This window comes from Pseudomonas sp. 05N434, assembly GCF_056396965.1.
Genome location: NZ_JBFTMK010000013.1, coordinates 1 through 43,314, shown reverse-complemented (window position 1 = coordinate 43,314; position 43,314 = coordinate 1). Strand labels below are relative to the sequence as shown.

Sequence of the window (43,314 nt, the reverse complement as noted above, 5' to 3'; positions counted from 1 at the left end):
GTGATGGAGTCTGTTGCAGAGGGATATGAGTATGGCTGTCGGTAAGGTGAAATGGTTCAACAATGCCAAGGGGTTCGGTTTCATTAACACCGACGCCGGAGAAGGTCGCGACGAGGATGGCAAGGATATCGATTTCTTTGCCCACTTTTCGGCAATCAAGATGGATGGATACAAGACCCTCAAGGCCGGGCAAGCCGTATACTTTGACATTGTTCAAGGCCCCAAGGGGCTGCACGCCGTCAACATTACGGACAAAGTGGCCATTGACGCAGTAGCCGCCGCAGCCGCTACCAGCAGCCACGCCAAAGCCGTGAGCTGATTCATACCACCCAAGGCATCCAGTCATAATAAAACCGCCCGACTCGATCACTCGAGCCGGGCGGTTTTATTGCAGCCGCTCTTCGCTTACATGTGCGAGATCAGCGCATCACCGAAGCCCGAAGACGACACCAGTTTGGCACCGTCCATCAGACGCTCGAAGTCGTAGGTCACGGTTTTCGCACCAATGGCGCCATTGGTGCCCTTGATGATCAGATCGGCCGCTTCGGTCCAGCCCATGTGACGCAGCATCATTTCGGCGGACAGAATCAACGAACCCGGGTTGACCTGGTCCTTGCCGGCGTACTTCGGCGCGGTACCGTGGGTGGCTTCGAACATGGCCACGGTGTCGGACAGGTTCGCACCCGGCGCAATACCGATACCGCCCACTTCTGCCGCCAGGGCATCGGAGAGGTAGTCACCATTGAGGTTCAGGGTGGCGATCACATCGTACTCGGCCGGACGCAGCAGGATCTGCTGAAGCATGGCGTCGGCGATGGCGTCCTTGACGATGACGTTCTTGCCGGTTTTCGGGTTTTTGAACTGCATCCACGGACCGCCGTCGAGCAGGGTCGCGCCGAATTCTTCGGCAGCCACTTCGTAAGCCCATTCCTTGAAGGCACCTTCGGTGAACTTCATGATGTTGCCTTTGTGCACGATAGTCAGCGAGTCGCGGTCATTGTCGACCACATACTGCAGGGCCTTGCGCGCCAGACGCTTGGTGCCTTCCAGGGAAACCGGCTTGACGCCGATACCGCAATTCTGGTCGAAACGGATCTTGGTGACGCCCATTTCTTCTTTAAGGAACTTGATGACCTTGGTCGCCTCCGGCGAACCTGCTTTCCATTCGATACCGGCATAAATGTCTTCCGAGTTTTCGCGGAAGATGGTCATGTCGACGTCGCCTGGCCCTTGACCGCGTCCAGGGTTTCCTGAGGCAGCCAGGTGTCCTGATCGTAAACCTGAGTCGCTTTCTCCCCGGCGTAGACTTCCATCCAGGAAATTTTGCGCTCGCCGCCGTAGGCCTTCTTAACAGCAGCATCGACAACCTTGATCATGACCGGGCTGATATCAACGCCAATACCATCGCCTTCAATGAAGGGAATGATCGGGTTGTTAGGAACATTGAGAGAATGGTCCGCGTTGACGGTGATTTTTTCGCCGACGGCTGGAACCTGAATCTTCTTGTATCCCATGCTGAACTCCATTGTTTGGATTGAACATCTGGCTTCGTCCGAGCGTACCCCAGTTGAATCGGCGCGCAAACCCTATGTTCCGTCCATCTGCCGCGAAGCTGCACAGTTCGTGACGTACAAGCCTGAAAGTAAAGGGAAAAGCGCCAAACTCAAGCACACCATACAAGGCTACTCCCCACGCCTGCCTGCGACCTTTAGACCAATGGACGAGAATCGTTGCATATGAACCATCGGCAGATTGCCAGCTACCTATGTATAATGCCGCCGCTGACCACAGAGTCACGACGGCCGACCTCTCTGCCACTGGAAATGTAGCCGAGACTCTGGGCCCGGAAAAGCAGGATTGTTACCGCAGTCCACCCGCTTGACGCTCGACCGATGCACCCAACATCACCGCAAAGAAACCTCGACATTCGGCTCATGGATGACTTTGAACGAACGCGCTTACCCGGCGCCCCTCGAGTTTCTATGCACGCTTTAGCAAAGAAGAGAGAGTTAATCCGAATATGCCCACCCGCTCGAAGATCATCTATACCTTCACCGACGAAGCCCCAGCCCTCGCCACCTATTCACTGTTGCCTATCGTAGAGGCCTTCACCGCCTCCGCTGATATCGCCGTTGAAACCCGCGATATCTCTCTTGCAGGGCGCATCCTGGCCAGCTTCCCCGAGCAATTGGGTGACAAAGCAGTAGCCGACCACCTCGCCGAACTGGGCGACCTGGCCGTTACACCTGAAGCCAACATCATCAAGCTGCCGAACATCAGCGCTTCGGTTCCGCAACTGCAGGCCGCGATCAAAGAGTTGCAAGCCCAGGGCTATGCACTGCCGGACTACCCGGAAACCGTGACCAGCGACGCCGACAAAGAAGCCAAGGCCCGCTACGACAAGATCAAGGGCAGCGCCGTAAACCCGGTTCTGCGCGAAGGCAACTCCGATCGTCGTGCACCGCTGTCGGTCAAGAACTATGCGCGCAAGCACCCGCACAAAATGGGCGCCTGGGCCAAGGACTCCAAGTCCCACGTAGCCCACATGAGCACCGGCGATTTCTACGGCAGCGAAAAAGCTGCCCTGATCGACGCCGCTGACGCCGTTAAAATCGAACTGATCGCTCAAGACGGCACCACCACCGTCCTGAAAGAAAAAACCACCGTACAAGCCGGTGAGATCCTCGATTGCGCGGTCATGAGCAAAAACGCGCTGCGTAGCTTCATCGCCGCCGAGATCGAAGACGCCAAGGCCAAAGGTGTACTGCTGTCGGTTCACCTCAAAGCCACCATGATGAAGGTCTCCGACCCGATCATGTTCGGCCAGATCGTTGCCGAGTTCTATAAAGACGCACTGGCCAAACACGCTGACGTGCTGGCGCAGATCGGCTTCAACCTGAACAACGGCATCGGCGACCTGTACGCTCGCATCAAGGCCTTGCCTGCCGAGCAACAAGCGCAGATCGAAGCGGACATCCAGGCGGTTTATGCCGTTCGCCCATCGTTGGCCATGGTCAACTCCGACAAAGGCATCACCAACCTGCACGTGCCGAGCGATGTCATCGTCGACGCCTCGATGCCGGCCATGATCCGTGACTCCGGCAAAATGTGGGGCACCGACGGCCAGTTGCACGACACCAAAGCGGTGATCCCTGATCGCTGCTACGCCACCATCTACCAGGCGGTGATCGAAGACTGCAAGGCAAACGGCGCCTTCGATCCGACCACCATGGGCAGCGTGCCGAACGTTGGCCTGATGGCGAAAAAAGCCGAAGAGTACGGCTCGCACGACAAGACGTTCCAGATCAAGGCCAACGGCGTTGTTCGTGTCACCGACAGCAAAGGCACCCTGCTGCTGGAACAGTCGGTTGAAGCCGGCGACATCTTCCGCATGTGCCAGACCAAAGACGCGCCGATCCAGGACTGGGTCAAACTGGCCGTCAACCGTGCTCGCGCAAGCAGCACTCCAGCGATTTTCTGGCTGGACCCAATGCGCGCCCACGACGGCGTAGTGATCGAGAAAGTTCAGGCCTACCTGAAGGATCACGACACTTCCGGCCTGGACATCCGCATCATGTCGCCAGTCGACGCGATGAAGTTCACCCTGGAGCGCACTCGCTCCGGCCTCGACACCATTTCGGTGACCGGCAACGTATTGCGCGACTACCTGACTGACCTGTTCCCGATCATGGAACTGGGCACCAGCGCCAAGATGCTGTCGATCGTTCCGCTGATGAATGGCGGCGGTCTGTTCGAAACCGGCGCTGGCGGTTCGGCACCGAAGCACGTTCAACAGCTGCTGGAAGAAAACTTCCTGCGCTGGGACTCCCTGGGCGAGTTCCTGGCCCTGGCCGCCTCCCTTGAGCATCTGGGTGTGACGTACAACAACCCTAAAGCGCTGGTGCTGGCCAAGACCCTGGATCAGGCCACTGGCCAGTTCCTGGACAACAACAAGTCGCCATCGCGTAAAGTCGGCAACATCGACAACCGCGGCAGCCACTTCTACCTGGCACTGTACTGGGCTCAAGGCCTGGCCGCCCAGACCGAAGACGCTGCACTGCAAGCGCAATTTGGCGAACTGGCCAAAACCCTGACCGCGAACGAAGCAACCATCGTTGCCGAGCTCAACGCCGTTCAGGGCAAGCCAGTGGACATCGGCGGTTACTACCACGCCAATGCCGAGCTGATCAGCAAGGCCATGCGCCCGAGCGCAACCTTCAACGCTGCGATTGCTGCGTTGGTTTAAGGTTGTAAGGGAACATCACAAACCCCGGCCATGCGCCGGGGTTTGTGCTTTCAGCGTTGACAGCATTCAAATGTGAACACCGCCCCCCACAGGGAAAGCGCTTCAAATTCAACATCGAGGACATTTCATGGATTGGCTACCCCACATCACCGTCGCCACCATCGTCGAAGACAACGGTCGCTTCCTGATGGTCGAAGAATCCAAACACGGACGAACGGTGCTCAATCAGCCCGCCGGTCATCTGGACCCGGACGAAACCCTGATCGAGGCCGCCGTACGCGAAACCCTCGAAGAAACCGGCTGGGACGTCGAGCCAACCGGCGTAATAGGCATTTATCTCTACACCGCCCCGAGCAACGGAGTGACCTATCAACGCGTCTGCTTCACCGCCAAAGCGCTGAAACACCATCCCGACTATCAATTGGACGACGGTATTGTCGGCGCAAAATGGCTGACGCGTGACGAACTGCTGCAACAGCGCGCAAACTGGCGCAGTGAGCTGATCATCCGCTGCATCGATGATTATCTGGACGGTAAACACTTCAGCCTCGAGCTGATCCGCCCTTCTCTTTAGCCTTGCAGGCTTGAGCCTGCTAGAATCGCGTCCTTTTTCAAGACACTCATTAAATCCCTATGCGTGATCCAGCCCCTTCTGCCACACAAAAGAAGCGCGTCATTGTCGGTATGTCCGGCGGCGTGGACTCTTCCGTTTCCGCTCTCCTGCTGATCGAGCAAGGCTATGAGGTGGAAGGCCTGTTCATGAAGAACTGGGAAGAAGACGACGGAACGGAATACTGCACCGCCATGGATGACCTGGCGGACGCGCAGGCCGTTTGCGACAAGATTGGCATCAAGCTGCACACCGCCAACTTCGCCGCCGAGTACTGGGACAACGTGTTCGAGCACTTCCTGGCCGAATACAAGGCCGGCCGCACGCCGAACCCGGACATCCTGTGCAACCGCGAGATCAAGTTCAAGGCGTTCCTCGACTACGCCATGATGCTCGGCGCCGACCTGATCGCCACCGGCCACTACGTGYGTCGCCGCGACATCGATGGTCGCACCGAATTGCTCAAGGGCCTGGATCCGAACAAGGACCAGAGCTACTTCCTGCACGCCGTCGGCGGCGAACAGATCGCCAAGACCCTGTTCCCGGTCGGCGAGCTGGAAAAACCCGAAGTCCGCGCGATTGCCGAGAAACACGACCTGGCCACCGCGAAGAAAAAGGACTCCACCGGAATCTGCTTCATCGGCGAACGTCGCTTCAGCGATTTCCTCAAGCAATACCTGCCGGCCCAACCCGGCGAGATCAAGACCACCGACGGTGAAGTCATCGGCCGCCACCATGGCCTGATGTATCACACCATCGGCCAGCGCCAGGGCCTGGGCATCGGCGGCCTGAAAGACGCCGGTGAAGAACCGTGGTACGTATTGATCAAGGACCTGGAACACAACGAGCTGATCGTTGGCCAGGGCAATGCCCACCCGCAGCTGTTCTCCCGCGCCCTGCTCGCCTCGGACATCTATTGGGTCAACCCGATCGACTTGACCGAGCCGCGCAGGCTGACCGCCAAAGTGCGTTATCGCCAGAGCGACCAGCCTTGCACCCTGGAGAAGACCGCCACCGGCTACCGCGCCACCTTTGATGACCCGCAACGCGCGGTCACTCCGGGCCAATCCGTGGTGTTCTACGACGGTGAAATCTGCCTCGGCGGCGGCGTGATCGAAGTGGCCGAACCCTGGACCAGCAAGGACCATTCATGAGCCCGACTCAGGAGCAACTGACGGCCCTGGGCGGCGTGTTTCTCGCCGCCGTGCTGGTCGACAAGATAGCCAAGACCGGGCAGACCAACGAAGCCGGCCTGACTTGCATGCTCGGCAGCCTGTTGATTCGCGACCCCAAGGACACTCTGGAAGTGTATGGCGGCGACGACATCAATTTGCGCGAAGGCTATCGCGCATTGATCGGCGCCCTGGAACGCGATCCCAGCACCCTTCAGCGCGAACCGCTGCGCTACGCCCTGGCGATGCTGGGACTGGAGCGCCAATTGGCCAAGCGCAATGACATGCTGGACGTGATCGGCAAACGCCTGCCGCAGATTCAGTCCCAGGTCGAACACTTCGGCCCGGCCCACGAAAACGTGATCGCCGCTTGCGGTGCGCTGTACCAGGACACCCTGAGCACCTTGCGCCAACGGATTCAGGTGCATGGCGACATGCGCAACCTGCAGCAACCGAGCAATGCCTCGAAAATCCGCGCACTGTTGCTGGCCGGGATTCGTTCGGCACGCCTGTGGCGGCAGTTGGGCGGTCATCGCTGGCAGTTGGTGATCAGCCGACGCAAGTTGCTTAAAGAGCTTTACCCGCTGATGCGCAGCAGCTGAACCGCGCCTGCAATACCGTTTTGTAGTCAGTAACGCGTAATACGCCGGTCAGTTGGCAACGGACCGGCGGATATTTTTCATGTATGATACGCGCCCCATTTCGTTGCCCGACTGTCCGAGAACACCCCATGCAGCTCTCTTCGCTCACTGCGGTTTCCCCTGTTGACGGCCGCTACGCCGGCAAAACCCAGGCCCTGCGCCCAATTTTCAGCGAATACGGCCTGATCCGTGCTCGCGTTCTGGTTGAAGTGCGCTGGCTCCAGCGCCTGGCCGCTCACCCTGCCATCAGCGAAGTGCCGGCGTTCTCCGCCGAAGCCAACGCTGTGTTGAACACCCTGGCGGAAAACTTCTCTCTGGAGCACGCCGAGCGTGTCAAAGAGATCGAGCGCACCACCAACCACGACGTCAAAGCCATTGAATACCTGCTCAAAGAGCAGGCGGCCAAGCTGCCGGAACTGGCCAAGGTCAGCGAGTTCATCCACTTTGCCTGCACCAGCGAGGACATCAACAACCTGTCCCACGCCCTGATGCTGCGTGAAGGCCGTGATGACGTGATGCTGCCGCTGATGCGCCAGACCGCCAACGCCATCCGCGAACTGGCCCTCCGTTTCGCTGAAGTGCCGATGCTGTCGCGCACCCACGGCCAACCGGCATCGCCGACCACCCTGGGCAAAGAGCTGGCGAACGTGGTTTACCGCCTGGAGCGTCAAATCGCCCAAGTCGCCGCCGTTCCGCTGCTGGGCAAGATCAACGGCGCCGTCGGCAACTACAACGCTCACCTGTCGGCCTACCCTGAGATCGACTGGGAAGCCAACGCCCGCGCCTTCATCGAAGACGAACTGGGCCTGGGCTTCAACCCGTACACCACGCAGATCGAACCGCACGACTACATCGCCGAGCTGTTCGACGCGATCGCGCGCTTCAACACCATCCTGATCGACTTCGACCGCGACATCTGGGGCTACATCTCCCTGGGTTATTTCAAACAGCGCACCATCGCTGGCGAAATCGGTTCGTCGACCATGCCGCACAAGGTCAACCCGATCGACTTCGAAAACTCCGAAGGCAACCTGGGCATCGCCAACGCACTGTTCCAGCACCTGGCGAGCAAACTGCCAATTTCCCGCTGGCAGCGCGACCTGACCGACTCCACCGTGCTGCGCAACCTCGGTGTCGGCTTCGCCCACAGCGTGATCGCGTACGAAGCCAGCCTCAAAGGCATCAGCAAACTGGAGCTCAACGAGCAAAAGATTGCCGCCGACCTGGACGCTTGCTGGGAAGTATTGGCCGAGCCGATCCAGACCGTGATGCGTCGCTACAACATCGAAAACCCGTACGAGAAGCTCAAAGAGCTGACGCGCGGCAAGGGCATCAGCCCTGAAGCACTGCAAACTTTCATCGACGGCCTGGACATGCCAGCCGCCGCCAAGGCTGAGCTGAAACTGCTCACCCCGGCCAACTACATCGGCAACGCTGTAGCACAAGCCAAACGCATCTGATCGACCGCTCTACCCGCTTGAGACGCCCGGCGCCGCCGGGCGTTTTTATTCCCGTCTGAAAAGTGCATTTTTTCAATAGGTTACACATGAATCCTGACATTCCTCTTCAACTTCTGGGCGGCATCACGGCACGGGAATTCCTGCGCGACTACTGGCAGAAAAAACCCCTGCTGATCCGTCAGGCGATTCCTGATTTCGAAAGCCCGATCGACGCCGACGAACTCGCCGGCCTGGCGCTGGAAGAAGAAGTCGAATCGCGCCTGGTGATCGAGCACGGTGAGCGCCCTTGGGAATTGCGCCGCGGCCCGTTCGCCGAAGACGAATTCAGCAAACTGCCGGAACGCGAATGGACCCTGCTGGTGCAAGCCGTCGACCAATTCGTGCCGGAAGTTGCCGAACTGCTGGAAAACTTCCGCTTCCTGCCGAGCTGGCGCGTCGACGACGTGATGATCAGCTTCGCCGCCCCAGGTGGCAGCGTCGGCCCGCACTTCGATAACTACGACGTGTTCCTGCTGCAAGGCCACGGCAAGCGCAACTGGAAAATCGGCCAGATGTGCGACACCGAGAGCCCGCTGCTGCAGCACGCGGACCTGCGCATCCTCGCCGAATTCGAAGCCACCGATGAGTGGGTACTGGAACCGGGCGACATGCTCTACCTGCCGCCGCGCCTGGCTCACTGTGGCGTGGCTGTCGACGACTGCATGACCTACTCGGTCGGTTTCCGCGCCCCGAGCGCCGCTGAAGTGCTGACCCACTTCACCGACTTCCTCAGCCAGTTCCTGTCGGACGAAGAGCGCTACACCGACGCCGACGCCCTGCCGGCGGTCGATCCTCATCAGATCCAGCACGATGCCCTTGATCGCCTCAAAAGCCTGCTGGCCGAGCACATGAGCGACGAGCGCCTGCTGCTGACCTGGTTCGGCCAGTTCATGACCGAGCCGCGCTACCCGGAACTGGTGGTCGGCCCGGAAGAAGTCGAAGAGCAAGACTTCCTCAGCGCTCTCGAAGAAGGTGCCGTGCTGATCCGCAACCCGAGTGCGCGCTTGGCCTGGTCGGAAGTCGACGATGACCTGCTGCTGTTCGCCAGCGGCCAGAGTCGTTACCTGCCGGGCAAGCTGCGCGAGCTGCTGAAAATGATCTGCGCCGCCGACGCCCTACATGTCGATAACCTCGGCCCATGGCTGAGCGACGAAGACGGCCGTGGCCTGCTGTGTGAACTGGTCAAGCAGGGCAGCCTGGGGTTTGCCGATGAATAAGATTCACGTACGTGTCGCAGACTGGCAAAAGGACAACGCCGAGATCCGGCGCATTCGTGAAGCGGTATTCGTCGCCGAGCAATCCGTTCCTCCTGAACTGGAATGGGATGCCGATGACGCCACGGCGGTGCACTTCCTGGCCTTCGAAGGCGACTTTCCGATCGGCACCGCCCGCCTGTTGCCCGATGGCCACATCGGCCGGGTGTCGGTGCTCAAAGACTGGCGCGGCATGAAGGTTGGCGATGCGCTGATGCAAGCGGTGATCGGTGAAGCCGAGAAGCGCGGACTGAAGCAGCAGATGCTGAGCGCGCAAGTGCAGGCCACGGCGTTCTATGAACGCCTGGGTTTCAGCATGGTCAGTGAGGAATTCCTGGAAGCCGGGATTCCGCATGTGGACATGGTGCGTCACTCGACTTGATTCCCTGTGGCGAGGGGGCTTGCCCCCTCACCACAAATACATATCAAGAACACCACAAAACGCCCCGCCATTCTCGGATGCCGGGGCGTTTTGCTGTCTGTGATTCAACTCGCACCACGCCGGGCCGACAAACTGGCAATATCAAACCTTTGATTTGCGGAGAAACGGACATGTCCCTACGCACCCTGCTCACCACGCTGCTGCTGACCTGCAGTTTTTCGGTCATGGCCGCCACCGAGATCGTGCCCCTGAATTACCGCACCAGCGCCGACCTGCTGCCAGTAGCGCAGAACTTCATCGGCAAGGACGGCAAGGTCAGCGCCTACGGCAACCAGCTGATCGTCAACGCCGAGCCCGACAAGATCGATGAACTCAAGACCTTCCTCGCGCAACTCGACACCGCCCCCAAACGCTTACTGATCACCGTCGACACCAACGAAAACAACTTTCAGGGCGATCAGGGCTACTCGGTCAACGGTGCCGCACCGAATCAAACCCGCATCATCAATCGCAGCACCGACAGCCGTGAAGGCGGTATCCAGCAGATTCAGGCCAGCGAAGGCGCACCGGCGCTAATCCAGGTCGGCCAAAGCGTGCCGCTCACCAGCACTCAGACTGACGGCTATGGCGACCTGCGCAGCCAGACCGAATACCGCAATGTCACCCAGGGTTTCTACGTCACCGCCAGCGTCACCGGCAACATCGTTCACCTGGCTATCAGCACCAACCGTGACCGGATGAGCCAGGAACGTCCCGATGTAGTGAACGTGCAAAGTACCGACACAACTGTCAGCGGTCGACTGGGCGAGTGGATCACCCTGGCCGGCGTGAATCGTCAGACTCAGGCCGACAAACAGGGCCTGACCCGCAGCTACTCGACTCAGGGCCGGGATGACATGACTTTGCGGGTGAAAGTCGACACCTTGGACTAAAGCACCAAAAACTGACTGATTAGTCGTATTAGACCAAAGATGTAGTGCTTGAAAAAAAGCACTACAAAACGTTTGACGAGCCAAAAAAGCAAAGGCATGATGGCCTCGCTCCCGCTAATCAGAGGCCCTGGCAAGGGCTTTCGAGTCGCTGTTCGCACCCTACCCCGCGAGCCGATTCGTGTCTGTACCGCCCACAAGGCGTGTTTGACGAGGTTGCCGACTGGAACGAAGTTGTCCCGAGGGACGGAAGCGTAATTAGGTAACCCGGCTCCACACTGAAGTTCGCACCAAGGCCCACGACGCCCGAATGCGCTCGCCAGTTCGCCCTTACCTGCTCACCTCCCCCTCGAGCCCATCGTTCATCCCGTCGCCATCCCCGCCGAACCCGACTTGACCGCCTAAGCTTCTGGTCAGCGAGCAGCCATGTACGCCCCCAACTGAATGAGCGTATTTGGCACGCAGGAATTGTTCACCCAGAACCATTTTCGATTAAAGACGCGACGAGGTTTATCTCCATGGCACTGACACGCGAACAGCAAATTGCAGCCCTCGAAAAAGACTGGGCTGAAAACCCACGCTGGAAAGGCGTGAAGCGCAATTACTCCGCTGCTGACGTCGTCCGTCTGCGTGGCTCGGTTCAACCTGAGCACACCTTTGCAAAAATGGGCGCCGAGAAGCTCTGGAACCTGGTGACCCAGGGCGCCAAGCCATCCTTCCGTCCCGAGAAAGATTTCGTTAACTGCATGGGTGCCCTGACCGGTGGCCAGGCGGTACAGCAAGTCAAGGCTGGCATCCAGGCGATCTACCTGTCGGGCTGGCAAGTGGCTGCGGATAACAACTCCGCCGAATCGATGTACCCGGACCAGTCGCTGTACCCGGTGGATTCGGTTCCAACCGTGGTCAAGCGCATCAACAACTCGTTCCGTCGCGCTGACCAGATCCAGTGGAAAGCCGGCAAGAACCCGGGCGATGAAGGCTACATCGACTACTTCGCCCCGATCGTGGCTGACGCTGAAGCCGGTTTCGGCGGCGTGCTGAACGCTTACGAGCTGATGAAAAGCATGATCGAAGCAGGCGCCGCCGGCGTTCACTTCGAAGACCAACTGGCCTCCGTGAAAAAATGCGGCCACATGGGCGGCAAGGTACTGGTTCCGACCCAGGAAGCCGTGCAGAAGCTGACCGCTGCTCGCCTGGCAGCCGACGTCGCCGGCGTACCGACCATTATCCTGGCCCGTACCGACGCCAACGCTGCTGACCTGCTGACGTCCGACTGCGACCCGTACGACCAGCCATTCGTGACCGGCACCCGTACCCAGGAAGGCTTCTACAAGGTTCGCGCCGGTCTCGACCAGGCCATCGCTCGCGGCCTGGCCTACGCGCCGTACGCCGACCTGATCTGGTGCGAAACCGCCAAGCCGGATCTGGACGAAGCCCGTCGCTTCGCCGAAGCGATCAAAAAGGAATACCCGGACCAACTGCTGTCGTACAACTGCTCGCCTTCCTTCAACTGGAAGAAAAACCTGGACGACGCGACCATCGCCAAGTTCCAGCGCGAACTGTCCGCCATGGGTTACAAGCACCAGTTCATCACCCTGGCCGGCATTCACAACATGTGGCACAGCATGTTCAACCTGGCACACGACTACGCCCGCAACGACATGACTGCCTACGTGAAGCTGCAAGAGCAAGAGTTCGCTGACGCCGCCAAGGGCTACACCTTCGTGGCTCACCAGCAGGAAGTGGGCACCGGCTACTTCGACGACATGACCACCGTGATCCAGGGTGGCACGTCTTCGGTAACCGCACTGACCGGTTCGACCGAAGAAGAACAGTTCCACTGATCTGCTTCGCTTAAACAAACGGCCCTTGCGGACCGAATAAAAAGCTAACCGCAAAGCCGCTCATCTGACGCCCCGACTGGTTCGGGGCGTTTTTTTGCCTGGGATTCCCCTCCTCTCGCTCCTACAGGATCGAGCGCAGGGAAAAACCTTGATCCAGAGCAGTTTCACGATCAGGAAAACAAGGTAAAACCACCCCGCGCGCTACTTGCAGTAACGCGCATATAAGACAACTTCCCGTACCGCTGCTCGCTAAACAGTTTGAAAACCACACCAAATAACATTGATTATCATTTAGCGACAACTATGTTCGTTACATTCCCTACAAAACATATTTGACAAAACCCCCGCTAATGCCCGAACCGTATGGGCTACAGGGCTTTGGAGATGCGTCATGTCCTTATTCCAATAAATAATTTCGCTATAGGAATTTTACTTGCAGGGTGTTTAGCCATAAAATCAGCGGGATTGATTGCTGCGACATATCGTCACTGCCTTATTTCTTTATCAAGCTCAGAGACCTTTGCTCTCTGTTAAGGATTACCAGCATGCCCGAAGCGACCGGACTCATGGCCCACAACTGGGGCTTTGCCATTTTCCTTCTGGGTGTCGGCGGCCTTTGCGCCTTCATGCTCGGCGTCTCCAGCCTCCTCGGGTCAAAAGCCTGGGGCCGCAGCAAAAACGAACCGTTCGAGTCCGGCATGCTACCTACAGGTGGCGCCCGCTTGCGGCTCTCAGCCAAATTCTATCTGGTCGCGATGCTCTTCGTGATCTTCGATATCGAAGCCCTCTTTCTCTTTGCCTGGTCTGTGTCCGTCCGCGAAAGCGGCTGGACCGGATTCGTCGAAGCTCTCGTTTTCATAGCAATTCTGTTGGCAGGTCTTGTCTACCTATTTCGAGTGGGCGCCCTTGACTGGGCTCCGGCAGCTCGTCTTAAGCGGCAAGCGAAGCTGAAACAATGAGGCTTTGGCAATGCAATACAATCTCACCAGGATCGACCCCGATGCTCCTAACGAGCAGTATCCGATTGGCCAACGGGAAACCGTTTCCGATCCGTTAGAAGATCAAGTTCACAAAAACATTTTCATGGGCAAGCTCGAAGACGTGCTCAACGGCACGATCAACTGGGGGCGCAAGAACTCCCTGTGGCCGTATAACTTCGGTCTTTCGTGCTGCTACGTGGAAATGACCACCGCCTTCACGGCGCCCCACGACATCGCGCGCTTTGGCGCCGAGGTAATCCGGGCATCGCCGCGTCAGGCGGATTTCATGGTTATCGCCGGTACCTGTTTCATCAAGATGGCGCCGATCATTCAGCGTCTCTACGAGCAGATGCTCGAACCTAAATGGGTCATTTCCATGGGTTCGTGCGCCAACTCCGGTGGCATTCTTTACGTTGACCGAAAGCGATAAATAACCATGACTGCAGGCAGTGCTCTGTACATCCCGCCTTATAAGGCAGACGACCAGGATGTGGTCGTCGAACTGAACAACCGTTTTGGCCCAGAGGCGTTCACCGCCCAGCCTACCCGCACCGGCATGCCGGTGCTTTGGGTTGCCCGTGCCAAACTCGTCGAAGTCCTGACTTTCCTGCGCAACCTGCCCAAGCCGTACGTCATGCTCTATGACCTGCACGGCGTGGACGAGCGTCTGCGTACCAAGCGTCAAGGGCTGCCAAACGGCGTCGACTTCACTGTGTTCTATCACTTGATGTCGATCGAACGTAATAGTGACGTAATGATCAAGGTTGCCTTGTCCGAGAGCGACCTCAACCTGCCGAGCGTCACCAGCATCTGGCCGAACGCCAACTGGTATGAGCGTGAAGTGTGGGACATGTACGGCATTCACTTTGCCGGCCACCCGCACCTGAGCCGCATCATGATGCCGCCGACCTGGGAAGGTCACCCGCTGCGCAAGGACTTCCCGGCCCGTGCCACCGAGTTCGATCCGTTCAGCCTGACCCTGGCCAAGCAACAGCTTGAGGAAGAAGCCGCGCGCTTCAAGCCTGAAGACTGGGGCATGAAGCGTTCCGGCCCGAACGAGGACTACATGTTCCTCAACCTGGGTCCGAACCACCCTTCGGCCCACGGTGCGTTCCGTATCATCCTGCAGCTGGACGGTGAAGAGATCGTCGACTGCGTGCCAGACGTCGGCTACCACCACCGTGGTGCCGAGAAGATGGCCGAGCGCCAGTCCTGGCACAGTTTCATTCCGTACACCGACCGTATCGACTACCTCGGCGGCGTAATGAACAACCTGCCGTACGTGCTCTCGGTCGAGAAGCTGGCCGGCATCAAGGTGCCCGAGAAGGTCGACGTCATCCGCATCATGATGGCCGAGTTCTTCCGGATCACCAGCCACCTGCTGTTCCTGGGGACTTACATCCAGGACGTCGGCGCCATGACTCCGGTGTTCTTCACCTTCACCGACCGCCAGAAGGCGTACACGGTGATCGAAGCCATTACCGGTTTCCGCCTGCACCCGGCCTGGTACCGCATCGGTGGCGTCGCCCACGACCTGCCACGCGGCTGGGAAAAACTGGTCAAGGATTTCGTCGAGTGGATGCCAAAGCGTCTGGACGAATACCAGAAAGCCGCACTGGACAACAGCATCCTGCGTGGCCGGACCATCGGCGTCGCCGCCTACAACACCAAGGAAGCCCTGGAATGGGGCGTCACCGGTGCCGGCCTGCGCTCGACCGGTTGCAATTTCGACCTGCGTAAAGCTCGCCCCTACTCCGGCTACGAAAACTTCGAATTCGAAGTCCCGCTGGCGGCCAATGGCGATGCCTACGACCGTTGCATCGTTCGCGTCGAAGAAATGCGCCAGAGCATCAAGATCATCGAGCAGTGCCTGCGCAACATGCCGGAAGGCCCGTACAAGGCGGATCACCCGCTGACCACGCCGCCGCCTAAAGAGCGCACGCTGCAGCACATCGAGACCCTGATCACGCACTTCCTGCAAGTTTCGTGGGGCCCGGTCATGCCGGCCAACGAATCCTTCCAGATGATCGAAGCGACCAAGGGCATCAACAGTTATTACCTGACGAGCGATGGCGGCACCATGAGCTACCGCACCCGGATTCGTACCCCAAGCTTCCCGCACTTGCAGCAGATCCCTTCGGTGATCAAAGGCAGCATGGTCGCGGACTTGATCGCGTACCTGGGTAGTATCGATTTCGTTATGGCCGACGTGGACCGTTAAGCATGAACAGCACGCTTATCCTGACAGACCGTTTCGCCCTCAGCGAAACCGAGCGCTCGGCCATCGAGCACGAGCTGCATCACTACGAAGACCCGCGCGCGGCGTCGATCGAAGCCCTGAAGATCGTCCAGAAGGAACGTGGTTGGGTGCCTGACGGCGCGCTCTACGCCATCGGCGAAATCCTCGGCATCCCGGCCAGCGACGTTGAAGGGGTGGCTACTTTCTACAGCCAGATCTTCCGTCAGCCAGTCGGCCGTCACATCATCCGCGTCTGCGACAGCATGGTCTGCTACATCGGCGGCCATGAGTCGGTGGTCAGCGAAATCCAGAGCAAGCTGGGCATCGGCCTGGGCCAGACCACCGCCGACGGTCGCTTCACCCTGCTGCCGGTCTGCTGCCTCGGCAACTGTGACAAGGCGCCGGCGTTGATGATCGACGACGACACATTCGGTGATGTGCAGCCTGCCGGCGTTGCCAAATTGCYCGAGGGCTACGTATGACCCTGACTTCCTTCGGTCCAGCCAACCGCATCAAGCGTTCGGCCGAGACTCACCCGCTCACCTGGCGCCTGCGTGACGACGGCGAAGCCGTATGGCTCGACGAGTACCAGGCCAAGAACGGTTACGCCGCTGCACGCAAGGCCTTCGCCGACATGGCCCAGGACGACATCGTCCAGACCGTGAAAGACTCCGGCCTCAAGGGTCGCGGCGGTGCAGGCTTCCCCACTGGCGTGAAGTGGGGCCTGATGCCCAAGGACGAATCCATCAACATCCGCTACCTGCTGTGCAACGCGGATGAAATGGAGCCGAACACCTGGAAAGACCGCATGCTGATGGAGCAACTGCCCCATCTGCTGATCGAAGGCATGCTGATCAGTGCTCGCGCGCTGAAAACCTACCGTGGCTACATCTTCCTGCGTGGCGAGTACACCACCGCTGCCAAGCACCTCAACCGTGCCGTGGAAGAAGCCAAGGCAGCGGGGCTGTTGGGTAAAAACATTTTGGGCAGCGGCTTCGATTTCGAGCTGTTCGTCCACACCGGCGCCGGGCGTTACATCTGCGGTGAAGAAACCGCACTGATCAACTCCCTCGAAGGCCGCCGCGCCAACCCGCGCTCCAAGCCGCCCTTCCCTGCCGCCGTCGGCGTGTGGGGCAAGCCGACTTGCGTGAACAACGTCGAAACCCTGTGCAACGTGCCGGCGATCATCGCCGACGGCGTGGACTGGTACAAATCGTTGGCTCGCGAAGGCAGTGAAGACATGGGCACCAAGCTCATGGGCTTCTCCGGCAAGGTCAAGAACCCGGGCCTGTGGGAATTGCCGTTCGGCGTTACCGGTCGCGAGCTGTTCGAAGACTACGCCGGTGGCATGCGCGACGGTTACAAGCTCAAGTGCTGGCAGCCAGGCGGCGCCGGTACCGGTTTCCTGTTGCCGGAACACCTGGACGCACAAATGTACGCCGGCGGCATCGCCAAAGTGGGCACCCGTATGGGTACCGGCCTGGCCATGGCGGTGGACGACAGCGTCAACATGGTGTCCCTGCTGCGCAACATGGAAGAGTTCTTCGCCCGTGAATCGTGTGGTTTCTGCACCCCGTGCCGTGACGGTCTGCCGTGGAGCGTCAAGCTGCTGCGCGCGATCGAGAACGGTGAAGGGCAAGCCGGCGATATCGAGACCCTGCTGGGTCTGGTCGGTTTCCTCGGCCCAGGCAAGACCTTCTGTGCTCACGCACCGGGTGCCGTGGAGCCGTTGGGCAGTGCCATCAAATACTTCCGTCCAGAGTTCGAAGCCGGCATCGCGCCTACCCGCGCCGTCGTCCCGCCTCTGGCAAAGCCGATCGTAGTCGGCGCTTAACGCTTTAAAAAAGGCGAACGGTCCGTGCCGTTCGCCTTTCGTCCGATGACGCCTTTCGAGGCTGTTTGGATTTGGACGGATAACAAGATTCCATTAGCCACGCCCGCTGACACCGGGCCAACGAAGAACTTTGAACCATGGCCACTATCCACGTAGACGGCAAAGAGCTCGAAGTCGATGGGGCAGACAACCTGTTACAGGCATGTCTGTCGCTAGGCCTCGATATCCCTTATTTCTGCTGGCACCCAGCCCTTGGCAGCGTTGGCGCTTGCCGCCAGTGCGCGGTCAAGCAGTACACCGACGAGAACGACAAGCGTGGTCGGATYGTCATGTCCTGCATGACCCCCGCCACCGACGGCAGCTGGATCTCCATCGACGACGAAGAAGCGAAAGTGTTTCGCGCCAGCGTCGTTGAATGGCTGATGACCAACCAYCCKCACGACTGYCCGGTCTGTGARGARGGCGGTMACTGCCAYCTSCARGAYATGACGGTGATGACCGGCCACAACGAGCGCCGTTATCGCTTCACCAAGCGTACCCACCAGAACCAGCAACTGGGCCCGTTCATTTCCCACGAAATGAACCGCTGCATCGCCTGCTATCGCTGCGTGCGCTTCTATAAGGACTACGCCGGTGGCACCGATCTCGGTGTGTTTGGCGCCCACGACAACGTGTACTTCGGTCGCGTTGAAGACGGCACCCTGGAAAGCGAGTTCTCCGGCAACCTCACCGAGGTCTGCCCGACCGGTGTGTTCACCGACAAGACTCACTCCGAGCGCTATAACCGCAAATGGGACATGCAGTTCTCGCCGAGCATCTGCCATGGCTGCTCCAGCGGTTGCAACATCTCCCCGGGCGAGCGTTACGGCGAACTGCGCCGCATCGAAAACCGCTTCAACGGTTCGGTGAACCAGTACTTCCTGTGCGACCGTGGCCGTTTCGGCTATGGCTATGTCAACCGCAAGGATCGCCCACGTCAGCCACTGCTGGCCAACGGCGCGAAACTGAGCCTGGACGAAGCACTGGATAAAGCCGCCGACCTGCTGCGCGGTCGCAACATCGTCGGTATCGGTTCGCCACGCGCCAGCCTCGAAAGCAACTACGCGCTGCTCGAACTGGTCGGCGCCGAGCACTTCTACTCCGGTATCGAAGCCTCAGAGCTGGAACGCATTCGTCTGGTCATGCAGGTGCTCAAAGACAGCCCGCTGCCGATCCCGAACATGCGCGACGTCGAAGACCACGATGCGATTTTCGTCCTCGGCGAAGACCTGACCCAGACCGCTGCGCGCATGGCCCTGGCCCTGCGTCAATCGGTCAAGGGCAAGGCCGAAGACATGGCCGACGCCATGCGCGTTCAGCCATGGCTCGACGCCGCGGTGAAGAACATCGGCCAGCACGAGCTGAACCCGCTGTTCATCGCCAGCCTGGCTGAAACCAAGCTCGACGACATCGCTGAAGAATGCGTTCACGCCGCACCAGACGACCTGGCCCGCATCGGTTTCGCCGTGGCTCACGCCCTCGACGCCAGCGCACCGGCCGTTGAAGGTCTGGACGCCGAAGCTCTGGCGCTGGCCAAGCGCATTGCCGACGCCCTGCTCGCCGCCAAGCGTCCGCTGATCATTGCCGGTACCTCGCTGGGTTCCAAGGCGCTGATCGAAGCGGCGGCAAACATCGCCAAAGCCCTGAAGCTGCGCGAGAAGAACGGTTCCATCAGCCTGATCGTGCCGGAGGCCAACAGCCTCGGCCTGGCCATGCTCGGCGGCAACTCGGTCGACGAAGCGCTGCAAGCGGTAATCGACGGCCGTGCCGACGCCATCGTCGTGCTGGAAAACGACCTGTACACCCGCACCGACAAATCCAAGGTCGATGCTGCCCTGAACGCCGCGAAAGTGGTGATCGTGGCGGACCATCAGAAGACCGCCACCAGCGATCGCGCGCACCTGGTACTGCCAGCGGCCAGCTTCGCTGAAGGCGACGGTACGCTGGTCAGCCAGGAAGGCCGCGCCCAGCGCTTCTTCCAGGTCTTCGACCCGACTTACCTCGACGCGAGCATTCTGGTTCACGAAGGCTGGCGCTGGCTGCACGCCCTGCGTTCGACCCTGCTGAACCAGCCGATCGACTGGACCCAACTGGACCACGTCACCGCTGCCGTTGCTGCAAGCACGCCGCAACTGGCGCGTATCGTCGATGCCGCACCGTCCGCCGCATTCCGGATCAAAGGCCTGAAACTGGCGCGCGAACCGCTGCGTTACTCCGGTCGTACCGCCATGCGCGCCGACATCAGCGTGCACGAACCGCGTACTTCCCAGGATAACGACACCGCGTTCTCGTTCTCCATGGAAGGTTACTCGGGCTCCGCCGAACCGCGCCAGCAAGTACCTTTCGCCTGGTCTCCGGGCTGGAACTCGCCGCAAGCCTGGAACAAGTTCCAGGACGAAGTCGGTGGTCACCTGCGCGCTGGCGACCCGGGCACTCGCCTGATCGAAAGCACCGGTGATTCGCTGAACTGGTTCGCCAGTGTTCCGCGTGCGTTCAACCCGGCGCCAGGCACCTGGCAGGTCGTACCGTTCTTCCACCTGTTCGGCAGCGAAGAAAACTCTTCCAAAGCCGCACCGGTGCAGGAACGCATTCCGGCCGCCTACGTGTCGCTGGCCAAGTCCGAAGCCGATCGCCTGGGTGTCAATGACGGTGCCCTGCTGAGCTTGAACGTTGCCGGCCAGACTTTGCGTCTGCCGCTGCGCATCAACGAAGAGCTGGGTGCCGGTCTGGTCGCATTGCCTGCAGGTATCGCCGGCATTCCACCAGCCATCTTTGGCAAATCCGTTGACGGTCTGCAGGAGGCAGCGCTATGACCTGGTTCACTCCTGAAGTGATCGACGTAATCATCGCGGTCCTCAAGGCCATCGTGATTCTGCTCGCCGTAGTGGTTTGCGGCGCGCTGCTGAGCTGGGTCGAGCGTCGTTTGCTCGCCCTCTGGCAGGACCGTTACGGTCCGAACCGCGTCGGCCCGTTCGGCGCGTTCCAGATTGCGGCCGACATGATCAAGATGTTCTTCAAGGAAGACTGGACCCCGCCGTTCGCCGACAAAGTGATCTTCACCCTGGCACCGGTCGTGGCCATGAGCGCCTTGCTGATTGCCTTCGCGATCATCCCGATCACCCCGACCTGGGGCGTGGCGGATATCAACATCGGCATCCTGTTCTTCTTCGCCATGGCGGGTCTTTCGGTCTACGCGGTGCTGTTCGCCGGCTGGTCGAGCAACAACAAGTTCGCCCTGTTGGGCAGCTTGCGGGCCTCGGCACAAACCGTGTCGTACGAAGTGTTCATGGGCCTGTCGCTGATGGGCATCGTGATCCAGGTTGGCTCGTTCAACATGCGCGACATCGTTGAATACCAAGCGCAGAACATGTGGTTCATCATTCCGCAGATCTTCGGTTTCCTGACCTTCTTCATCGCTGGCGTCGCCGTGACTCACCGTCACCCGTTCGACCAGCCGGAAGCGGAACAGGAACTGGCCGATGGTTACCACATTGAATACGCCGGCATGAAATGGGGCATGTTCTTCGTAGGTGAGTACATCGGCATCGTGTTGATCTCGGCGCTGCTGGTCACGCTGTTCTTCGGTGGCTGGCACGGCCCGTTCGGCCTGCTGCCGCAGATCCCGTTCATCTGGTTCGCACTGAAAACCGCGTTCTTCATCATGTTCTTCATCCTGCTGCGCGCCTCGATTCCGCGCCCACGGTATGACCAAGTGATGGACTTCAGCTGGAAGTTCTGCCTGCCGCTGACCCTCGTCAACATGCTGGTGACCGCTGCGATCGTGTTGCTCAACACGCCCGCCGTCGCGGCTCAGTGAGGATAGAGAATCATGAAGTACATTTTTGACATCGTGCATGGCTTCTTCACCCAGCTTCGCAGCCTGGTGATGATCTTCGGCCACGCCTTCCGCAAGCGCGACACGCTGCAGTACCCGGAAGAACCCGTGTACCTGCCGCCGCGTTTCCGTGGCCGTATCGTCCTGACCCGCGACCCCGACGGCGAAGAGCGTTGTGTAGCCTGCAACCTGTGCGCCGTGGCGTGCCCGGTGGGTTGCATCTCGCTGCAGAAAGCTGAAACCGAAGACGGTCGCTGGTACCCGGACTTCTTCCGCATCAACTTCTCGCGCTGCATTTTCTGTGGCCTCTGCGAGGAAGCCTGCCCGACCACCGCGATCCAGCTGACACCGGATTTCGAAATGGCCGAGTTCAAGCGGCAGGACCTGGTTTACGAGAAAGAAGATCTGCTGATCTCCGGTCCCGGTAAAAACCCTGACTACAACTTCTATCGTGTTGCAGGTATGGCGATTGCCGGTAAGCCAAAAGGCGCCGCGCAGAATGAAGCCGAGCCGATCAACGTGAAGAGCTTGCTGCCTTAAGGAAGAACGATGGAATTCGCTTTCTATTTCGCATCGGGTATCGCTGTTGTGTCCACGCTTCGCGTGATCACCAACACCAATCCCGTGCACGCCCTGCTCTACCTGATCATTTCGCTGATCGCCGTGGCCATGACGTTCTTCGCCCTTGGCGCACCGTTTGCCGGTGTACTGGAAGTGATCGCCTACGCCGGCGCCATCATGGTGCTGTTCGTGTTCGTGGTGATGATGCTGAACCTGGGCCCGGCCTCGGTTCAGCAAGAGCGCGTCTGGCTCAAGCCCGGTATCTGGCTGGGCCCGGTCGTACTCGGCGGCCTGCTGCTGGCTGAACTGCTGTATGTGCTGTTCAGCCACTCCAGCGGCCAGGCCCTCGGCCACACCACCGTAGACGCCAAGGCCGTGGGCATCAGCCTGTTCGGTCCTTACCTGCTGGTGGTCGAACTCGCCTCGATGCTGCTGCTCGCCGCAGCCGTCACGGCGTTCCACTTGTTCCCCCTGATCGGTTTTGTGCTGCTGGCGTTCTCCCGGGGACGCCTCTCGGAAAACCTCTCGGCGCTGATCGGCGTCGGCTCCATCGGCTTGTCGGCGATCGTCGCGGCTTATGTGATCTGGCAATTCAACGTTGCACCGCCCGAGGGTGGCCACTACACCCTGGTGCTGTGGCAATGGATGGCGGTGGAAGGCTTCACGCCGAACTTCGCCCTGTACCTGGATGGTCTGTCCGTGACCATGCTCGGTGTGGTGGTGGGCGTGGGCTTCCTGATCCACCTGTTCGCGTCCTGGTATATGCGCGGTGAAGCCGGTTACTCGCGCTTCTTCGCCTACACCAACCTGTTTATCGCCAGCATGCTGTTCCTGGTCCTGGCCGATAACCTGCTGTTCGTGTACTTCGGCTGGGAAGGCGTGGGCCTGTGCTCGTACCTGTTGATCGGTTTCTACTACAGCAACCGCAACAACGGTAACGCGGCACTCAAAGCCTTCATCGTGACCCGCGTCGGCGACGTGTTCATGGCCATCGGCCTGTTCATCCTGTTCCAGCAACTGGGCACGCTGAATATCCAGGAACTGCTGGTCAAGGCGCCTGAGCACTTCAAGGCCGGTGACTTCTGGATCGTTCTGGCGACCCTGATGCTGCTGGGTGGCGCTGTCGGTAAATCCGCGCAACTGCCGCTGCAAACCTGGCTGGCGGATGCGATGGCCGGCCCTACTCCGGTTTCGGCACTGATCCACGCCGCGACCATGGTAACCGCCGGTGTCTACCTGATCGCCCGTACCCACGGCCTGTTCGCACTGGCGCCGGATATCCTGCACCTGGTAGGTGTCGTGGGTGGCGTAACGCTGGTGCTGGCAGGTTTTGCCGCACTGGTTCAGACCGACATCAAACGTATCCTCGCCTACTCGACCATGAGCCAGATCGGCTACATGTTCCTGGCCCTGGGCGTCGGTGCATGGGATGGCGCGATCTTCCACCTGATGACCCACGCCTTCTTCAAGGCGCTGCTTTTCCTTGCATCCGGTGCGGTGATCGTTGCCTGCCACCACGAGCAGAACATCTTCAAGATGGGCGGCCTGTGGAAGAAACTGCCACTGGCCTACGCCAGCTTCATCGTCGGCGGCGCGGCCCTGGCGGCCTTGCCTCTGGTGACCGCGGGCTTCTACTCCAAGGATGAAATCCTCTGGGAAGCGTTCGCCAGCGGTAACGAAGGCCTGCTGTATGCCGGTCTGGTCGGTGCCTTCATGACCTCGCTGTACACCTTCCGCCTGATCTTCATCACGTTCCACGGTGAAGCGAAGACCGAAGCCCATGCCGGTCACGGCATTGCTCACTGGCTGCCGCTGTCGGTGCTGATCGTACTGTCGACGTTCGTCGGCGCGATGATCGTTCCACCGCTGCACGGTGTGTTGCCGGAAAGCGTCGGCCATGCCGGCGGCGAAGCCAAGCACAGCCTGGAAATCGCTTCGGGCGCCATCGCCCTGTCCGGTATCCTGCTGGCCGCGCTGCTGTTCCTCGGCAAGCGTCGCTTMGTCACGGCCATCGCCAACAGCGGCATCGGCCGCTTCCTTTCGGCCTGGTGGTTCGCTGCCTGGGGCTTCGACTGGATCTACGACAAACTGTTCGTCAAGCCATACCTTGCGATCAGCCACATTCTGCGCAAAGACCCGCTCGACCAGACCATCGGTCTGATCCCGCGTATGGCCAAAGGCGGTCACACCGCCCTGAGCCGCACCGAGACCGGTCAATTGCGTTGGTATGCCGCCTCGATGGCTGCTGGTGCCGTGCTGGTAATCGGCGCCGTCGTGCTGGTAGCGGTCTGACTATGAACCTTGCGAACTTGCGAAAGGAAACGAGCCCGTCATGATTCTGCCATGGCTAATCCTGATCCCCTTCATCGGCGGCCTGCTGTGCTGGATGGGTGAGCGCTTCGGCGCCACCCTCCCCCGCTGGATTGCGCTGATCACCATGTCCCTGCTGCTCTCCCTCGGCCTCTGGCTGTGGGCCAACGGTGACTATTCATTTGCACCAAAACCTGGCGCCGATCCGACCTGGGCGCTTGAGTTCAAACACGTCTGGATCCAGCGCTTCGGCATCAACGTGCACCTGGCCCTCGACGGCCTGTCGCTGTTGATGATCCTGCTGACCGGCCTGCTGGGTGTCCTCTCGGTACTCTGCTCCTGGAAAGAGATTCAGCGTCACGTGGGCTTCTTCCACCTGAACCTGATGTGGATCCTGGGCGGTGTCGTTGGCGTGTTCCTCGCCCTCGACCTGTTCATGTTCTTCTTCTTCTGGGAAATGATGCTGGTGCCGATGTACTTCCTCATCGCGCTCTGGGGTCACAGTTCTTCGGACGGCAAGAAAACCCGGATCTACGCGGCGACCAAGTTCTTCATCTTCACTCAGGCTTCCGGCCTGATCATGTTGGTGGCRATCCTGGGCCTGGTACTGGTCAACTTCAACGACACCGGCGTGATTACCTTCAACTACGCCGATCTGTTGAAAACCAAGATGTCGCAGACCACCGAGTACATCCTGATGCTCGGTTTCTTCATCGCCTTCGCGGTCAAGCTGCCAGTCGTACCGTTCCACTCCTGGTTGCCTGACGCTCACGCCCAGGCACCGACCGCGGGCTCCGTGGACCTGGCCGGCATCTTGCTGAAGACTGCTGCGTACGGCCTGCTGCGTTTCGCCCTGCCACTGTTCCCGAATGCCTCGGCCGAGTTCGCGCCGTTCGCCATGACCCTGGGTCTGATCGGGATCTTCTACGGTGCGTTCCTGGCCTTTGCGCAAACCGACATCAAGCGTCTGATTGCCTTCTCGTCCGTTTCCCACATGGGCTTCGTGTTGATCGGCATCTACTCCGGCAGCCAACTGGCACTGCAGGGCGCGGTCATGCAGATGCTGGCTCACGGTCTGTCGGCCGCGGCACTCTTTATCCTCTCCGGTCAGCTGTACGAGCGCACCCACACCCGCGATATGCGCGAGATGGGTGGCCTGTGGTCGAAGATTGCCTACCTGCCAGCCCTAAGCCTGTTCTTCGCAGCGGCGTCGCTGGGCCTGCCGGCGACCGGTAACTTCGTCGGTGAGTTCCTGATCCTCATCGGCACCTTCGCCAGCGCGCCATGGGTCACCGTGATCGCCACGTCCGGCCTGGTATTCGGTTCGGTCTACTCGCTGATCATGATCCACCGTGCCTACTTCGGCCCGTCGAAATCCGACGCGGTGCTGCATGGCATGGACGGTCGCGAACTGATCATGGTGGTTGGGCTTGCGGCACTGCTGCTTTACATCGGCGTGTACCCGCAACCGTTCCTCGATACCTCTGCCGCGACGATGCATGGCGTGCAGCAGTGGCTCGGCTCCGCCTTCACTCAACTCGCTTCGGCCCGGTAAGAGCGCTATGGAATTCACGACTCAACACTTTATCGCGCTTGCGCCGTTGTTGATCACCAGCGCCACGATCATCGTGGTGATGCTGGCTATCGCGTGGCGCCGCAACCACTCGCAAACCTTCCTGCTGTCGGTGGCAGGTCTTAACCTGGCCTTGCTGTCGATCCTGCCAGCCCTGAAAGTCGCGCCATTGGCCGTGACCCCGTTGCTGCAGATCGACACCTTCGCCTGCCTGTACATGGCGCTGATCCTGGTCGCCACCCTCGCCTGTGTGACCCTCGCCCACGCCTACCTGGGCGATGGCGGTACGGGCTACCCGGGCAACCGTGAAGAACTTTACCTGCTGATCCTGATGTCCGCCGCCGGTGGCCTGGTGTTGGTCAGCGCGCAGCACCTGGCCGGTTTGTTCGTCGGTCTGGAACTGCTCTCGGTACCGGTCTACGGTCTGGTGGCTTACGCCTTCTTCAACAAGCGTTCGCTGGAAGCCGGCATCAAGTACATGGTGCTGTCGGCCGCCGGTTCCGCGTTCCTGTTGTTCGGCATGGCCCTGCTCTACGCCGAAGCCGGCAGCCTGAGCTTCAACGGCATCGGTCAGGCCCTGGCGGCCACCGGCCTGCCTAGCCCGATCGCGCAACTGGGCCTGGGCATGATGCTGATCGGCCTGGCGTTCAAACTGTCGCTGGTACCGTTCCACCTCTGGACCCCGGACGTTTACGAAGGGGCTCCGGCACCGGTGGCAGCGTTCCTGGCCACGGCCTCCAAAGTGGCTGTGTTCGCGGTGATGGTGCGTCTGTTCCAGATCTCGCCAGCGGCGAGCAGTGGCGTGCTGAGCAACGTGCTGACCGTCATCGCCATCGCGTCGATCCTGTTCGGTAACCTGCTGGCACTGACCCAGAGCAACCTCAAGCGTCTGCTGGGTTACTCGTCCATCGCACACTTCGGTTACCTGCTGATCGCCCTGGTGGCGAGCAAGGGCCTGGCCGTGGAAGCCATCGGCGTGTACCTGGTCACCTACGTGATCACCAGCCTCGGCGCGTTCGGTGTGATCACCCTGATGTCCTCGCCGTACAGCGGCCGTGACGCGGATGCCCTGTACGAATACCGTGGCCTGTTCTGGCGCCGTCCGTACCTGACCGCCGTCCTGACCGTGATGATGCTGTCCCTGGCTGGTATCCCGCTGACCGCGGGCTTCATCGGCAAGTTCTACATCATCGCCACCGGCGTCGAGTCGCACCAATGGTGGCTGGTCGGCTCCCTGGTACTGGGCAGCGCCATCGGCGTCTTCTACTACCTGCGTGTGATGGTCACCCTGTACCTGATGGAACCGAACCTGCGTCGCCACGATGCGCAACTGCACTGGGAACAACGTGCAGGCGGCGTGATGCTGCTGGCGATCGCCGTACTGGCGTTCTTCCTCGGCCTGTACCCACAACCGCTGCTGAACCTGGTTCAACAGTCGGGGTTGGCGGGTTGATCGCTTAAGCGATACTCGGTAGAAAACAGAAACGGCACCTTCGGGTGCCGTTTTTGCGTTTGTGGGATTTGTTACCGCTGCCCTCCCCTCCTTCTGCAATCCCCGAAACCTCGCGCAGGAATGTCCGTTTCGTCCTACATCCAGCACTGCGCACTTGGCTCTATCTTGAATGACTGGCTGGATCGATAAATCAACGCGAGAAAGAACAATGAACCGTGACATTGTCGTTCCGTTGGCCGAAGCAAAAAACAATCTGCCCAAACTCGTCGATGATGCAGCAGCCGGACAGATCATCACAATTGCCAAACATGGTCGGGCTCTTGCGCGTCTGGTTCCTGTAGGCAAACCCAGAGGTCAGCGGATCGGAGCGATGAAAGGCAAACTGGTGCTTCCGGAAGACTTTGACACCTCACTGCCTGACGACATGCTCGATGCTTTTGAAGGCGCTCAAGAATGAGGCGTCTCGAAAACCTGGACATTGGTGGCCCTTGCCCCACGTTTCGAGTGCCGTTTTTGCGTTTTGAGATTGGAGCTTTCAGGCGCCAAATTATGCAGTGCTACTCAGGTCGGCCCCGAAGCCATCACAGTTTCTTCACCATAGGAACGCAGGCCAGTTGAAGACCGGAGGGGGAATGGTAAACCGCGGGCTCCTCCCCAATGTAACCACAGCGTCGATAAAAGTCGGCGGCATTCAAAGTCGCATCCAGACGGACTTCCACCAGGCCAAGATCCCGCGCCAGATCTTCGAGAAAGCCCACGATACGCTTACCCAGGCCTCGTTCCATAAAGTCAGGATGTATAAAGATTGCGCCGATTTCGCGGTTCTCCGGATCCAGCATGCCTGTCGCCACAGGCTCACCCTGAACGCACCCCAGATAGAAATATTTTTCCATGAGCACACAGTAACCGTCCTCTGCTGCCCCCGATGTCCAGGTCAGCATTTGCTTCTCGGTATAGGCACCGATGCATTGATGTCGGATGGCTAGCCGCCGTATGTCGAATGCAGTCTGGGCATCGCTTTGGGTAGCTTTTCTAATTTCGAACATTTCACTCTCCATCAGCCATGTGCAGACGGAGAATCAAAAAGCCCCGTCCATCTCTGGCGGGGCTTTGGGTAAGACGTCAAATACCAAGCACGTATGACCTTATGGCCCGCCGGAAGCGGTCATAAAGGAACACATCATGTTCATTCGGCGTCGATCATTCATCGGCAGATAGTGCTGTGGATGATCCGATGAGTCAATCGCGAACGCCCCTTCCCCCCGGCATTACCCGAACAGTCTCACCGGACTGGTCGCTTTGTCCTACAGGCGTTTTTACGGCCGGGGTTTACCTTGAAAACGGGGGACGAAAAGGATGGCATCGAAGCCTTGACCTATTCGATTATCAAGACAACACTATACGCAGGTGACGTACAGAACATGGATGCTCTATTTATCGAATTACCTGCGTTTCAGAAACACCGAGACGATTACCTGGATGACGATCTGTTTCACAGTTTCCAGTTGGAGCTGCTGAAAAACCCCGAAGCGGGCGATCTCATTGAAGGCACGGGCGGGCTGCGAAAAATCCGCTTTTCCGATCAACGTCGCGGTAAAGGCAAGCGTAGCGGGCTTAGGGTGATTTATTACTGGTGGTCAGGTTTCGATCAATTCTGGCTGTTCACCGTGTATAGCAAAAACGAGCAAGACGRCCTGTCGCCTTCCCAGAAAAAACTTTTCAGACAAACGCTGGATAGAGAAATCAACACGAGAACCCACTATGAAACGTGACATTTTTTCCGAACTGATGGAAGGCCTCGAAGCCTTGGCCGACGAGCGCCAAGGCAAGGTCACGCTGCGGACCCACAAGGTCAAGCTGCCGAAACTGGTACCCATCACTGCCGAGGAAGTGGTAGCCATCCGTCAACAGCTCAATCTTTCCCGGTCGGTGTTCGCCATGTATCTGCGCACCAACACCCGAACCCTCGAAAACTGGGAACAAGGACGGGCAACACCAAATGCCCAAGCCACGACACTGATCCGCTTGGTTGAACGCTTTCCGCAAACAATCGAACAACTCGCAGCGCTGACCTGAACGTGCAAGGTTGTCATTCCACGCACATGACGAAATTGTAATTCCCCCATCACCTTAGCGTTATCCGCAGCTTGCAACGATGTCACCCGGCGACCATGCCGGCGGGCCCTTGCCCGCCGAACAATAAAACCCACGCCGAAGCACGTTCCCGTTCTGCCGAACCCAAGGAGTGATTGATGGTTAACAATACAAAAATGTCGATAGCCGCTTTAGCGGTGGTTGTCGGCTCCGGGCCGTCCATGGTGTTGGCGGAAGAAAAACCCGAGGGGTTTATCGAGGGCAGCAGCCTGACGGTGCTCAACCGCAACTTATACTTCAATCGTGATCACCGTGACGGCCAGTCGAGTCCCACCGGCAATGGCTATTCCGAGGCCTGGGCTCACGCGGTCATCAGCAAGTTCGAATCCGGCTTTACCCAAGGCACCGTTGGATTCGGGGTCGATGCGTTTGCGATGATCGGCTTGAAACTCGATACCGGTGACGGGCGCAACGGTGGCCGTAGTTCTTTCGACGTGTTGCCGGTCGACAGCGATGGTCAGGCGCGGGATGAATACACCAAGGTCGGTGGCGCCGCCAAAGTGCGCGCCTTCGATACGGTGGTGAAGGTCGGCGATGTGTTCCCCGCCAACCCGGTGGTTGCGGCGGGTGACTCCCGACTGTTGCCGGAAAGCTTCCGGGGTGTCACGGCCACCAACACCAGTATCGAAGGTCTGTCGGTACAGGGTGGTCGCCTGCATGCGATGAGCCAGCCGGTGTCCAGCGACATGCGCGAAAACTTCGCGACCTTCTACGCCGGTCCAGTCAACTCACCGTGGATCGGCTATTTCGGTGGCGACTATGCACTGAACAAAAACCTCAGTTTCAGCCTGTATTCCAGTCGCCTCAAGGATGCCTGGAATCAGTATTACGCCGGCACCGCATGGACTTATCCGCTGTCGGATGACCTGTCGCTGTTCGGTGGCTTGAACTATTACAAGGCGGTCGACGAAGGCAAACAACTGCTCGGCGAGTTCGACAACAACATCTGGAGCGGCCGTGTCGGGGTGAAACTCGGCGCCCACTCCGTTGCCTTGTCGCACCAGCGCAACAATGGCAACGACGACTTCGATTACCTGCGCCAGTCCGACTCGATCTTCCTCGACAACTCCATCCAGTACAGCGACTTCAACTCGCCCAAGGAACGTTCCTGGATGGTGCGTTACGACCTCGATATGAGCAGCTATGGCGTGTCGGGTTTGTCGTTCATGACTCGTTACGCCCGCGGCACCGACGCCGATTACTCCAACGCCAACGCCGTTTACATGCGCCGCGATGCCGACGGCAACCCACTGACTGACCAGAAGCGCTGGGAGCGCGACATCGAAGTCAAATACGTGGTGCAGAGCGGCTCGCTGAAAGACATGTCTCTTCGTTTGCGCCAGGCCACCACCCGCGCCACGGCGTTTGAGTCGGATCTGGATGAAGTGCGGGTGATTGTCGAGTATCCGCTGGCGATTCTCTGACTTCACGGCTAATGCAAATTCACCTTTAGAAGCTCCTTGCTCCTTTGGTAAGAGGTGAATCTTTTGGCGTCCTTCGGGGCGCCTTTTTTATGCCCGTGAATTGAGCACTGCAGAAGCAGCCTTCGGCGACGCCTACAGGGTCGGCTTCTGTTTCGGGAGGGTTTGGTGTTGGCTTTTTCATGATTTCGGCATTCAGCGTGATGGTTAGAACTGACCCATTCGGTTCCACGCGAAAAGGAGGCAGCTGTACGCAGGTTGGAACCCGGGCCACTGAGCAAAACCCGACAGACTCGAAGTCTCCCGCGCACAGCCGCCATAACGGAGTGCACACATCAAGGTGCGCACGTCATGAAAGGCGCTTTTGCTTTCAGTGGAGCCGCGGGGTTCCAATTCCGATCACTGAATTGGCAGCGACAAACACAGGCTAGAGAGCGGACGTCCGACGGACAACCTGAAAACATTGTGGGAAGCCTCCCTACCTTCGCCATATCTGTTAAACATCCCGAATTGAAATACTCAACGTAGGTTGGAGGCCCTCTGTGCCCTCACCCGCCCTGTCGGCGGCAATCGCCTGCCACGGTGTATTTGATGGTATTGAGTTGGCCCTTTGAATCTTCATAGGTCATGGCAGTCGGCACCACGGAGCAGGCAACTTGCGGTCGCACAACGCTCACCACTTTGACCACATCCAACTTCATCCCGTATTCGTAATCTTTCACCACCGGCGCAGGTTTGCCCTGGTTGGCCGCGTATTGCTGCATGGCTTGGGCGTTGGCACTGAACGCCCTCTCAAACGTCCTGTCACCGCCGCCTTCTGCCAGCGCATTCAACGACATCGCCATCACACCGACGAACGCCATCAACTTAAAAACTTTCATATCCAGTACCTTCAAATCCAGGCTCAAAAAAAAGCCCACCATCGGCCTTCGATGACGGGCTAGTTCAGGTGCGACACGCTTACAAGTCTTTGGTCTTGTCGTCCTTTTTTTCATTCAACACGACGGGGTTACGCGCCTGTTCCTTGGCGACAAACGCCTCCACCGAACGGTCATTGGCCGCCATCATTTTCTCAAAGACTCTGTCGCCGCCACCTTCAGCCAAAACAACAGAAGACATCACCAACGCCGCTGCGAACGCACTCAGTTGTACAAGTTTCATGCTTGATTCCTCGTTTAATWAACTAACGGGATCAAGGTAACAATCCGAACCTTTCGTGACGGTGGCGCGCAAATTACATATCCGTTATGTAACCTGAAAGGCACCTGTGGCGAGGGAGCTTGCTCCCGCTGGGTCGCGAAGCGGCCCCTCCTTCACAAAAAAAGAAGGGGCCTGCTACGCAGTCCAGCGGGAGCAAGCTCCCTCGCCACAGATAGTGGTATGCCTGAAACATTGGCTTATGAGGTGGGACTCCTCTCCTCTTCACCTCGGTGCGCGAGCTGATACAGCGCCGGCAAAATCAGCAGCGTCAGGATGGTCGAAGACAGAATCCCGCCGATCACCACCGTCGCCAACGGTCGCTGCACCTCCGCACCCGTGCCGGTCGCCAAAGCCATGGGAATGAAGCCCAGGGACGCCACCAGCGCCGTCATCAACACCGGGCGCAGACGCGTGAGCGCACCCTCATTGATTGCATCAGCGAGCGAACGCCCCTCCTCCCGCAAATTGCGGATAAACGCGATCATCACCAGACCGTTGAGCACCGCCACCCCCGATAGCGCAATGAAACCAACGCCCGCCGAGATCGACAGCGGAATATCCCGCACCCACAAGGCCATGACGCCCCCGGTCAACGCAAACGGAATCCCGGTGAACACCAGCAAGCCATCCTTGAGGTTGTTGAACATCATGAACAGCAGCCCGAACACCAACAGCAAGGCCACCGGCACCACGATCTGCAAGCGTTTGGCCGCCGACTGCAACTGCTCGAACTGCCCGCCCCAGCCGGTCCAGTAACCCGCCGGAACCTGCACATCGCGCTCAATCACCTCACCGGTCTCTTTAACGAAGGAGCCAATATCGCGCCCACGCACGTTGGCGCTGACGATCACCAGCCGCTTGCCGTTTTCGCGGCTGACCTGATTCGGCCCGAGCACCAGATCAAGGCTGGCGACGTCCTTGAGGGCGATGAAGCCAATCTGATCGGCCGCGCCATTCAAAGGCGCCGGCACCGGAATCAGCAGCGCCGACAAACCTTCGATGTCCTTGCGCATGGCATCGGAAAGGCGCACCACCATGTCGAAACGCCGATCGCCTTCATACAGTGTCCCGGCCTGACGCCCGCCGACCGCCACCGCAATGGTGTCTTGCACGTCACCGACGTTGAGCCCGTAACGCGCCGCCTTGTCGCGGTCGATGTTGATGGTCAGCACCGGCAGGCCAGTGGTTTGCTCGACCTTGACCTCGGACGCGCCGTTGACCTTCTGCATGGCGGCAGCGACCTTCGCCGCCGTAGCGTTGAGCACGTCCATGTCATCCCCGAACACCTTGACCGCCACATCGCTGCGCACGCCGGAGATCAGTTCGTTGAAGCGCAACTGGATCGGCTGCGACAGTTCATAGTTGCTGCCCGGCAGCGTCGCGGCGGCTTGTTGCAGTTCGGCCATCAGGGTCTCGCGGGACTTGCCCGGATCCGGCCACTGCGCCTTCGGCTTGAGCATCACGTAGCTGTCGGAGATGTTCGGCGGCATCGGGTCGGAGGCGATTTCGGCGGTGCCGGTACGGGCGAACACACGCTCGACTTCGGGCACCTTGTTGAGAATCAAGGTCTCCAGACGCTGCTGCATATCCACCGATTGCGTGAGGCTGGTGCCCGGCACGCGCAAGGCTTGCAGGGCAAAATCGCCCTCACTGAGGCTCGGCACAAACTCGCTGCCCATGCGGCTGGTGAGCACGCCGCTGAGCACAATCACAGCCAGCGCCGCCCCAACCGCCATGGCGCGATGGGACATCACCCACGCCAGCGCCGGCGCATAAACGCGACGCGCGCCGCGCATGACCACGCCCTCTTCTTCCTTGACCTTGCCGGTGACAAACAACGCGATGGCCGCCGGCACAAAGGTCACCGACAACAGCATGGCGCCCAACAGCGCGATGACCACGGTGAAGGCCATCGGGTGGAACATTTTCCCTTCGACACCGCTCAGGGCGAAGATCGGCAGGTACACGACCATGATGATCAACTGGCCGAAAATCAGCGGCCGCCGCGCTTCTTTGGCCGCCGCGAATACTTCGTGGAAACGCTCGGAACGGCTCAGCAAACGCCCGTGATGCTGCTGCGCATGGGCCAGCCGTCGCAGGGTGTTTTCGACGATCACCACCGCGCCGTCGACGATGATGCCGAAGTCGAGGGCGCCGAGGCTCATCAGGTTGGCACTGACTTTGTTGGTGAACATGCCGGTGAAGGTGAACAGCATCGACAGCGGAATGACCATCGCGGTGATCAACGCCGCGCGGATGTTGCCCAGGAACAGGAACAGAATCGCGATGACCAGAATCGCCCCTTCCACCAGGTTCTTTTTCACCGTGGCGATGGCCTTGTCCACCAGGTGCGTGCGGTCATACACCGGCACCGCGATCACGCCTTTGGGCAGGGAACGATTGATCTGTTCAAGCCTGGTCGCCACTGCCTGGGAGACCGTTCGGCTGTTTTCGCCGATCAGCATGAACACCGTGCCCAGCACCACTTCGCGACCGTTTTCGGTGGCGGCACCGGTGCGCAGTTCGCGGCCGATGTCCACGGTCGCGACATTCTTGATCCGGATCGGCGTCCCGTCGACATTGGCCATCACGATATTGGCGATGTCGTCAGTGCTCGCCACTTGCCCGGGCGCGCGAATCAGCAGCTGCTCGCCGCTGCGCTCGATGTAACCGGCGCCGACGTTGGCGTTGTTGCGCTCCAGCGCCGTGACCAGATCGGTGAGGGTCAATTTGTAAGCCGCCAGCCGCTTCGGGTCGGGGGCGATCTGGTATTCCTTGGCGAATCCGCCGATGGTGTTGATCTCGGCCACACCGGGCACGTTGCGCAATTGCGGCTTGATGATCCAGTCCTGAATCACCCGCAAATCGGTTGGCGTGTAGGCGGTGCCGTCGTCCTTCAGCGCACCGTCCTGCGCCTCCACCGTCCACAGGAAAATCTCCCCGAGCCCGGTGGAAATCGGCCCCATCAGCGCTTCCGCGCCCTCGGGCAATTGCTCCCTGGCGATCTGCAAGCGCTCGTTGACCAATTGCCGGGCAAAGAACAGATCGGTGCCGTCCTTGAAGATCACCGTGACCTGCGACAGCCCCGAACGCGACAGCGAACGGGTCTGCTCCAGCGCCGGCAAACCGGCCATGGCGGTTTCAATCGGGAAGGTGATGCGCTGCTCGGTTTCCAGCGGCGAGAACCCGGCCGCGCCGGTGTTGATTTGCACCTGGACGTTGGTGATGTCGGGCACGGCGTCGATCGGCAGTTTTTGGTAACTGGCGATGCCGAGGCCGGCCATGAGGAGAACGGCGAGCAGCACGATGATGCGCTGCTCGATGGCAAACTGGATCAGGCGTTCGAACATGAGAACCTTCCGGTCGAGGTTGACGGATCAGTGGGAGCCTTCAATGAGAGTGCTCGGCCGAGGCTTTGCCCAATTCCGATTTGAGGACGAAGCTGCCGGCACTGGCGACTTGCACGCCCGGTTCCAGACCTTGGGTGACTTCCACCAGACCGGCCGCGCGACTGCCCAGCTCCACCGCTTGCGCMTTGAAGCCGTCATCGGTGCGCACGAACACCGTGGGTTTGTCCTCGACGGTCTGGATCGCGGTTTCAGGTACGGCGACCCTGGCTTGGCGACTGTCGGTCGCCACCAGCGCGGTGACGAACAGGCCGGGGCGCCACGAGCCTTGCGGATTTTCCAGGGCCACGCGGACCGTTGCAGTGCGGGTCTGTTCACCGAGCAAACTGCCGACGTAGGCCACGGTGCCGGCGACTTCAGCGTTGAGTTCCGGGGCGCTGACGGTGACCGGTTTGCCCACTTGTACCTTGGTCAGCTCCTTGGGCGAAACGCCGAACGTCACCCACACCCGCGACAGGTCGGAGAGGGTAAAAGCCGCCGAGGTTTCATCGACCACCTCCCCCGGCGTCAGGTGTTTTTCCACCACCACACCGTCGAACGGCGCACGCAGTTCATAGCGATTGCCGCCGGTGGCGACCACGCTGCCGCTGAGCACGCTGATTTTTTGCCGGGCATTGGTCAGGGCAATTTCGGCTTCTTCCAATGCCTGGCGTGCCTGAAGGAAATCCTGCTCGGCGGAGATCTTGTCCTGCCACAGTTTTTTCTCGCGTTCGTAGGTGGTGCGCGCCAAGGTCAGGCGCCGCTGCGCGGCAGCCTGTTCGCTGCGCTGATCAGAGATCTGCTGACTGGCGATCACCGCCAGCAACTGGCCCTTCTTCACCGGCTGCCCAAGATTGACCGATACCGACTCGACCACCCCGGGCACCCGAGGCACCACGTGCGCGGTACGGTCCTCGTCAAAGCGCACTTCGCCGGGGAACGGCAAGCCGAGGCTGATGTTCTGCGCCCGCGCTTCGGCCAGTTGAATGCCCGCCGCTGCGATCTGTTCGGTGCTCAGCTCCAGGTGCCCTTCTTCTGTATGTTCACCGTTGGCTGCTGTGCCTTCTTCAGCGTGACCGGCGTGTTCCGCCGCTTCATCGGCGTGAGCGTCGATGGACGCATTTCCCGGCCACATCGAGCCAATACCAATGCCCAGCGCCAACGTCGCCGCAGCCACCACGATCAGTTTTTTTTCCATGGAAACTCCTCTGCGCCATACCATCGCGCAGTGATTTGAAAGATGAAATTCAAGGGCTGACGGTGAGGTCGCCGAAGATGCGTTCGATGCGTACTCGCGCGTCCGTCGCCTCGCTGACGGCCTGGATGTATTGGCTGCGTGCGCTGATCAGGGTGCGCTGGGCGTCGAGCACATCGAGGAAGCCGAACTTGCCCATTTCGAAACCGCGTGTGGCGCTGTCGACCGCACTTTGCGCGGCGGGCAGGATGGTCTGGTTGAACGCTTCGACTTCGCCATTGGCGGTCTGCCATTGCTCAAGGGTGGTCTGGATTTCCGTGCGCAAACGCAGCTCGGTGGCGTTGCGCAGGTCCCGCGCCTGATCGCTGCGCCGGGCTGCCGCCAGCACGTTGCCCTGATTGCGGTTGAACAGCGGAATCGGCAGCGACAGCCCGACCACGTTGACCCGCTCGCGCTCGGTTGCGCTGTATTGACTGCCAATGCTCACGGTCAGATCGGGAATGCGTTGCGACTTTTCCAGACCCAATGAGGCTTCGCGCTGATCGATCTGCAATTTGGCCAGACGCAGCTCGGCGGTCTCGTTCAGGCGCTCCAGCAATCGACTTGCCGATGGCACGGTGGGCATGCTTTGCGCGGCCGCTTGCACGGTGGTCGAGGTTGGCCACGGTGCGCCCATGACCTGCGCCAATTGCTGGTAGGCGTTGGCCCGATCGCGTTCGGCGCGGCTCAGTTCCAGGCGCACTTCGGAGAGTTGCACGTGCGCCCGGGTGCCTTCGACTGGCGATGATTTGCCGGCCTCGATGCGTCCTTGGGCGATGCGCAAACCGTGTTCGGCCAGTTGCAGCGACTGGCGGGACAACTGCAAGCGTTGTTGCGCGGTCCGGGCGCTGTTGAACGCCTGAATCACATCGGCGCGCAAGGCATTGCGCTTGCGCTCCCACTCGATCCCGGCGGCGTCCTGCGCGCGGCTGGCGACGTCGATCCGTGCACTACGTTTGCCGCCCAGTTCGATCGGTTGGCTGAGCATCACCGTGGTGGTTCGCGAATCGCGCCGGGTGTCTTCGGCCTCCCACGACACTTCGGGGTTGGGGATCAGACCGGCCTGTTTGCGCTCACCCTCGGCGATGCCGATTTCCCACTGCGCAGCCGCCAGATCCGGGTTACCGGCAAATGCCGTTTGCAGGGCTTGATCGAGGGTCAGGGTGGATGCATGCACAAGCCCCGTGCCGGCCAGCCACACAACGCTGGCCGTCACTGTCCTCGCTGTTTTTTTCAGGCGTGCTCGCGCCGTCCGTTCTTTTAAACCGGGCAATGGAAGACTTCCTTTATTCAAGAATCTTTGATGCCGCCACGGTAGGGTTTTGAACTTATCGGCAAGGTGACTGGAACATTACAAATCCGTCATCCACGGTTTATGGAAGTTGTTTTGATCTAGGATGCGAAGTGCGAAAGGCGACATAGCAATACATGGAAACAAATACACGGTAGTTATCTGCCAAACAGCACTTGCCTGAATGTGGCGCATGGGCATTCGGGCTTGCCTGCTGCGACAGGCTGTCGCAGACGACCCTATTAAGGGCTCAAGACCCAGCATTTCAGTTGACCCTGTAGCCACTACAGCCTTTACCTTGCACGCCATCACACAGGGAAACCGCCGTAGGAAACCAGCAACTCACAATCTCTAGTCGTTATTCAAATCCGTCCGGAAGCCCCTACAAAAACAACAACTTTCCTGGCCACCTTAATTAAATATCCATTAAATAAAAGTGGTGATAGATCATGCGAATCCTTGTCGTCGAGGACGAGCTTAAAGCTGCCGAATACTTGCATCAGGGACTGACGGAAAGTGGTTATATCGTTGACCACGCGGCCACTGGCGCCGATGGACTGCATCTGGCGCAACAGCAGGCATATGACCTGGTGATCCTGGATGTGAACCTGCCGGAACTCGATGGCTGGGGCGTGCTGGAGCAATTGCGTCGCACCCATTCCACCCGGGTGATGATGCTCACCGCGCGCGGGCGTCTGGCCGACAAGATTCGTGGTCTGGATCTGGGTGCCGACGATTATCTGGTCAAGCCATTCGAGTTTCCGGAATTGCTGGCGCGGGTGCGCACGCTGATGCGCCGCAGCGAAAACATCCCGGTGCCGCAGGTGCTCAAAGTCGCCGACCTGGAACTTGATCCGGGCCGTCATCGCGCCTTTCGCGGCGAGCAGCGCATCGACCTGACCACCAAGGAGTTCGCCCTGCTGCATCTGCTGATGCGCCAGTCCGGGGAAGTACTGACCCGCACCCAGATCATTTCGCTGGTGTGGGACATGAATTTCGACTGCGACACCAACGTGGTCGAAGTGTCGATCCGGCGTTTGCGGGCGAAGATCGACGACCCGTTCGACAGCAAACTGATCCACACCCTGCGCGGTGTCGGCTATGTGCTGGAGGCGCGGGAATGAAGCCGGCCAGCCTGTCGATGCGCCTGGGCCTGACGGTGAGTATTCTCGGCGCGCTACTGGTGGTGTTCCTGGCGATCCTTGCCTACTTTGCCCTGACCCATGAGTTGAACGCGTTATCCAGAAACAGCCTGGCCCAGAAGGTGGAACAGGTGGAACACAGCCTGTCGCTGTACGCCGATGCCGCAGAAATTCGTTCGGCGCCGCACATTCTGCTCGATCAGGTCATGGGCCATGACAACCTCACCCTGACGATTTATGACCGCAGTAACTTGCGCACGCCGCTGTTGAAATCCGGCTCCGGCATGGCCGACCCGCGCCTTGAACGCAAGGCAGTACTGGCTGCCGACGAACCACTGGCGTTCTCCGACGGCACCGACGATCAAGGCAAGCGCTACCTGACCGCTTCTCGGTTGGTCCGCATCAAGGACGGCACCCGCGTCCCGGTGCTGCTGTCGATGGACGATGCCCACAATCAGGCGTTGCTCAGCGCCTATCTGCGCTCGACGCTGATTGCTTTGCCGTTGCTGCTGATCTTCATCGGCCTCAGTGCCTGGGCCGCCGTACAGCGGGGGCTGATGCCGTTGCGCGAGTTTCGCAAAGTGGCGGCGATGGTCTCGACGCAAGACCTCGGCCATCGGCTGTCGGTGCTCGACATGCCCCAGGAACTCAGTGAGCTGGCCCAGGGGATCAACGTCATGCTGGATCGCCTCGACAATGGTGTGCAGCAGTTGTCGCAGTTCTCCGATGACCTGGCCCATGAACTGCGCACGCCGATCAACAATCTGATGGGCAAGGCACAGGTGACGCTGTCCCGGGAACGCACGGCCGAGGCGTACAAAAACGTCTTGGTGTCCTGCACCGAAGAGCTGGAGCGTGTTGCGCGGATTGTCTCGGACATGCTGTTTCTGGCGCAGGCCAGTAACCCCGCAGCGCTCACATCTTTCGAGTCGGTCGCCCTGGAAGAAGAAGTCGAAAAAGTGGCCGACCTGTTTTCCTTGTCGGCGCAAGACAAGCGCATCAGCCTGAGCGTGACCGGCAGCGCGCGCGTGCTGGGCGACCGGCTGATGATTCAACGGGCGATCTCGAACCTGCTGTCCAACGCCCTGCGCCACTGTCCGGCCGGGCAAACGGTTTCGCTGCACATTGAGCAAGAGGCGACACAGGTTGCACTGGAAGTCAGCAACCCCGGCGCGGGCATCGAAGCGCAGCATCTGCCGCACCTGTTCGACCGCTTTTACCGGGTCGACAGCAGCCGCTCCCGCTCACAAGGCAGCACCGGACTGGGCCTGGCCATCGTGCGCTCGATCATGAGCCTGCATCAGGGGGTGGCACAGGTTAAAAGCTCGCCTGGGACGTTGACGGTGTTTCGATTGGGATTTCCCACCCCCGATGAATAGATGCCCAGTCATTCAACCTGCATTTTTTCTGAAACGCCTTCATACGCGATAGGAAAAATCGTCGCGCGAAGAACCCTGAAGAGCCACAAAAGTCAGTCATCACGATTTCGCACCTCCATGCAGCTGAAATTTCCGACAAGTGCATGCGTCGAAATCGTTGGGGCGGGTATGTCCCGCAATACCGTCCCATTCAACACCCGCCGATGCGTCACGAAAAAAATCGTCAAGCCGACAATTGATGTGTACGTATTTCAACACCCCTTGAATATGGTTTTTGAAACTTCCTGTCATTTTTGACCGAGCCAATACCTGCCTTATACATTTGCTCCGTGCTCGATACAGCACATCCAATGTCTAACAAAAAGAGAGTTTAATCATGGGTTATATGGGTAACTGGAACGCCAACAAAGTGATCGACCTTGAACAACAGGAAGCGCCTACGCCAGAGCAGGTTGAAGAACTGCAACTGACTGRGGCTGAACAGTCCGAACTGGAAGCCGTATAAAAAACGGGGGGCCGGCGCCCCCCGTTTCTCGAGGGAGCGAACAATGGGTTTCACACTAGCCGAACGAGAACTCACCCTGGAGCAAGCTGAACAGCGGATTCACGCTGAACTTGATGGCTTGGGCCTGCGTGTCGACACCCGCACACTGGGTCAGCAGATTGTCGCGGTCCATGCCTCTGCCAGCTCCAGCGATCAGCACCACACCGCCAGGGGATCAGGTAAAGGCTACCCGCGCCACGCCCGTGTCGGTGCACTTTACGAAATGCTGGAACACTATTTAAGTGACCACTTGGATACATCCGACATTCACTATGTAGCCCCGCGCTATTTTTCCGACACATCACTATTTACTGACGACACTGCCCTGGCACTTATCGCCGAACAACCCAATGCCATAACAGCCTGCCGACAGTATACGAATGTTCTAAAGCACACTTCATTTACATACCCGGTCGCTTTATGCACACCCGGTTATTCACGACGAACACCGATACAAGACACAACCAACTATGGCGCACTGCAACGTTATGCCAGTAATAGCGGAACCGCTATTGGCGCAACTTACAACGAGGCGGTTTTGCATGCTGCCAATGAATGTATTGAGCGCGATGCGGTTTCGTTGTTCTTGCTGGAGCATTTTTACTACGAAAACCACGCGCCCCTGCGCCGCGTCGCACGCATGTCCGATCACGACGAGCTGGGTCGGCTGTGGCTGGACGCCGAAGCGGAGATCGGTGCCGAGATCGTCCTTGTCGACATCAGCACCGAATTCCTGCCGCGAACCTTTCTGGCCTTTTCAGCCGCGCCATGCACTCACCCGCGAGTCTTCGGCACCGGTTGCTCGATCGATGCCAGGCATGGCGCATGGCGAGCACTTACCGAACTGGTTCAGTTACATCTTTGGTCCTCGGAGCCTGAACTGAGAGACTATCTGAGCAACGCTCAGCGGCATCTGACGGCCTTTCCTCGCCTGTTGCGCTGCCTGCGATTCGATCTGCATCCGCTGTTGAACCTGTGCGAGCAACAAACGGTAGTCTTGCCCGATGCTCGTGATGAACGACCATTGGCCGAGCAAATCAGCTTGCTGGCCGAAGACCTGCATCGGTATGGGCGCACGCTGGGCATTGCACCGCTTCACCAGACCGCCCTCGGCACCACGCTGGTCAATGTCGTCATTCCGGGGCTGGAGCGATTTTTCGTAGTCTCCAGCGGCAACGTGGTTATCCCGCAGGCGCGGGGACGGCGCTTGGAAAGGCGACATGGAGCGCCGGCATGAACGCTCGATCGGCAACGACTGCCCTCCATCGAGAACAGCGCTTGGCTCAATCCTTCGTCCGTCATGTGGCATCCCCTGGCAAACTCGATCGTTACATCGAGCCCTTGGGGCCGGGGCTCCATCAGCTCTTCGTTCTGCGCGTGAATGGCTGCGACTGGGTGGGCCGAAAAGTCCTGCAACACACTGACACTGACGGCTGGCATATCAACAGCCTGCTCAGGCCCTGGATGTTGCTCGGACCGCTCGCTGAGTGGCATTGGGGCAATGAAGGTGCAGAGATCTATTTTCGAGGAGTTACCCGACAAGAAAAGGAAACGGCTTTCCACGTTGCGCAGACTAAACCGGACAGCGAGGTGTGTTTCCCGCTTCCTGTCACTGATGACACGGGCCTGGAGTTTGTTTGCCCGCCCGAATACTGGCAGTGCAATGAATCGCTCGCCAAGCAACTGGATGCCGACGAAAGCCACTTTCGCCAGCATTGCGCAACGTTACTCAAGACGATATCGAGTCCCGGCGCGGTGATCCATGATCCGGCGTGCTCGACTGGGGAATTCATTGCGCACCTGGCCCGCGAACTCCCCGACCGACATTGCCTGGGCTCCGATCGTTCGGCGTCGATGATCGAACATGCAAAAAATCGTCATGGCACCTCATCTGCCGAATTTTATCTGGCCGATGCCCGAAACATTGCCTCTGCCGGCATCAAATGTGATGTGCTGATACTGCGTTTCCTCAATGCCGAAGTCATGACTCGCGCCGATGCGCAGCAGACATTGCACGATATGGCACCGTGCGTGAATCCGGGAGGCACGATTATCGTTTTCGGCCATACGCCGGTACTGATTTCCGTTCCCTACATGGCCCAGATCCTGAAACTGCAGGTGATTTCCAGTGTAGCGGCCCGCCCCGGGCACACGGAGCTGTTC

At 59.5% G+C, this 43,314-nt stretch carries 35 protein-coding genes and 2 pseudogenes; 30 read left to right on the top strand and 7 right to left on the bottom strand.

Features of this window, described 5'->3' with window-relative positions; all coding sequences use genetic code 11:
* The first annotated feature begins 31 nt into the window (after positions 1 to 31).
* Positions 32 to 319 carry a cold shock domain-containing protein gene (locus AC1DLB_RS01795; RefSeq protein WP_064618787.1) on the top strand — a complete coding sequence of 96 codons (288 nt, stop codon included), beginning with the start codon at positions 32 to 34 and terminating at the stop codon, positions 317 to 319.
* A gap of 86 nt (positions 320 to 405) precedes the next feature.
* Here AC1DLB_RS01795 and icd read toward each other — a convergent pair.
* Positions 406 to 1,514, bottom strand: a pseudogene (gene icd, locus AC1DLB_RS01790) (NADP-dependent isocitrate dehydrogenase).
* Between the two features lie 506 nt (positions 1,515 to 2,020).
* Here icd and AC1DLB_RS01785 point away from each other — a divergent pair.
* The 21 genes and pseudogenes from AC1DLB_RS01785 to AC1DLB_RS01685 all read left to right on the top strand — a co-directional run bounded on the left by AC1DLB_RS01785 (position 2,021) and on the right by AC1DLB_RS01685 (position 27,857).
* A complete protein-coding gene (locus AC1DLB_RS01785; protein WP_477743705.1) occupies positions 2,021 to 4,246 on the top strand; it encodes an NADP-dependent isocitrate dehydrogenase in 2,226 nt (741 codons plus the stop codon).
* A gap of 127 nt (positions 4,247 to 4,373) precedes the next feature.
* The gene (locus tag AC1DLB_RS01780; RefSeq protein ID WP_018925520.1) at positions 4,374 to 4,820 is read left to right on the top strand and encodes an NUDIX hydrolase; all 447 of its coding nucleotides are present in this window, start codon (positions 4,374 to 4,376) and stop codon (positions 4,818 to 4,820) included.
* A gap of 59 nt (positions 4,821 to 4,879) precedes the next feature.
* A complete protein-coding gene (mnmA, locus tag AC1DLB_RS01775; RefSeq protein ID WP_477784525.1) occupies positions 4,880 to 6,010 on the top strand; it encodes a tRNA 2-thiouridine(34) synthase MnmA in 1,131 nt (376 codons plus the stop codon).
* Positions 6,007 to 6,630, top strand: coding sequence for a high frequency lysogenization protein HflD (hflD, locus tag AC1DLB_RS01770; RefSeq protein ID WP_007940860.1), 624 nt, complete (start codon positions 6,007 to 6,009; stop codon positions 6,628 to 6,630). Before mnmA ends, hflD begins: the two co-directional genes overlap by 4 nt.
* A gap of 128 nt (positions 6,631 to 6,758) precedes the next feature.
* Complete coding sequence (purB, locus tag AC1DLB_RS01765; RefSeq protein ID WP_018925518.1) at positions 6,759 to 8,129, top strand: adenylosuccinate lyase; 1,371 nt, start codon at positions 6,759 to 6,761, stop codon at positions 8,127 to 8,129.
* A gap of 86 nt (positions 8,130 to 8,215) precedes the next feature.
* Positions 8,216 to 9,385, top strand: a complete 1,170-nt coding sequence (locus AC1DLB_RS01760; protein ID WP_138867900.1) for a ribosomal protein uL16 3-hydroxylase — start codon at positions 8,216 to 8,218, stop codon at positions 9,383 to 9,385.
* A complete protein-coding gene (locus tag AC1DLB_RS01755; protein ID WP_019580080.1) occupies positions 9,378 to 9,803 on the top strand; it encodes a GNAT family N-acetyltransferase in 426 nt (141 codons plus the stop codon). The genes AC1DLB_RS01760 and AC1DLB_RS01755 overlap by 8 nt, the downstream gene beginning before the upstream one ends.
* A 170-nt stretch (positions 9,804 to 9,973) precedes the next feature.
* Complete coding sequence (locus tag AC1DLB_RS01750) at positions 9,974 to 10,735, top strand: secretin N-terminal domain-containing protein (RefSeq protein WP_018925515.1); 762 nt, start codon at positions 9,974 to 9,976, stop codon at positions 10,733 to 10,735.
* 515 nt (positions 10,736 to 11,250) lie between these two features.
* Entirely contained in the window at positions 11,251 to 12,576 is a 1,326-nt protein-coding gene (gene aceA / locus AC1DLB_RS01745; RefSeq protein WP_018925513.1) for an isocitrate lyase, read from the top strand.
* 545 nt (positions 12,577 to 13,121) lie between these two features.
* Entirely contained in the window at positions 13,122 to 13,535 is a 414-nt protein-coding gene (locus tag AC1DLB_RS01740) for an NADH-quinone oxidoreductase subunit A (RefSeq protein ID WP_007940868.1), read from the top strand.
* Positions 13,536 to 13,545: 10 nt separating this feature from the next.
* Positions 13,546 to 13,962, top strand: a pseudogene (nuoB, locus tag AC1DLB_RS01735) (NADH-quinone oxidoreductase subunit NuoB); the annotation flags it as partial.
* Positions 13,963 to 13,992: 30 nt separating this feature from the next.
* Positions 13,993 to 15,777 (top strand): NADH-quinone oxidoreductase subunit C/D, encoded by a 1,785-nt coding sequence (nuoC, locus tag AC1DLB_RS01730; protein ID WP_018925512.1) that lies wholly within the window; start codon positions 13,993 to 13,995, stop codon positions 15,775 to 15,777.
* A gap of 2 nt (positions 15,778 to 15,779) precedes the next feature.
* Positions 15,780 to 16,277 (top strand): NADH-quinone oxidoreductase subunit NuoE, encoded by a 498-nt coding sequence (nuoE, locus tag AC1DLB_RS01725; protein ID WP_477784524.1) that lies wholly within the window; start codon positions 15,780 to 15,782, stop codon positions 16,275 to 16,277.
* Complete coding sequence (nuoF, locus tag AC1DLB_RS01720; RefSeq protein WP_018925511.1) at positions 16,274 to 17,629, top strand: NADH-quinone oxidoreductase subunit NuoF; 1,356 nt, start codon at positions 16,274 to 16,276, stop codon at positions 17,627 to 17,629. The genes nuoE and nuoF overlap by 4 nt, the downstream gene beginning before the upstream one ends.
* Positions 17,630 to 17,766: 137 nt before the next feature.
* On the top strand, positions 17,767 to 20,481 hold the full coding sequence (gene nuoG / locus AC1DLB_RS01715; RefSeq protein WP_477784523.1) for an NADH-quinone oxidoreductase subunit NuoG: 2,715 nt from the start codon (positions 17,767 to 17,769) through the stop codon (positions 20,479 to 20,481).
* Complete coding sequence (gene nuoH / locus AC1DLB_RS01710) at positions 20,478 to 21,485, top strand: NADH-quinone oxidoreductase subunit NuoH (RefSeq protein ID WP_018925509.1); 1,008 nt, start codon at positions 20,478 to 20,480, stop codon at positions 21,483 to 21,485. Before nuoG ends, nuoH begins: the two co-directional genes overlap by 4 nt.
* Positions 21,486 to 21,497: 12 nt before the next feature.
* On the top strand, positions 21,498 to 22,043 hold the full coding sequence (gene nuoI, locus AC1DLB_RS01705; RefSeq protein ID WP_007940875.1) for an NADH-quinone oxidoreductase subunit NuoI: 546 nt from the start codon (positions 21,498 to 21,500) through the stop codon (positions 22,041 to 22,043).
* A gap of 9 nt (positions 22,044 to 22,052) precedes the next feature.
* The gene (gene nuoL / locus AC1DLB_RS01700) at positions 22,053 to 24,356 is read left to right on the top strand and encodes an NADH-quinone oxidoreductase subunit L (protein WP_477784522.1); all 2,304 of its coding nucleotides are present in this window, start codon (positions 22,053 to 22,055) and stop codon (positions 24,354 to 24,356) included.
* A 40-nt stretch (positions 24,357 to 24,396) separates the two neighbouring features.
* Positions 24,397 to 25,929: an NADH-quinone oxidoreductase subunit M gene (gene nuoM, locus AC1DLB_RS01695; protein ID WP_018925506.1), complete on the top strand. Its 1,533-nt coding sequence runs from the start codon at positions 24,397 to 24,399 to the stop codon at positions 25,927 to 25,929.
* Between the two features lie 7 nt (positions 25,930 to 25,936).
* A complete protein-coding gene (gene nuoN / locus AC1DLB_RS01690; protein ID WP_018925505.1) occupies positions 25,937 to 27,400 on the top strand; it encodes an NADH-quinone oxidoreductase subunit NuoN in 1,464 nt (487 codons plus the stop codon).
* A 169-nt stretch (positions 27,401 to 27,569) separates the two neighbouring features.
* A complete protein-coding gene (locus AC1DLB_RS01685; protein ID WP_477784521.1) occupies positions 27,570 to 27,857 on the top strand; it encodes a type II toxin-antitoxin system Phd/YefM family antitoxin in 288 nt (95 codons plus the stop codon).
* A gap of 124 nt (positions 27,858 to 27,981) precedes the next feature.
* Here AC1DLB_RS01685 and AC1DLB_RS01680 read toward each other — a convergent pair whose 3' ends face one another.
* Entirely contained in the window at positions 27,982 to 28,446 is a 465-nt protein-coding gene (locus AC1DLB_RS01680; protein WP_258612365.1) for a GNAT family N-acetyltransferase, read from the bottom strand.
* Positions 28,447 to 28,821: 375 nt separating this feature from the next.
* Here AC1DLB_RS01680 and AC1DLB_RS01675 point away from each other — a divergent pair, with 375 nt between their 5' ends.
* The 3 genes from AC1DLB_RS01675 (at position 28,822) to AC1DLB_RS01665 (ending at position 30,978) form a co-directional block, all read left to right on the top strand.
* Entirely contained in the window at positions 28,822 to 29,172 is a 351-nt protein-coding gene (locus AC1DLB_RS01675; RefSeq protein ID WP_477784526.1) for a toxin, read from the top strand.
* Positions 29,162 to 29,476, top strand: coding sequence for a helix-turn-helix domain-containing protein (locus tag AC1DLB_RS01670; RefSeq protein WP_007940887.1), 315 nt, complete (start codon positions 29,162 to 29,164; stop codon positions 29,474 to 29,476). The genes AC1DLB_RS01675 and AC1DLB_RS01670 overlap by 11 nt, the downstream gene beginning before the upstream one ends.
* A gap of 176 nt (positions 29,477 to 29,652) precedes the next feature.
* Positions 29,653 to 30,978, top strand: coding sequence for an OprD family porin (locus AC1DLB_RS01665; RefSeq protein WP_138867905.1), 1,326 nt, complete (start codon positions 29,653 to 29,655; stop codon positions 30,976 to 30,978).
* Between the two features lie 545 nt (positions 30,979 to 31,523).
* On the opposite strand, the gene AC1DLB_RS01660 is transcribed toward AC1DLB_RS01665, so the two are convergent.
* From AC1DLB_RS01660 to AC1DLB_RS01640, 5 genes are all read right to left on the bottom strand, one after another.
* Positions 31,524 to 31,856: a DUF2790 domain-containing protein gene (locus tag AC1DLB_RS01660; protein ID WP_086945151.1), complete on the bottom strand. Its 333-nt coding sequence runs from the start codon at positions 31,854 to 31,856 to the stop codon at positions 31,524 to 31,526.
* Positions 31,857 to 31,935: 79 nt separating this feature from the next.
* Positions 31,936 to 32,136 carry a co-regulatory protein PtrA N-terminal domain-containing protein gene (locus tag AC1DLB_RS01655; protein WP_413695366.1) on the bottom strand — a complete coding sequence of 67 codons (201 nt, stop codon included), beginning with the start codon at positions 32,134 to 32,136 and terminating at the stop codon, positions 31,936 to 31,938.
* 236 nt (positions 32,137 to 32,372) lie between these two features.
* Positions 32,373 to 35,525 (bottom strand): CusA/CzcA family heavy metal efflux RND transporter, encoded by a 3,153-nt coding sequence (locus AC1DLB_RS01650; protein ID WP_477743706.1) that lies wholly within the window; start codon positions 35,523 to 35,525, stop codon positions 32,373 to 32,375.
* A gap of 40 nt (positions 35,526 to 35,565) precedes the next feature.
* The gene (locus tag AC1DLB_RS01645; RefSeq protein ID WP_477784520.1) at positions 35,566 to 36,759 is read right to left on the bottom strand and encodes an efflux RND transporter periplasmic adaptor subunit; all 1,194 of its coding nucleotides are present in this window, start codon (positions 36,757 to 36,759) and stop codon (positions 35,566 to 35,568) included.
* Positions 36,760 to 36,808: 49 nt separating this feature from the next.
* Positions 36,809 to 38,068, bottom strand: coding sequence for a TolC family protein (locus AC1DLB_RS01640; protein WP_477743708.1), 1,260 nt, complete (start codon positions 38,066 to 38,068; stop codon positions 36,809 to 36,811).
* Between the two features lie 467 nt (positions 38,069 to 38,535).
* Between AC1DLB_RS01640 and AC1DLB_RS01635 the strand changes: the two genes are divergently transcribed.
* From AC1DLB_RS01635 to AC1DLB_RS01615, 5 genes are all read left to right on the top strand, one after another.
* A complete protein-coding gene (locus tag AC1DLB_RS01635; protein WP_007940896.1) occupies positions 38,536 to 39,210 on the top strand; it encodes a heavy metal response regulator transcription factor in 675 nt (224 codons plus the stop codon).
* A complete protein-coding gene (locus AC1DLB_RS01630; RefSeq protein WP_086944992.1) occupies positions 39,207 to 40,607 on the top strand; it encodes a heavy metal sensor histidine kinase in 1,401 nt (466 codons plus the stop codon). The genes AC1DLB_RS01635 and AC1DLB_RS01630 overlap by 4 nt, the downstream gene beginning before the upstream one ends.
* 376 nt (positions 40,608 to 40,983) lie before the next feature.
* A complete protein-coding gene (locus AC1DLB_RS01625; RefSeq protein ID WP_477784519.1) occupies positions 40,984 to 41,112 on the top strand; it encodes a hypothetical protein in 129 nt (42 codons plus the stop codon).
* Between the two features lie 43 nt (positions 41,113 to 41,155).
* Complete coding sequence (locus tag AC1DLB_RS01620) at positions 41,156 to 42,388, top strand: YcaO-like family protein (protein ID WP_477743709.1); 1,233 nt, start codon at positions 41,156 to 41,158, stop codon at positions 42,386 to 42,388.
* The coding region (locus tag AC1DLB_RS01615; RefSeq protein ID WP_477784518.1) for a class I SAM-dependent methyltransferase at positions 42,385 to 43,314 on the top strand (930 nt) is incomplete at its 3' end. The genes AC1DLB_RS01620 and AC1DLB_RS01615, both read left to right, overlap by 4 nt.

Excerpts from the sequence above, each read along its gene's own strand:
- AC1DLB_RS01685 (WP_477784521.1), top strand. The coding sequence starts at position 27,570 with ATGACTGGCTGGATCGATAAATCAACGCGAGAAAGAACAATGAACCGT.
- AC1DLB_RS01660 (WP_086945151.1), bottom strand. The coding sequence starts at position 31,856 with ATGAAAGTTTTTAAGTTGATGGCGTTCGTCGGTGTGATGGCGATGTCG.
- hflD (WP_007940860.1), top strand. The coding sequence starts at position 6,007 with ATGAGCCCGACTCAGGAGCAACTGACGGCCCTGGGCGGCGTGTTTCTC.
- AC1DLB_RS01635 (WP_007940896.1), top strand. The coding sequence starts at position 38,536 with ATGCGAATCCTTGTCGTCGAGGACGAGCTTAAAGCTGCCGAATACTTG.
- AC1DLB_RS01670 (WP_007940887.1), top strand. The coding sequence starts at position 29,162 with ATGAAACGTGACATTTTTTCCGAACTGATGGAAGGCCTCGAAGCCTTG.
- AC1DLB_RS01650 (WP_477743706.1), bottom strand. The coding sequence starts at position 35,525 with ATGTTCGAACGCCTGATCCAGTTTGCCATCGAGCAGCGCATCATCGTG.
- AC1DLB_RS01750 (WP_018925515.1), top strand. The coding sequence starts at position 9,974 with ATGTCCCTACGCACCCTGCTCACCACGCTGCTGCTGACCTGCAGTTTT.
- aceA (WP_018925513.1), top strand. The coding sequence starts at position 11,251 with ATGGCACTGACACGCGAACAGCAAATTGCAGCCCTCGAAAAAGACTGG.
- AC1DLB_RS01760 (WP_138867900.1), top strand. The coding sequence starts at position 8,216 with ATGAATCCTGACATTCCTCTTCAACTTCTGGGCGGCATCACGGCACGG.
- nuoH (WP_018925509.1), top strand. The coding sequence starts at position 20,478 with ATGACCTGGTTCACTCCTGAAGTGATCGACGTAATCATCGCGGTCCTC.
- AC1DLB_RS01780 (WP_018925520.1), top strand. The coding sequence starts at position 4,374 with ATGGATTGGCTACCCCACATCACCGTCGCCACCATCGTCGAAGACAAC.
- AC1DLB_RS01665 (WP_138867905.1), top strand. The coding sequence starts at position 29,653 with ATGGTTAACAATACAAAAATGTCGATAGCCGCTTTAGCGGTGGTTGTC.
- AC1DLB_RS01755 (WP_019580080.1), top strand. The coding sequence starts at position 9,378 with ATGAATAAGATTCACGTACGTGTCGCAGACTGGCAAAAGGACAACGCC.
- AC1DLB_RS01785 (WP_477743705.1), top strand. The coding sequence starts at position 2,021 with ATGCCCACCCGCTCGAAGATCATCTATACCTTCACCGACGAAGCCCCA.
- nuoN (WP_018925505.1), top strand. The coding sequence starts at position 25,937 with ATGGAATTCACGACTCAACACTTTATCGCGCTTGCGCCGTTGTTGATC.
- nuoF (WP_018925511.1), top strand. The coding sequence starts at position 16,274 with ATGACCCTGACTTCCTTCGGTCCAGCCAACCGCATCAAGCGTTCGGCC.
- AC1DLB_RS01630 (WP_086944992.1), top strand. The coding sequence starts at position 39,207 with ATGAAGCCGGCCAGCCTGTCGATGCGCCTGGGCCTGACGGTGAGTATT.
- nuoC (WP_018925512.1), top strand. The coding sequence starts at position 13,993 with ATGACTGCAGGCAGTGCTCTGTACATCCCGCCTTATAAGGCAGACGAC.
- AC1DLB_RS01655 (WP_413695366.1), bottom strand. The coding sequence starts at position 32,136 with ATGAAACTTGTACAACTGAGTGCGTTCGCAGCGGCGTTGGTGATGTCT.
- AC1DLB_RS01680 (WP_258612365.1), bottom strand. The coding sequence starts at position 28,446 with ATGTTCGAAATTAGAAAAGCTACCCAAAGCGATGCCCAGACTGCATTC.
- nuoI (WP_007940875.1), top strand. The coding sequence starts at position 21,498 with ATGAAGTACATTTTTGACATCGTGCATGGCTTCTTCACCCAGCTTCGC.
- purB (WP_018925518.1), top strand. The coding sequence starts at position 6,759 with ATGCAGCTCTCTTCGCTCACTGCGGTTTCCCCTGTTGACGGCCGCTAC.
- AC1DLB_RS01620 (WP_477743709.1), top strand. The coding sequence starts at position 41,156 with ATGGGTTTCACACTAGCCGAACGAGAACTCACCCTGGAGCAAGCTGAA.
- AC1DLB_RS01795 (WP_064618787.1), top strand. The coding sequence starts at position 32 with ATGGCTGTCGGTAAGGTGAAATGGTTCAACAATGCCAAGGGGTTCGGT.
- AC1DLB_RS01740 (WP_007940868.1), top strand. The coding sequence starts at position 13,122 with ATGCCCGAAGCGACCGGACTCATGGCCCACAACTGGGGCTTTGCCATT.